Annotated in this window: 43 protein-coding genes; 23 read left to right on the top strand and 20 right to left on the bottom strand. The window is 67.9% G+C overall.

What is annotated here, in order from left to right:
• Together WDC82_RS19665 and gltX are read right to left on the bottom strand one after the other, a co-directional pair.
• On the bottom strand, positions 1–711 hold a 711-nt coding region (locus WDC82_RS19665), incomplete at its 3' end, for a citrate/2-methylcitrate synthase (protein WP_340119095.1).
• A 122-nt stretch (positions 712–833) separates the two neighbouring features.
• On the bottom strand, positions 834–2,255 hold the full coding sequence (gltX, locus tag WDC82_RS19660) for a glutamate--tRNA ligase (RefSeq protein WP_340119094.1): 1,422 nt from the start codon (positions 2,253–2,255) through the stop codon (positions 834–836).
• Positions 2,256–2,430: 175 nt separating this feature from the next.
• Here gltX and WDC82_RS19655 point away from each other — a divergent pair, with 175 nt between their 5' ends.
• Positions 2,431–4,617, top strand: coding sequence for a ComEC/Rec2 family competence protein (locus WDC82_RS19655; RefSeq protein ID WP_340119093.1), 2,187 nt, complete (start codon positions 2,431–2,433; stop codon positions 4,615–4,617).
• On the opposite strand, the gene lexA is transcribed toward WDC82_RS19655, so the two are convergent.
• The 6 genes from lexA to WDC82_RS19625 form a co-directional block, all read right to left on the bottom strand.
• Complete coding sequence (lexA, locus tag WDC82_RS19650; RefSeq protein ID WP_340119092.1) at positions 4,611–5,339, bottom strand: transcriptional repressor LexA; 729 nt, start codon at positions 5,337–5,339, stop codon at positions 4,611–4,613. The two genes, WDC82_RS19655 and lexA, sit on opposite strands and share 7 nt — an antisense overlap.
• A gap of 198 nt (positions 5,340–5,537) precedes the next feature.
• Positions 5,538–6,764 carry a gephyrin-like molybdotransferase Glp gene (gene glp, locus WDC82_RS19645; protein ID WP_340119091.1) on the bottom strand — a complete coding sequence of 409 codons (1,227 nt, stop codon included), beginning with the start codon at positions 6,762–6,764 and terminating at the stop codon, positions 5,538–5,540.
• On the bottom strand, positions 6,764–7,240 hold the full coding sequence (gene moaC, locus WDC82_RS19640; protein WP_340119090.1) for a cyclic pyranopterin monophosphate synthase MoaC: 477 nt from the start codon (positions 7,238–7,240) through the stop codon (positions 6,764–6,766). Before moaC ends, glp begins: the two co-directional genes overlap by 1 nt.
• Before the next feature lie 9 nt (positions 7,241–7,249).
• Positions 7,250–8,086: an indole-3-glycerol phosphate synthase TrpC gene (gene trpC, locus WDC82_RS19635; RefSeq protein WP_340119089.1), complete on the bottom strand. Its 837-nt coding sequence runs from the start codon at positions 8,084–8,086 to the stop codon at positions 7,250–7,252.
• Positions 8,083–9,120, bottom strand: coding sequence for an anthranilate phosphoribosyltransferase (gene trpD / locus WDC82_RS19630; protein WP_340119088.1), 1,038 nt, complete (start codon positions 9,118–9,120; stop codon positions 8,083–8,085). The genes trpC and trpD overlap by 4 nt, the downstream gene beginning before the upstream one ends.
• A 16-nt stretch (positions 9,121–9,136) precedes the next feature.
• Positions 9,137–9,724, bottom strand: coding sequence for an aminodeoxychorismate/anthranilate synthase component II (locus WDC82_RS19625; RefSeq protein ID WP_340119087.1), 588 nt, complete (start codon positions 9,722–9,724; stop codon positions 9,137–9,139).
• A 197-nt stretch (positions 9,725–9,921) separates the two neighbouring features.
• Here WDC82_RS19625 and cueR point away from each other — a divergent pair, with 197 nt between their 5' ends.
• Positions 9,922–10,341, top strand: a complete 420-nt coding sequence (gene cueR / locus WDC82_RS19620; RefSeq protein ID WP_340119086.1) for a Cu(I)-responsive transcriptional regulator — start codon at positions 9,922–9,924, stop codon at positions 10,339–10,341.
• Positions 10,342–10,396: 55 nt separating this feature from the next.
• Entirely contained in the window at positions 10,397–11,599 is a 1,203-nt protein-coding gene (locus WDC82_RS19615; protein WP_340119085.1) for a divergent polysaccharide deacetylase family protein, read from the top strand.
• A 19-nt stretch (positions 11,600–11,618) separates the two neighbouring features.
• On the opposite strand, the gene WDC82_RS19610 is transcribed toward WDC82_RS19615, so the two are convergent.
• The 4 genes from WDC82_RS19610 to WDC82_RS19595 form a co-directional block, all read right to left on the bottom strand.
• On the bottom strand, positions 11,619–12,221 hold the full coding sequence (locus tag WDC82_RS19610; protein WP_340119084.1) for a PEP-CTERM sorting domain-containing protein: 603 nt from the start codon (positions 12,219–12,221) through the stop codon (positions 11,619–11,621).
• 370 nt (positions 12,222–12,591) lie between these two features.
• Positions 12,592–13,056 carry a GNAT family N-acetyltransferase gene (locus WDC82_RS19605; RefSeq protein WP_340119083.1) on the bottom strand — a complete coding sequence of 155 codons (465 nt, stop codon included), beginning with the start codon at positions 13,054–13,056 and terminating at the stop codon, positions 12,592–12,594.
• A 410-nt stretch (positions 13,057–13,466) separates the two neighbouring features.
• Positions 13,467–14,978 carry an anthranilate synthase component I gene (gene trpE, locus WDC82_RS19600; RefSeq protein ID WP_340119082.1) on the bottom strand — a complete coding sequence of 504 codons (1,512 nt, stop codon included), beginning with the start codon at positions 14,976–14,978 and terminating at the stop codon, positions 13,467–13,469.
• Positions 14,979–14,984: 6 nt separating this feature from the next.
• Complete coding sequence (locus WDC82_RS19595) at positions 14,985–16,865, bottom strand: SurA N-terminal domain-containing protein (protein WP_340119081.1); 1,881 nt, start codon at positions 16,863–16,865, stop codon at positions 14,985–14,987.
• A 259-nt stretch (positions 16,866–17,124) separates the two neighbouring features.
• Here WDC82_RS19595 and tpiA point away from each other — a divergent pair, with 259 nt between their 5' ends.
• The 3 genes from tpiA to WDC82_RS19580 all read left to right on the top strand — a co-directional run bounded on the left by tpiA (position 17,125) and on the right by WDC82_RS19580 (position 20,250).
• Positions 17,125–17,868, top strand: a complete 744-nt coding sequence (gene tpiA, locus WDC82_RS19590; protein ID WP_340119080.1) for a triose-phosphate isomerase — start codon at positions 17,125–17,127, stop codon at positions 17,866–17,868.
• A 178-nt stretch (positions 17,869–18,046) separates the two neighbouring features.
• Positions 18,047–18,397, top strand: coding sequence for a preprotein translocase subunit SecG (gene secG, locus WDC82_RS19585; protein WP_340119079.1), 351 nt, complete (start codon positions 18,047–18,049; stop codon positions 18,395–18,397).
• Positions 18,398–18,624: 227 nt separating this feature from the next.
• Positions 18,625–20,250 carry a CTP synthase gene (locus WDC82_RS19580; RefSeq protein WP_340119078.1) on the top strand — a complete coding sequence of 542 codons (1,626 nt, stop codon included), beginning with the start codon at positions 18,625–18,627 and terminating at the stop codon, positions 20,248–20,250.
• Positions 20,251–20,326: 76 nt separating this feature from the next.
• On the opposite strand, the gene WDC82_RS19575 is transcribed toward WDC82_RS19580, so the two are convergent.
• On the bottom strand, positions 20,327–20,944 hold the full coding sequence (locus WDC82_RS19575; RefSeq protein WP_340119077.1) for an NAD(P)H-dependent oxidoreductase: 618 nt from the start codon (positions 20,942–20,944) through the stop codon (positions 20,327–20,329).
• Positions 20,945–21,083: 139 nt separating this feature from the next.
• On the opposite strand from WDC82_RS19575, the gene WDC82_RS19570 reads away from it, so the two are divergent.
• Entirely contained in the window at positions 21,084–22,022 is a 939-nt protein-coding gene (locus tag WDC82_RS19570; protein ID WP_340119076.1) for a LysR family transcriptional regulator, read from the top strand.
• A gap of 7 nt (positions 22,023–22,029) precedes the next feature.
• Here WDC82_RS19570 and kdsA read toward each other — a convergent pair whose 3' ends face one another.
• A complete protein-coding gene (gene kdsA, locus WDC82_RS19565) occupies positions 22,030–22,890 on the bottom strand; it encodes a 3-deoxy-8-phosphooctulonate synthase (protein WP_340119075.1) in 861 nt (286 codons plus the stop codon).
• Positions 22,891–23,192: 302 nt separating this feature from the next.
• Here kdsA and WDC82_RS19560 point away from each other — a divergent pair, with 302 nt between their 5' ends.
• The 14 genes from WDC82_RS19560 (at position 23,193) to WDC82_RS19500 (ending at position 39,000) form a co-directional block, all read left to right on the top strand.
• The gene (locus WDC82_RS19560; RefSeq protein WP_340119074.1) at positions 23,193–24,959 is read left to right on the top strand and encodes a methyl-accepting chemotaxis protein; all 1,767 of its coding nucleotides are present in this window, start codon (positions 23,193–23,195) and stop codon (positions 24,957–24,959) included.
• Between the two features lie 134 nt (positions 24,960–25,093).
• Positions 25,094–27,556 (top strand): ammonium transporter, encoded by a 2,463-nt coding sequence (gene amt / locus WDC82_RS19555; RefSeq protein ID WP_340119073.1) that lies wholly within the window; start codon positions 25,094–25,096, stop codon positions 27,554–27,556.
• Between the two features lie 221 nt (positions 27,557–27,777).
• Positions 27,778–29,055 carry a phosphopyruvate hydratase gene (gene eno / locus WDC82_RS19550; protein ID WP_340119072.1) on the top strand — a complete coding sequence of 426 codons (1,278 nt, stop codon included), beginning with the start codon at positions 27,778–27,780 and terminating at the stop codon, positions 29,053–29,055.
• Between the two features lie 270 nt (positions 29,056–29,325).
• Positions 29,326–29,631, top strand: coding sequence for a septum formation initiator family protein (locus WDC82_RS19545; RefSeq protein ID WP_340119071.1), 306 nt, complete (start codon positions 29,326–29,328; stop codon positions 29,629–29,631).
• 175 nt (positions 29,632–29,806) lie between these two features.
• Positions 29,807–30,853, top strand: a complete 1,047-nt coding sequence (gene pdhA, locus WDC82_RS19540) for a pyruvate dehydrogenase (acetyl-transferring) E1 component subunit alpha (protein ID WP_340119070.1) — start codon at positions 29,807–29,809, stop codon at positions 30,851–30,853.
• 65 nt (positions 30,854–30,918) lie between these two features.
• Entirely contained in the window at positions 30,919–32,331 is a 1,413-nt protein-coding gene (locus tag WDC82_RS19535) for a pyruvate dehydrogenase complex E1 component subunit beta (protein WP_340119069.1), read from the top strand.
• A gap of 24 nt (positions 32,332–32,355) precedes the next feature.
• On the top strand, positions 32,356–33,720 hold the full coding sequence (locus WDC82_RS19530; protein WP_340119068.1) for a pyruvate dehydrogenase complex dihydrolipoamide acetyltransferase: 1,365 nt from the start codon (positions 32,356–32,358) through the stop codon (positions 33,718–33,720).
• Between the two features lie 48 nt (positions 33,721–33,768).
• Entirely contained in the window at positions 33,769–34,404 is a 636-nt protein-coding gene (locus WDC82_RS19525; RefSeq protein WP_340119067.1) for a hypothetical protein, read from the top strand.
• Positions 34,401–35,048, top strand: coding sequence for a hypothetical protein (locus WDC82_RS19520; protein ID WP_340119066.1), 648 nt, complete (start codon positions 34,401–34,403; stop codon positions 35,046–35,048). The genes WDC82_RS19525 and WDC82_RS19520 overlap by 4 nt, the downstream gene beginning before the upstream one ends.
• 250 nt (positions 35,049–35,298) lie before the next feature.
• The gene (gene lpdA / locus WDC82_RS19515; protein WP_340119065.1) at positions 35,299–36,702 is read left to right on the top strand and encodes a dihydrolipoyl dehydrogenase; all 1,404 of its coding nucleotides are present in this window, start codon (positions 35,299–35,301) and stop codon (positions 36,700–36,702) included.
• A complete protein-coding gene (locus WDC82_RS25210) occupies positions 36,680–37,033 on the top strand; it encodes a CPCC family cysteine-rich protein (RefSeq protein WP_367576134.1) in 354 nt (117 codons plus the stop codon). Before lpdA ends, WDC82_RS25210 begins: the two co-directional genes overlap by 23 nt.
• Before the next feature lie 29 nt (positions 37,034–37,062).
• The gene (lipA, locus tag WDC82_RS19510; protein WP_340119064.1) at positions 37,063–38,019 is read left to right on the top strand and encodes a lipoyl synthase; all 957 of its coding nucleotides are present in this window, start codon (positions 37,063–37,065) and stop codon (positions 38,017–38,019) included.
• A gap of 47 nt (positions 38,020–38,066) precedes the next feature.
• Positions 38,067–38,537: a type II toxin-antitoxin system RatA family toxin gene (locus WDC82_RS19505; RefSeq protein ID WP_340119063.1), complete on the top strand. Its 471-nt coding sequence runs from the start codon at positions 38,067–38,069 to the stop codon at positions 38,535–38,537.
• Between the two features lie 79 nt (positions 38,538–38,616).
• The gene (locus WDC82_RS19500; protein WP_340119062.1) at positions 38,617–39,000 is read left to right on the top strand and encodes a hypothetical protein; all 384 of its coding nucleotides are present in this window, start codon (positions 38,617–38,619) and stop codon (positions 38,998–39,000) included.
• Positions 39,001–39,022: 22 nt separating this feature from the next.
• Here WDC82_RS19500 and WDC82_RS19495 read toward each other — a convergent pair whose 3' ends face one another.
• Complete coding sequence (locus WDC82_RS19495; RefSeq protein ID WP_340119061.1) at positions 39,023–39,481, bottom strand: hypothetical protein; 459 nt, start codon at positions 39,479–39,481, stop codon at positions 39,023–39,025.
• Between the two features lie 333 nt (positions 39,482–39,814).
• Positions 39,815–41,563 (bottom strand): hypothetical protein, encoded by a 1,749-nt coding sequence (locus tag WDC82_RS19490; RefSeq protein ID WP_340119060.1) that lies wholly within the window; start codon positions 41,561–41,563, stop codon positions 39,815–39,817.
• Between the two features lie 392 nt (positions 41,564–41,955).
• On the opposite strand from WDC82_RS19490, the gene WDC82_RS19485 reads away from it, so the two are divergent.
• Complete coding sequence (locus WDC82_RS19485) at positions 41,956–42,231, top strand: hypothetical protein (RefSeq protein ID WP_340119059.1); 276 nt, start codon at positions 41,956–41,958, stop codon at positions 42,229–42,231.
• Here the strand turns inward: WDC82_RS19485 and WDC82_RS19480 are convergent.
• The 4 genes from WDC82_RS19480 to WDC82_RS19465 are packed head-to-tail and all read right to left on the bottom strand — an operon-like array spanning position 42,228 to position 45,150.
• Complete coding sequence (locus WDC82_RS19480; protein ID WP_340119058.1) at positions 42,228–42,956, bottom strand: type II CAAX endopeptidase family protein; 729 nt, start codon at positions 42,954–42,956, stop codon at positions 42,228–42,230. The two genes, WDC82_RS19485 and WDC82_RS19480, sit on opposite strands and share 4 nt — an antisense overlap.
• Positions 42,957–43,451: a CinA family protein gene (locus tag WDC82_RS19475; protein WP_370661569.1), complete on the bottom strand. Its 495-nt coding sequence runs from the start codon at positions 43,449–43,451 to the stop codon at positions 42,957–42,959.
• A gap of 12 nt (positions 43,452–43,463) precedes the next feature.
• Positions 43,464–43,955, bottom strand: coding sequence for a phosphatidylglycerophosphatase A (locus WDC82_RS19470; RefSeq protein ID WP_340119056.1), 492 nt, complete (start codon positions 43,953–43,955; stop codon positions 43,464–43,466).
• Positions 43,956–43,959: 4 nt separating this feature from the next.
• The gene (locus WDC82_RS19465; protein ID WP_340119055.1) at positions 43,960–45,150 is read right to left on the bottom strand and encodes a bifunctional 2-C-methyl-D-erythritol 4-phosphate cytidylyltransferase/2-C-methyl-D-erythritol 2,4-cyclodiphosphate synthase; all 1,191 of its coding nucleotides are present in this window, start codon (positions 45,148–45,150) and stop codon (positions 43,960–43,962) included.
• Between the two features lie 88 nt (positions 45,151–45,238).
• Here WDC82_RS19465 and WDC82_RS19460 point away from each other — a divergent pair, with 88 nt between their 5' ends.
• Entirely contained in the window at positions 45,239–46,039 is an 801-nt protein-coding gene (locus WDC82_RS19460) for a cytochrome c biogenesis protein CcsA (protein ID WP_340119054.1), read from the top strand.
• Positions 46,040–46,297 lie beyond the last annotated feature (258 nt).

Here is a 46,297-nt window from a genome sequence, read left to right as displayed (position 1 = left end):
GTGCAGGATGAAGATGCGGTCCATGGCGCGCGCCAGCACCGGGCTGATCTTGTACTCCTCGCAAGGGACCGAGAACATCATGTGCAGGAAGTTTTCGGCATAGCGCAGGTTGTTGCGCGGATAGACGAAGGGCTGGCCGACCGAATACTTGTAGGCCATGGCCGCGATGGTCGGCATCTTCGCGATCAGGCGGTGCGAGGCCACCATGCGCTGGTGCGGATCGTTGATGTCCGTGGAATCGTGATAGAAGGCCGACATCGCACCGACCACGCCGACCATGACGGCCATGGGGTGCGAATCGCGCCGGAATCCGCGGAAGAAGTTGTTCATCTGCTCATGCAGCATGGTGTGATAGGTGATTGATTTCTCGAACGCCGCCTTTTCCTTGGCGTCCGGCAGTTCACCGTGCAGCAGCAGATAGCAGACATCCATGAAGTCGCTGTGTTCGGCCAGGTCCTCGATCATGTAGCCGCGGTGCATCAGGATGCCGACGTCGCCGTCGATATAGGTGATGTTGGAATCGCAACTTGCCGTCGAAGTGAAGCCGGGGTCGTAGGTGAACATGCCCGTCTCGGCGTAGAGCTTGCTCACGTCGATGGCCTTCGGCCCGACGCTGCCGCTGAGGATAGGAAGTTCCAGGCTCTCGCCCGTGGAATTGTCCGTCAGGGTGACGGTGTTCCGTGTTCCGGTCGGCGATTTGGCGTCGTTCATGTTCCCATCCCTCAAGCTTGCTATGACCCGCGAAACTGCAGTCCATGTTGGGCGCGAGCATAGTGAATCGGCCCGATTCAATCAATTGCCGCGGCGCAACATAATCGGTCTGAATTTTTCCGCTAGGCGGCGGCACTCTGGTCGGCGATGCGGGCGAGGGACTCCTCGCGACCGAGCACCGCCATCACCTCGAATATACCCGGCGAGACGTTCGATCCGGTTAAGGCCGCCCGCAGCGGCTGGGCGGCATCGCCCAGCTTGCAGTTCTCGGATTCCGCGAAGCCCCGTACCGCCTCTTCGATGTCCGCCTCGCGCCAGTCGGGCAGCGCGGCGAGGGCGGCCTGCAACCCCGCCAGGCGCCGGCGCGCCTCGGGCGTCAGGATCTTCTCCGCCTTGGCACTCATCTCGAGCGGTCGATCGACCACATAAAACAGCGAATTCTCAGTCAGTTCTACCAGGTTCTTCGCGCGCGCCTTGAGGCCGTTCATGCCCTGCTGCAGGTGGCGGCGGGCTGTATCTGTCAGCGGCCGGCCAAGCTGCTTTTCCAGCCGCGGCACGACCTCTTCGACCAGGCGCTCGGAAGCCGCCTCGCGCAGGTAGTGGCCATTGAGGCTTTCCAGCTTCACGAAGTCGAACCGCGCGGCGGACTTGCCGACGGCATCGAGGTCGAACCATTCGATGGCCTGCTCGGTGGAGATCACCTCGTCGTCGCCGTGGCCCCAGCCGAGGCGCAGCAGGTAGTTGCGCAGCGCTTCCGGCAGGTAGCCCATGTCGCGGTAGGCATCGACGCCCAGGGCCCCGTGCCGCTTCGACAGCTTGGCGCCGTCGGGCCCGTGGATCAGCGGGATGTGCGCGAAGGCCGGCGTCTCCCAATCGAGCGCCCTGTAGAGCTGGTACTGGCGGAAGGTGTTGGTCAGGTGATCGTCGCCGCGGATCACGTGGGTGACGTCCATGTCGTGGTCGTCGACCACCACGGAGAGCATGTAGGTCGGCGTGCCGTCAGCACGCAACAGCACCATGTCGTCCAGCTGGTCGTTGCGCACCGTCACGGGGCCCTGCACGAGGTCCGCGATGGTGGTCTCGCCGTCCTGCGGCATCTTCAGGCGCACCACCGGATCGACGCCTGCCGGCGCCTCGGAAGCATCGCGGTCGCGCCAGCGCCCGTCGTAACGCATCGGCCGGCCCTCGGCGCGCGCGGTGGCGCGCATCTCTTCCAGCTCTTCCGGCGAGCAGTAGCAGTGATAGGCGCGGCCCTGCGCCAGCAGTCCGCGCGCCATGGCGGCATGCCGCTCGGCGCGGGAGAACTGGTGGACAATCTCGCCGTCGTGGTCGAGGCCGAGCCAGTCGAGCCCGTCGAGAATCGCGTCGATCGCCTCCTGGGTCGAGCGCTTGCGGTCGGTGTCCTCGATGCGCAGGCGGAAGGTGCCGCCGTGGTGTCTGGCGAACAGCCAGTTGAAAAGGGCCGTGCGGGCGCCGCCGATGTGCAGGAAGCCGGTCGGCGAAGGCGCAAAGCGCGTCACGACAGGGCGGGAGTCGGTGGTCATCGGGATATCGCTTGCTGGAGCGGCGGCCGGCAATCGGGCGCCAGGGAAACAGGGATGGCGGGGTTTACCACAGCCGGGGGAAGCTCGGCAAACCGGCGCTTGCGCTTCTTTTGCGCGTATCGGCGAGCGGCTACAATCGTCGCGGTTAAGCGGGACGGGCTGGGGGACGGGCGCGGTGGCGGCAGGCTTTGACGCGGCGGGCAGGGAAGCGGCGGCGCTGCCGGCACGAAGCCTGTCGCCGGGTCTGTTGCGGCTAGGCGATGCCCTGCTGGGCGAGCGCGACCGCTGGCCGCTGTGGCTGCCGGTGCTGCTCGGCCTCGGCGTCGCCGGCTACTTCTGGAGCCCGGCCGAGCCGCCGCTCTGGCTCGGCGCCGCCGCGGCACTGGGCTTCGCGGCCGCCGCCTTGCTGCTGCGGACCGCAGCGGGCGCGCGGCTGGCGGCTTTCGGCCTGCTCGCTGTGGCGCTCGGCTTCGGGGCCGCCCAGCTACGCGCGGAGCGGGTCGCCGCGCCGGTCCTGGAGCGTTCCTGGGGGCCGGCCGCGATGAGCGCCGAGGTCCTGGCCACCGAACCCCACGCGCGCGGTTGGCGGCTCTACCTGCGGCCGCTCGAGATGCCGGGCCTTGAGGCGGCGGCCGTCCCGGCACAGGTCCGCGTGACCGTCGCCGGCCTCGACGCGCCGCCGGTTCCGGGCAGCCGGGTCCGACTGCGCGCGGCGCTCAGGCCGCCCAGCCCGCCGGCCGCCCCCGGCGCCTTCGACTTCGCCCGCCAGGCGTGGTTCCAGGGCCTCGGCGGCATCGGCTTTGCCTACGGTGCGCCGACGCTCCTGCCGCACGTGGCGCAGGCCGGCACGGGCGGGCCGGCGGCCTGGCACCTGTGGTGGGCCGACCTGCGCCAGACGGTCGCCCAGCGCATTGCCGGCCGGCTCGACGGCGCGGCCGGGGCCGTCGCCGTCGCCCTGGTCACCGGCCAGCGCGGCGGCATCCCGGAGGCCGTGCAGGAGGACATGCGCAATGCCGGCCTCGCCCACCTGCTGGCGATCTCCGGCCTGCACATGGGCCTCGTCGCCGGGTTGCTGTTCTTCTTCCTGCGCGCGGGCCTCGCGCTGCTGCCCGGCGTCGCCCTGCGCTATCCGATCAAGAAGGCCGCCGCCGTGGCGGCCGCCGCCGGCGCCTTTGTCTACCTGAACCTGGTCGGCGCCAGCATCCCGGCCGAGCGGGCCTTCCTCATGGTCATGATCGTGCTTCTGGCCGTCCTGCTGGACCGGCGGGCGCTGTCGCTGCGTCTCGTCGCCTGCGCCGCGGCGGTGATCCTGCTGGTGGCGCCGGAGAGCCTGATGACTGCGAGCTTCCAGATGTCTTTCGCCGCCGTCACCGCGCTGATCGCGGCCTACGAGGCCTGGGAATGGCGCCGGCCGATGCGGGAGACGGCGCGCGGGCCGCTGGGGCGGCTGGCCGGCTACGTCGCCGGCGTCGCCGCGACCTCGGTGATCGCCATGCTGGCAACCGGCCCCTTCGCCGCCTTCCACTTCCACCGCCTGGCGCTCTACGGCCTGCCGGCGAACCTCCTCGCCGTGCCGCTGACCGCGTTCTGGATCATGCCCTGGGCGGTGCTGGCGGTACTGCTCATGCCGTTCGGGCTGGAGGGCTTGGCGCTTGCGCCCATGGGCTGGGGCATCGAGCTGCTGCTGACCGTTGCCGCCACCGTGTCCGGCTGGCCGGCGGCGGTGCTGCAGGTACCGCCGATGCCCGACTGGGGCCTCGGCCTCGCCGTGCTCGGCGGGCTGTGGCTCTGCCTCTGGCGCGGCCGCTGGCGCTGGGCGGCGCTGCCGGTGATTCTGGCCGGTGCGCTGAGCCCGCTCGCCTTCGACCCGCCAAGCCTGCTGGTCAGCGGCGACGCCCGCCAGGTCGCGCTGCGCGATCCGGAGGGCCGGCTCTGGGTGCCCTCCCAGCGCGGCAGCCGCTTCGTGCTGGAAACCTGGGAGCGCCAGGCCTTTGCGGCGGAGACCGTGACCTGGCCGAAGCTTGGCGAGGCGGCGGCAGGGCGCCTGAGTTGCGATCCGCTCGGCTGTCTTTATACGCAAGAAACGCTGCGCGTCGCCGTCCTGCAGGACCCGCGCGCGGCCGACGACGACTGCGGCCGGGCCGACGTGGTGATCAGCCTGGAACCGCTGCGCCGTCAGCCCTGCGCGGGACCGGCGGTGGTCATCGACCGCTTCGACCTCTGGCGCTACGGCGCCCATGCGGTGTGGCTGGAGGGCGGGGGGATCACCGTCCGCACAGTGGCGCGCCAGCAGGGCGCGCGGCCGTGGTCGCCGTTTCCGGCGCGGCGGCCCGAGTGGCTATCGGAAGACGAAGATCAGTAGCGGCGGAGCAGGCCGACGAGGCGTCCCTGGATGGTGACCCGCTCGGGTGGGAAGATGCGGGTTTCGTAGGCCTTGTTGGCCGGCTCCAGCGCCACGGCGCCGCCTTTGCGGCGCAGCCGCTTCAGGGTGGCTTCCTCGTTGTCGATCAGGGCCACCACGATGGCGCCGTTCTCGGCCGTCTCGCAGCGCTCGATGACCACGGTGTCGCCGTCCAGGATGCCGGCGTCGATCATCGAATCGCCGTCCACCTCCAGGGCATAGTGCTCGCCGGTCCCCATCAGGGCGGCGGGGACGTCGACGTAGTTGGAATAGTCGCGCAGCGCCTCGATCGGCGTGCCCGCGGCGATGCGCCCGTATAGCGGCAGCTGCAGGGCCTCGCTGTCGCCGCCGGCCTGGGCGCCGGGAATGGAGGAGGAAAAGCCGCCGCGGATCACCTTCGGCGCGAAACCGGTACGCGGCACCGCGGGCGCCGGCGCTTCCTCATGGGACTGGTTGGCCGCCTCGATATCATTGGGCAGGCGCATCACCTCGACGGCGCGGGCCCGGTGGGGCAGGCGGCGGATGAAGCCGCGCTCCTCCAGGCCGGTGATCAGCCGGTGGATGCCGGATTTGGACTTCAGGGCCAGCGCCTCCTTCATCTCGTCGAAGGAAGGAGAAACACCGTTCTTTTGCAGATGCTGATGAATGAAGAGCAGAAGCTCGTGCTGCTTTCTGGTGAGCATCGTTGCTGGACCCCCGGGTGTCGTCGTTCGTCACGAATGAGACACAAAATGTGGAACAAAACAAAAACCTTCCCTCGTGTTCTAGTTTAGTTCTCAAACAGCGTCAAGAGCTATGTCCGGAACCTGGCAGGGGTCGGGCCGCGCAAAAGGATAGCAAAAAAGGGCGGAAAACCGGGCGCAGGGGTCAGGTGTAGGGGGTCAGACGCCGGGCAGCAGCTGCTGCAGCGCCAGGACCTCGACCTGGTCGCCCTTGGCCGCGGCCGGGGCGTGGGGGGCCCGCACGATGAGGCCGTCGGCGGCGGCGAGGAGGGCCAGCATGGAGGAATCCTGGCGGCCATAGGGTGTCGCCGTGCGGCGCCCGTCGCCGTTCTTGGCGACAGTGGCGCGCAGGTAGTCCTGCCGGCGGTCGTTCTGCGGCAGGTCGGCGCCCAGCACCATCTGTTCCACCGGATGCGCCGGCACGTCGAGGCCGAGCAGGGCATTCAGCGCCGGGCGGGCGAAGAGCAGCGAGCAGACCACGGCGGAGACCGGGTTGCCCGGCAGGCCGATGACAGGGGTGCCGCCCAGCTGGCCGAACATCAGTGGCTTGCCCGGGCGCATGGCGATCTTCCAGAAGTCGAGCTGCATGCCCTGGCGCCCCAGCACCTTCTGCACCAGGTCGTGCTCGCCAACCGAGGCGCCGCCGGCGGTCAGCAGCAGGTCGGCACCCTTGGCGCCGGCGGCCAAGGCAACGAGGCTGTCTTCGCGGTCGGCGGCGATGCCGAGTTGCACCGGCTCGCCGCCGCAGGCGCGCACGAAGGCGGCGAGGGCAAGGCCGTTGGAGCTGACGATCTGGCTCGGGCCCAGCGGCTCGCCGGGCATCACCACCTCGTCGCCGGTGGCGAGGATGGCGACGCGCGGGCGCCGCCGCACCGCGACCCAGGGATGATTCATGGCGGCGATCAGACCGACGTCGCGCGCCGTCAGCAGGCGCCCGGCGCGCGGGCCCGGATCGCCCGCGGCGAAGTCGAGCCCGGCCGGGCGCACGTAGTTGCCCGGCCTGCAGGACTCCTTCACCGTGACCTTCTTGCCGTCCGGCCCGTCGGCGGCCTCGGTATCCTCCTGGATGACGATGGCATCGCTGCCCGGCGGCAGCGGCGCGCCGGTGAAGATGCGCACCGCCTGGCCCGGCGCGAGGGTGCCCTCGAAGAGGCCGCCGGCCGGCACCGCGCCGATGACGTCCAGGGTCGCCGGGACCTTCACGACGTCCGCGGCGCGCACGGCATAGCCGTCCATGGCGGAGACAGCGTGCGGCGGCTGGGTGACGCGGGCCGTCACGTCGGCGGCGAGCACGCGGCCGAAGGCCTCGGCGATGCTCACGGTCTCGGACGGCAGCGGCGCGAAGGACCCGACGATGCGCGCCAGCGCCTCGGCAACGGGAATCATCAGGGCGCCTCGAAGCTGCCGGACTTGCCGCCGGCCTTCCGGGTCAGACGCACCTCAGTGATGCGCATGCCGCGGTCGACCGCCTTGCACATGTCGTAGACGGTGAGCGCGGCCACGCTGACGGCGGTGAGCGCCTCCATCTCCACGCCGGTGCGGCCTTGCAGCTTGCAGGTGGCGGTGATGTCGACGGCGTTGCGCGCCTCGTCGAGGCTCAGATCGACCTTCACCGAGGTGAGCGCGAGAGGATGGCACAGCGGGATGAGGTCCGGCGTTCGCTTGGCGCCCATGATGCCGGCGAGGCGCGCGACCGAGAGGACGTCGCCCTTCTTCATGCCGCCGTCGCGGATCATCGCCATGGTTTGCGGTTGCATGATGACGGAGCCTCGGGCGGTGGCGCTGCGTTCGGTGACGTCCTTGTCGGAGACGTCGACCATTACCGCCTTACCCTCGGCATCAAAGTGGGTGAAGTCCGCCATGATGGGCTCCTAGGCCGCGCCATGCATACGACGGGCGGCCTTGCCTCCGACCAGCGCGGCGGTGGCGGCGGTGACGTCGTCCTGGCGCATCAGCGACTCGCCGATGAGGAAGGCGCGCGCTCCGGTCGCCGTCATGCGCGCGAGATCGTCAGGCGTGTGGAGACCGCTCTCGGCGACCAGCAAACGATCGCCGGGCACCCGCGGCGCCAGTTCTTCCGTGGTCGCCAGGTCGACCGCCAGGGTCTTCAGGTTGCGGTTGTTGATGCCGACCAGCGGTGACTTCAGCTTCAACGCCCGGTCCAGTTCTGCGCCGTCGTGCACCTCGACCAGCACGTCCATCCCGAGATCGAGGGCGGCGGCTTCCAGTTCGGCGGCTTGCGCATCTTCCAGCGCCGCCATGATGAGCAGGATGCAGTCGGCGCCCAGCGCGCGGCTTTCGACGATCTGGTAAGGATCCAGCATGAAGTCCTTGCGCAGGCAGGGCAGCGGCACCGCCGCGCGCGCCGCCACCAGGTAGGCGTCGGCGCCCTGGAAATAGGGGGCGTCGGTGAGCACCGAGAGGCAGGCGGCGCCGCCGGCGAGATAGGCCTGCGCGAGGCTGGGCGGATCGAAATCGGCGCGGATGAGGCCCTTGCTGGGCGAGGCCTTCTTGATCTCGCAGATAAGGGCGTTGGCGCCGCCGGCCGCCTTGGCCTCCAGCGCGGCGCGGAAGCCGCGCGGCGCCGAAGCGTCCTTCGCGCGGGTTTCCAGTTCCGTCAGCGAAACTTCGGCCTTCTTCGTCGCCACCCACTCGCGCTTGTCGGCGCAGATCTTTTTCAGCACGTCGTTTGTCGCCTTTGGACTCATGCCGGCACCTTGGCGTTGGAGATGGCGACGAGACGCTCCAGCACCTTCAGCGCGCGGCCGCTGTCGATGGCCTCCGCCGATAGGGCGGCACCGGCTTTCAGGTCGTCGACCTTGCCGGCGACGATGAGGGCGGCCGCGCTGCCCAGCAGCACGATGTCGCGGTAGGCGCTGTGCTGGCCTTCCAGCAGGGCACGCAGCGCCGCCGCATTGTGATCGCGGTCGCCGCCGACGATGTCGGCCAGCTTTGCCGTCGGCAAACCCGCGTCGGCGGGCGTCACCTCGAAGGTCGTGACCTTGCCGTCCTTCAGCTCGGCCACTTTCGTCGGCCCCAGGGTCGAGACCTCGTCCATGCCGCCGGCGCCGTGCACCACCCAGGCGCGCTCGTGGCCGAGGTCGCGCAGCACCTGGGCCAGGGGCTCGATCCACTCCGGCGCGAAGACGCCGATCAGCTGGCGCTTCACCCTGGCCGGATTGGAGAGCGGCCCCAGGAGATTGAAGATGGTGCGGGTGCCGAGCTCGACGCGGGCCGGGCCGACGTGGCGCATGGCGCTGTGGTGGCGCTGCGCCATCAGGAAGCAGGTGCCGGCCTCGGCCAGCGCCTTTTCGACCAGCGCGAAGTCGGCCTCGATGTTCACGCCCAGCGCCTCCAGCACGTCGCTGGCACCGCTCTTGGAAGAAGCCGCGCGGTTGCCGTGCTTGGCCACCGGCACGCCGCAGGCGGCGACCACGAACTGGCTGGCGGTGGAGATGTTGTAGCTGCCGGTGCTGTCGCCGCCCGTGCCGCAGATGTCGATGGCGCCGGCCGGGCCCTTGATGGTGGTCATCTTGGCGCGCATCACGGTGGCGGCGCCGGTGATCTCTTCCACCGTCTCGCCGCGTACCCTGAGCGCCATGAGAAAGCCGCCCATCTGCGCCGGCGTGGCGTCGCCCGACATCATGATGTCGAAGGCCTGCTCGGCCTCGGCGCGGCTCAGCGTGGCGCCGTTCGCGACCTTGCCGATCAGCCCCTTCAGCTCGGGCATGTCTGCGCTCATCCGCTGCCTCCTGCGCTCAGGCCGCCGCGGCCGGGTCGGCGAGCTTCAGGAAGTTGTGCAGCAGTGCCAGGCCATGCTCGGAGGCGATGCTCTCGGGATGGAACTGGACGCCGTGAATCGGCAGGGTCTTGTGCTGCAGGCCCATGATGACGCCGTCCTCGGCGGTCGCGGTGATCTCCAGCACGTCGCTGGGGAAGCTCGCCGGATCGATGGTCAGCGAGTGGTAGCGCGTCGCGGTCAGCGGCGAGGGCAGGCCGGCGAAGACGCCCTTGCCGTCGTGGGTCATCAGGCTGAGCTTGCCGTGCATCGGCTGCGGCGCGCGCACGATCCGGCCGCCGAAGTGCTGGCCGATGGCCTGGTGGCCGAGACAGACGCCGAACAGCGGCACCCGGCCGGCAGCCGCGGCGATGAGCTCCAGGCAGACGCCGGCGCGGTCCGGATCGCAGGGGCCCGGCGAGATGACGATGCCCTGAGGATTCAGCGCCAGCGCCTCCGCCGCGGTGATCTTGTCGTTGCGGCGCACCTCGACCTTCGCCCCCAACTCTCCCAGGAAATGGAAGAGGTTGTAGGTAAAGCTGTCGTAGTTGTCGATTAGCAGAAACATATCAGGTGCTTACGCCGCGCTTTTCGGCCTGGTTGTCGCCTCTTGTTGCTTCCTTATAGCAGGCCGGCGGGCGCGACGGAAAGGCACCAGATTGCCGTCCGGGCCAAGCTTGGGGCCGAGGCCGGCCCGGGGCTTGACCTTCCTGTTGCTGGAAAGTTCAATCTGAGTTCGAGCGACCGGCCATGAGGAGACCCACGATGAACATCGGAACCGCCGCCCGGCAGTCCGGCGTGCCGGCCAAGACCATCCGCTACTATGAGTCCGTCGGCCTCATCCAGCCGGCCGACCGCACCGCCGCCGGCTACCGGGTCTACGGCAGGGAGGACGTCGAGACCCTGCGCTTCGTGCAGCGCGCGCGCAGTCTCGGCTTCTCGGTCGAGGAGGTCGGCAGCCTGCTGACGCTGTGGCGCGACCGCAGCCGTTCCAGCGCCGAGGTGAAGGCCCTTGCGCGCCACCGCGTCGCCGACATCGACCGCAAGCTGAGCGAGTTGACGGAGATGCGCGACACCCTGATCCACCTGATGGAGCGCTGCCACGGCGATGCCCGGCCGGACTGCCCCATCCTCCAGGGCTTGGCTGGAAAAAGCCCGGAAAAGGTCGCTAAATCAGCCCACTAAAGGGCACGAGAAAGGCCCCGCTTCGTTAACCAAGCCATGCTAGGCTCCGCGCGCCATGACCAAGCGCGAGTCGCATAAGCCTGCTGGAATACGCCGCCGGCCGCGGGGCGAGGCCCTGTGGAATGCGGCGGCCATCGCCGGTCTGCTGGCGATCGGCTTGCTGCTGGGCGGTGTCGCCGGCGTCTACCTCGACCGCCAGGGCATTCTGGGTGCGCCGCCGCCGCAGATCGCCGAGCCCGCACCGGCAACCGCGCCGGTTCCCAGACCCGAGCCGCGGATCATGGCCGCGGGTCCGCAAGTCGACCGCGAGGCGCTGGAGGTCCAATACCACGAAGCCCTGCGCCAGCAGCAGGAGGCCACCGCTCTGCGCAATACCACGCCCAACGCCGAGAGTGGCTGGCAGGGCGATGGGCCGCTTGGTGGAGAATCGCAGACGACACTAGCGCCGTCCCTGGCACCGGCACCGGCCCTGGCGCCGGCACTGCCGGTGGTTCCCCACGACGGCCCGGCCCTCTGGCAGCAGAACGCCATCGCCGTGGCGCCCGCCGCCGGCAAGCCGATGATCGCCATCGTGCTGGACGACGTCGGCGTCAATCGCCGCGGGGCGCTGAACGCCATCGAGCTGCCGGCGCCGCTGACGCTCGCCTTCATGACCTACGCCGACGGCCTCGCGAAGATGACCGCCGAGGCCAGGGACCACGGCCACGAACTGATGCTTCACGTGCCCATGCAGCCGATGAGCGAGACGATGGACCCAGGCCCCAACGTGCTGCGCGACGACCTGCCGGCTGCCGAGTTGGTGCAGCGCCTCGGCTGGGGCCTTGCGCGGTTCGACGGCTACGTCGGCGTCAACAATCACATGGGCAGCCGCTTCACCGCCTCACCGGAAGGCATGGCCCTGGTGATGCGCGAGCTGAAGGCCCGCGGCCTCTTGTTCCTCGACTCGCTGACGGCAGGCAATTCGGTCGCGGGCGAGGCGGCGGCGCGCAGCGGCGTGCCCTACGCCGTGCGTGACGTCTTCCTGGACAACGAGCCCGATGACCTGGCGGCGATCCACCGCCAGCTGGCGATCCTGGAGCAGACCGCGCGCCAGCGCGGCTACGCCATCGGCATCGGCCATCCGCACGACGGCACGGTCACCGCGCTGCAGCAGTGGATCCCGGAGATGCGGGCGCGGGGCTTCGCCCTGGTGCCGATCTCCGCCATCGTGCGCCACCGCCAACAGCTGGCCGCGCAGCACATGGCCGGGGCCGGCTGAACCTAACCCTTGATCCGGTCTATCCCCGGCGGCGGCGCCGGCTCAGCCCGGCCAGGCCCAGCAGGCCGGCACCGAACAGCACCAGCGTCGCGGGCTCGGGCACGGCGGTGGCGGCGAGCGTGAACCGTACCAAGGCCTGATTCGAGATCACCGACGTGTTCTCGGAGAGACGAAGGGTGCCGGTTCCCCAGAAGTCACCGGAACCGGCGAAGTTCCCCGCGAGCCCGGTTTTCACAGTGCCGTCCGGCCAGAAACCGTAAGGGAGTTCCACGGTACAGTTCGCCACATAGGAACATCCTGCCGTGAGAGAGGGGAGGCTGTCGAAATTCCCCAAGCTGGAATCGAGCAGCACCTGTTGTATTAGCGCCCCGGCGGCAGCCGTAGCCGACGCAAAGTCGTTAAAGTCAAAATCCGACACAGAGTCACAGCCGGAAAAAACGGCGGCACAAGTACCGTCGACGAAACTCACGTCATAGAGCGTACCCAAAACATCGACGTTGTTTGCCCCGATTAGCTTTCCCTCGGAGATCAGTAAGATCGGCGCCGCCTGCGCCGGCGCGGGGGCAAAGGAGAGGGCACCGGCCCCGAACAGCAGGGCCATGGCCCACAAAACCAACTTCATCGACAACGTTCCTCAATAAAAACTGCAAATACCCACTGCGGGCCATTGATCTGGTTATGCATGTAGCAATTGCCGTGCCGAGGTCGAAAATCGGGGCGGTGCAACGATTTCGAGCCAGGGCGGGCCACGGAACGCGGAAAAAGTGTAAAGCCAAAGGATAAACAGTCCGGGCAGTTTTCAATCAAAAGACGATTTTTTAGAAGGCTGATCCCATGATTCCAATGACTTAACGGGGGCGGTGGGTTTCATGCCTGTAAGATATTTCGACTCAGGCTTGAGATCCGCGCGGCGGGCGGTGAGAGGACTGAGGGGCCGTTTGCCCCGACACCGGCGCGGGACGCCGATTTGCAGCGAATGCTGGGTGGCGCGACTACGCCGCAGCCTTGCTGTCGATGCGCAGGATCCAGAAATCTTCGCCGATCTGCTCATGCACCTCGGCGCCGAAGCGCCGGTAGAAATCGGGAATGTGCGTGGTGAGGTACACCGTGGGGCAGTCGAGCCGCGCAGCCTCCTGCAGCAGGCGACGGCCGAGGGCGGTGGCATGACCGCGCCGACGGAACGGCGGATCGACGTAGAGCGCCGCCAGCCAGGGCGTCAGCTGCGGACGCTCGGGGTAGTCGTCGACGATGAGGTTCGCCGTGCCAGCCGGCGTACCGCCGTCGAGCGCCAGCAGGGACAGCGGGATCCTGTCCGCGTCGCAGGCCTCGCCGAGGCGGCATTCGAAGAGGTCGGGATCGTAGCCGTCCTGGCCGAACCAGAAGGCCTCGTAGATCCAGTTGGCCACCACGGGACGATGCCCTGGGACCTCGAAGAGATGGCAGATCGTCCGGGTCATGGCGCTATTTTAAAACGACTTCGGCGGCGCTTGTGAAGCCCGAAGCCGCGGCCCGTTGGAACGCAAACAGGCGCCGCAAACTCAAAGAGGGGCCGCCTTGCGCCGGAAACTCAAAAGGGGCCGCCTTGCGGCGGCCCCTCCATGAGCTGGTCAGTCCAAGGCCCCGATAACGGGGTCCCGCTTCGAAGGTGTTACGAGTCGGAAGAAGGCTGCTCCATCAAACCCGTAAAACATCCAAGGCCTTGGGACTCCACCGAGATCTCATGAGACATTGGATCACCTCCTTTCAGCTGTTGAAACAGGATCTCAACTATCAACCCGATTCGCGGAAATCGCCAAGGGGTTTTGTCGAGTTCCCAAAACTGACTCCGATCGAGTTCTCAATTGGTTAATTTGCGCCGGAACGGCGGTCAGTTGCCGCGCCGCGCGGCGAAGCGCACGGCTTCCTCGGCGGCGCGCAGGATGGCGCGGGCCTTGTTCCAGCACTCCTGGTGCTCCGACTCCGGCTTTGAGTCGGCGACGATGCCGGCGCCGGCCTGGATGTACATGGTGCCGTCCTTGACCACGGCGGTGCGCAGCGCGATGCAGGTATCCATCGCGCCGCCAGCGCCGAAGTAGCCGACGCAGCCGCCGTAGATGCCGCGGCGTTCCGGCTCCAGTTCCTCGATGATCTCCATGGCGCGCACCTTCGGCGCACCGGACACGGTGCCCGCCGGGAAACCGGCGATAAGCGCGTCCATCGCATCCTTACCTTCGGCCAGCTTGCCTTCGACGTTGGAGACGATGTGCATGACGTGGCTGTAGAGCTCGATGACGTTCTTCTCGGTCACTTTCACGCTGCCGATCTCGGCGACGCGGCCGACGTCGTTGCGGCCCAGGTCGAGCAGCATGAGATGCTCGGCCAGCTCCTTCGGATCGGCCAGCAGATCCTCGGCCAGCGCGCGGTCCTCCGCCGCCGTGGCGCCGCGCGGCCGCGTGCCGGCGATCGGGCGGATGGTCACCATGCCGTCGCGCTGGCGCACCAGGATCTCGGGACTGGAGCCGACGATGGCGTGGGTGCCGAAGTCGACGAAGAAGAGAAAGGGCGAGGGGTTGAGCCGCCGCAGCGCGCGGTAAAGCGCAAAGGGCGGCAGCTTGAACGGCAGCGACAGGCGCTGCGACAGCACAACCTGGAAGATGTCGCCGGCCAGGATGTAGTCCTTGGCCTTGGCGACCATGGCGTGGAAGTCCTCGCGCGTCATGTTGGCGCTGGGATCCGGCAGTTCCTTCAGGTCGGCGATGACGTCGCGGCGCTGCGGCAGGGCGCGCTCGAAATCCTGCGCCACGTCGGCAAGACGCTCGCAGGCTTGCGCATAGGCCGCACGCGGCGAGACGTCGCTGCGCGGCCACACCGGCGTGAAGACGGTGACGAGATCCTCGACGCGGTCGAACACGGCGACCACCGTCGGGCGCAGGAAGAGGCCGTCGGGCACGTCGATGACGACGGGGTTTTCCTCCGGCAGCTTTTCCATCAGGCGCACGGTGTCGTAGCCCATGTAGCCGAGCAGGCAGGAGGCCATCGGCGGCAGGCCTTCGGGCAGCTCGAAGCGGCACTCCTCGATCAGCGCGCGCAGGCTGTCCAGCACCGGCGCCTCGATCGGCTCGAAGCTGTCGGCGTCGAAGCGTGCCTTGCGGTTGATCTCCGCCTTGTCGCCGTGGCAGCGCCAGATCAGGTCGGGGCGCATGCCGAGAAAGGAATAGCGCCCGATGATCGAACCGCCTTCGACGGACTCGAAGAGGAAGGCATTGGGCTTGCCCTCGGCCAGCTTCAGGAAGGCCGAGACCGGCGTTTCCAGGTCGGCGATCAGCGCGGTGTGCACAACCTGGGCGCGGCCAGCATTGTAGGCCGCCTCGAAGGCGTCAAACTCGGGGACGCTCTGCATGGGGCCTCAGAAGCTCGTCAGGGTCTCGTTGACGAGACGCTGGTTGATGGTCACCGCGAACTCCGACTGCAGCGCGTTGAGGAACTGCTCGAAGACATCGTTCTGCAGCGATGCGGTCAGCTCATCCTGCAGCGATGCAAGCCGCGCTTCGCGGTTCTCGCTCGCCGGCTCCATCACCTGCTTCAGCCTGGCGACAATCTGGCCGTTGCCGGTGGCCACGGTGGTCACTTCGCCCTCGGCGATCTCGAAGAGCTGCTGCGAGAGCTGGGGCGAGGGGGTGCGCTGCGGATCGTTCTCGAAGCGCGTCACCGGCGCCGTCTCGGCGACGTTCAATCCTTCGGCCGCGGCGACCTCCGCCAGGTCTGCGCCGCCCCTCAGCCGTTCGGCCAGGGCTTCGGCCTTCTCCGCGGCAAGGCGTGACTGCTCGCCGGCGCGCCACATCTCGACCACCTGGTCGCGCACCTCCGCCAGCGGCTTCTTCTCCGCCGGGGTTTCGCCGTCGACCCGCAAAATGAAATAGTCGCCGTCCAGGGTTTCGGTCAGGGTGCTGGTCTCGCCGACGGCGGTGCGGTTCAGCACCGGCAGGAAGCCGTTGAGCGACGGCAGGCCCTCGATAACGTCTCCGCCGGGGCCGCGGGCCCGGTTGTCGATCGCGGGAATCTCGCGCGCGTCCTGGTTCAGGCGCTGAGCGGCCTCCTCGATGGAAGCGCCGCCGGCCAGCATTTCGTCGAACTGGTTGGCAAGGTCGATGACGATATCAACGGCCGCCGATTGCGCCAGCTGCTGGCGCAGCTGCTCCCGGCTGCCCTCCAGGGTCGCTTCCGAGCCGGGTTCGATGGCCCTGACCAGCGCGACGTGCCAGCCGAACGAGGTCTGGATCGGCGCGCTGGGCGTGCCTTCGTCGAGCGCAAAAATCGCGGCGCCGAGTTCTTCCGGCAGGTCGTCCTGCGTTACCGTGCCGAGGTCGACCGGCGGCCGGCCCGTCGCCTCTTCGACGGCGGCGGCGAAGTCGCCCGGCGCCGTGATCTTTTCCACGAGGGCGCGGGTGGCCGCCTCATCGGGCAGCACCGCCTGGACGACGTGGCGACGCTCCGGCCGGGACAGCGCCGCCTTTCGGTTCTCGAAGGCTTCGGCGATGCGCTCGTCGGAGATGGCGATGTTCTGCGCCGCCTCGGCAACGCTCAGCACCACCAGGGTGATCTGCTTGAAGGCGGGCGTCATCAGGGCGCTGCCGGCGTCGTCGTAGGTCGCCTGCAAGGCTGCCTCATCCGGCTCGCCGAGGTCGGTGAAGCTGTTGTTGGCGACCGTCACATAGTCGGCCACGCGGCGCTCCTCGCGATAGGTGAAGAGCCGTTGGGCGAGGCTCTCGGGTGCCGCCGCCGCGCCGGTGACGGCATCGACGAGCTGCTGGCGCTTGATGTCGTCGCCGAGCTGAGCCAGGAAGGTCGGCTCGCTCATGCGCGCGTTCTGCAGCACCATGTTGAAGCGGTTCACATCGAACCGGCCGTTGGCGCCCTGGAAAGCCGGGTTCTCCAGGATCTGCTTGCGCATCTGCTCTTCGGTCACCAGCAGGCCCATGCGCGAGGACAGCTCGTCCAGCAAGGCGCGGGTGATCATCCGCTCCAGCACCTGCTGGGGAATGCCGAAAGCGCGCGCCTGGTCCATGGTGAGCTGGACGCCGAGGCGTCGGCTCATCGTGTTCATCTCGACGGAAAGTTCGCGCGCGAAAGCGGCCTGGTCGATCGTGGTGTCGCCGATCTCGGCGACCGACTGCATCTGGCCGGTGCTGCGGAAGATGTCCCCGATGCCCCAGACGGCGAAGCTCAGGATCAGCAGGCTGAACAGGACGACCGTGACGATCTTCGCGACGATGTTGCGGGGCTTCATGGCTACCAGACTGTTTCGCTAGGGTTGGCCGGCGGCGCCGGGCGAGGGGCGCGGCAGTGTAGAAAGGCGTCCAGGCCCGGGCAACAAGCAATTCCGCCTAATTTTGCCGGTTTTAGAGTGGCGGCGCAGGGCGCCAGGCGGCCGCAGCCTGCCCCATGGCCTTGCAGGAAACCCTATGCTAGGTAGGCGCGCAACGGACAGCGCCCGGGCATGTTGCCGGCGGGCCGCGTCCGGCGGGCAGCGTAAGGAGAAGCCGCGGATGAGAGCCTTGATTGCCGGCAACTGGAAAATGAACGGCCTGGGCGAGGACGCCAAGGCCCTGGCCGAGGGCCTGAAAGGGCTGGCCGAAGGCGGCCAGCCGGCCTGCGACCTGCTGGTCTGCCCGCCGTTTCCCTATCTGGGGCTGGTCGCCCAGACGCTTGCGGGAAGCCGCATTGCCGTCGGCGGGCAGGACTGCCACGGCGCCACCTCGGGCGCCCATACCGGCGACACTGCCGCGCCCATGCTGCGCGACATCGGCTGCACCTATGTCATCGTCGGCCACTCCGAGCGCCGCGCCGACCACGGCGAGACTGACGCCCAGGTGCGCGCCAAGGCGGAAGTGGCGCTGGCCGCCGGGCTGGTGCCGATCGTCTGTGTCGGCGAGACGGAGAAGGAACGCAATGCCGAACAGACCCTGGCGGTGATCGCCCGCCAGGTGAAAGGCTCGGTGCCGGCGGGCATGGAGGCCGGCCGCCTGGTGGTGGCCTACGAGCCGGTCTGGGCCATCGGTACCGGCCGCACGGCGACCCCGGCCGACGTCGTCCAGGTCCATGCGGAGATCCGCCGCCTGCTGGTCGGCCTGGTTGGCGAGGGCTCGGAAAAAGTGCGCATTCTCTATGGCGGCTCGGTGAAGCCGGACAACGCGCGGGAACTGCTGTCGCAAGCCAACGTCGACGGCGCCCTGGTCGGCGGGGCCAGCCTGGACGCGGAGTCCTTCTGGGCCATCGCCGAAAGCGCCTGAACCGCCGCCGCCGTGCCCTTGGCGAAGCAATTGTGGCCGTTTCCGGGGTCTTTTCTCTGGTCTTTCCGGGCCGGAGCCATTACATAGCCCGGCAATGCCGCCCGGGGGCAACCCCGGGGCGGCCCCCGGGCGGCACGCCGGGCCTCGAGCCCGGGAATCAAGCTAGATAGCGGGTATCATGACAACAGTCCTCTTGGTCATTCACATCCTTCTGGCGCTCGCCCTGATCGGCGTCGTCCTGCTGCAGCGGAGCGAGGGCGGCGGCCTTGGCATCGGCGGTGGCGGGGGCGCTGGTGGCGGCGGCGGGATGGGCGGCTTCCTGACCGGACGCGGCACCGCCAATCTGCTGACCCGCACCACGGCGATCCTGGCGGCCGGCTTCATGGTCACCAGCATCAGCCTGACCTTGCTGGCTGGCGGCGGCGAGCCGCGCTCCATCATCGATCGCCTGCCGGGCGAGGCGTCGAGCCCGACAGAGCCCGCGCCGCAGCCGGCGGCACCGAGCGAACCCTCCGTCCCGACCCAGTGATCGGGGCACGGCCCCTGGCGGCGGGCGGGGCGAATCGGGCAGGCCGGGCGCGGCGATTCGCGCGCCTCGCGTCCGAGCGGCCGGCCTCGCGCGCGCCGGCGGCATCATCTGGCAGAATACTTTTCCGAGGCTTTCAGCCGACTTTCTTCGGGCGGCTGAGCGGTCACGATTTACCCACCGCCGCAAGGCTTGCTTCACCCCTCAAACTCGTTCAATAGTTTTCTCCCATGGCGCGGTTCATTTTCATCACCGGCGGCGTGGTTTCCTCCCTCGGCAAAGGTCTCTGCGCAGCGGCGCTCGGTTCGCTGCTGCAGGCCCGCGGGTTCAAGGTCCGGCTGCGTAAGCTCGACCCCTACCTGAACGTCGATCCGGGGACCATGTCGCCCTATCAGCACGGCGAGGTCTACGTCACCGATGACGGTGCCGAGACCGACCTGGATCTCGGTCACTACGAACGCTTCACCGCCGTGCCCGCACGCAAGAGCGACAACGTGACCACGGGGCAGATCTATTCGCAGGTCCTGACGCGCGAGCGGCGCGGCGACTACCTGGGCGCAACGGTCCAGGTGATCCCGCACGTGACCGATGCCATCAAGGCCTTCGTCCGCGCGGACCTCACCGACGAGGACTTCGTGATCTGCGAGATCGGCGGCACCGTCGGCGACATCGAAGGCCTGCCGTTCCTGGAGGCGATCCGCCAGCTCGGCAACGAGCTGGGACGCGAGCGCAGCCTGTTCCTGCACGTGACCCTGATCCCCTTCATCGCGGCGGCCGGCGAACTGAAGACCAAGCCGACGCAGCACTCGGTGAAGGAGCTGCAGTCGGTCGGCATCAAGCCGGACATCCTGGTGTGCCGTGCCGAGCGCGAGATTCCCAGGGACGACCGCCGCAAGATCGCGCTGTTCTGCAACGTGCGCGAAGAGGCGGTCATTTCCGCGCTCGACGTGAAGTCGATCTACGCGGTGCCGCGCGCCTACCACGAGGAAGGCCTCGACGACGAGGTCTGCCGCCACTTCCAGCTCGACGCACCGCAGCCGGACCTCGCCAACTGGGACTACGTGACCGGCCGCATCAACGAGCCGGACGGCGAGGTCACCATCGGCGTGATCGGCAAATACGTCAGCCTGCTCGACGCCTACAAGTCGCTGGCCGAGTCGCTGACCCACGGCGGCATCGCCAACAACGTGCGGGTCAAGGTGTCCTGGCTGGATTCCGAGATCTTCGAGAGCGAGGGCACCCTGCAGCAGCTGGAAGGCGTGCACGGCATCCTGGTGCCGGGCGGCTTCGGCGAGCGCGGCGCGGAGGGCAAGATCGCCGCCGCGCGCTTCGCCCGCGAGCGGCAGATCCCCTATTTCGGCATCTGCTTCGGCATGCAGATGGCAGTGATCGAGGCGGCGCGCCACCTGGCCGGCCTGCCGCAGGCGGGCTCCACCGAGTTCGGCTCGCCGGGCGACCCGGTGGTCGGCCTGATGACCGAGTGGTCCCGCGGCAATGAGGTCGAGCGCCGCAACATGGAGAGCGACCTGGGCGGCACCATGCGCCTGGGCGCTTATCCCTGCCTCCTCAAGGAAGGCACCAGGGTGCGCGAGATCTACGGCAGCGATGCGATCAGCGAACGCCACCGCCATCGCTACGAGGTGAACATCAACTACCGCGAGACGCTGGAGAAGGCGGGCCTGCTGTTTTCCGGCCTGTCGCCCGACGGCGAGCTGCCGGAGATCGTAGAGATCCCCTCGCACCCCTGGTTCGTCGGCGTGCAGTTCCACCCGGAGCTGAAGTCCAAGCCGCACGACCCGCACCCGCTGTTCACGTCCTTCGTGGCGGCCGCGGTGGAGCAGTCGCGCCTGGTCTGAGCCTCGCTCTACGAAGAACGAAAAGGCCCCGCCGAAGCGCGGGGCCTTTCTTCTTTTGGAGGCAGGCGGGACTTGCTCAGGCGGCCGCTTGCTGCAGGGCGAGGTTCAACTGATCTCCGGCCTGGCCAATGGAGGCCGCGCGCGCTTCGTCGCCGAAGGCGAGCTTCTCCGCCCGCACGAAGGTCACGTCGGTGATGCCGATGAAGCCGAGCAGCGTGCGCAGGTGCGGCTCCTGCGCGTCCAGCGCCTGCGCCGGCCCTTCGCTGTAGAGCCCGCCGCGGGTCAGCACGACGACCGCGCGCTTGCCCTCCAGCAGACCCTGGGGGCCGGCCTCGGTATAGCGGAAGGTAACGCCGGCGCGCAGCACATGGTCGAACCAGGCTTTCAGGGTCGAGGGAATGCCGAAGTTGTACATCGGCGCGCCGATGACCACGGTGTCGGCCGCCTGCAGTTCGGCAACCAGCGTGTCGGAGAGCTTGCGGGCGGCGGCCTGCACCGCGTTTCCGGGCTCGGCGCGGAGCGCCGCCACACCATCGGCCGTCAAGTGCGGCACGGGATTGCTTCCCAGGTCGCGCTCCACCGTTTGCAGTCCCGGATCATGGCGGCGCAGCGCCGCGACCGCCTCATGGACGAGTTGGTTGGAAACCGATGCGGCGCCGCTGGCGCTGCTGGTGACGATAAGGACCTTGGACATGAGCGGTGCGCTCCTTGAGGGCGATTGCACGGGAGATCCCGTAAGGGATCGCGTTTCGATCCTCAGAATTAGTGATGCTGAAATTGCATCACAATGCGCCTAAACTGCACCAATATGTTGCTGATATAGGAACACCTGGATGAACGAGTTCGACAGTCTGAAGCTGTTCGTCACCGTGATAGAGAGCGGCGGTTTCAACCGCGCGGCCAAGCGGCTGGGAATCTCGAAATCCATCGTCAGCCGCCGGATCGCCCAGATTGAGGCCGACCTCGGTGCCCGCCTGCTGAGCCGCACCACGCGCGGCATCAGCCCGACCGACGCCGGCATGGAATTCAAGGAGCGGGCCGAACGGATCCTGGCGGACTACGAGGAAGCGCGGGAAGCCGTCGCGCAACGCGGCGGCGAGGTGGTCGGCCTGCTTCGGCTGTCAGTGCCCCTGTCCTTCGGCGTCCGCCACGTCGCCCCGATCCTGGCCGCGCTGGCGGCCCGCCACCCGCGTCTGGAGCTGGACGTCTCCTACAGCGACCGCATCGTCGACATCATGGGGGAGCGCTTCGATGCCGCCATCCGGATCGGTCGGCTGGAGGACTCGGCCTTGATCGCCCGCCAGCTCGCGCAGACCCGCGCGGTCGTGGTGGCCAGTCCCGACTACCTGGCACGGCACGGAACCCCGGCGGTGCCTGCCGATCTCTCAGGGCATGACTGCCTGATCTACACCGGCAGCCGCCAGTCCGACTGGTTGTTCCAATCGGGCAAACGGACCGTGTCAGTACGCCCCAAAGGTCGCCTGCGGTCCGACAGCGGCGAGGCCATCCTGCAATGGGCCACCGCGGGGCTGGGGGTCGCGATGGTGCCGACCTTCCTGCTGTCCGGCGAGTTCGAGCAGGGCCGTCTGGTGCCCCTGCTGCTCGACCACCCTGCGCCGGAACTCGGCATTTTCGTGGTCCGGCCGCCCGGCGCCTACGTGCCGGGCAAGGTGCGCGTCCTCGTCGACACGCTGGCCGAACACTTCAGCGGCCCGCCGAGATGGGATCCCTGCATGATGAAGGTCGCCGGCGCGGATGGCGCCGGGCGGTGAAACACCCTCAGGAGGCGTTGTAGCCGTGCACCGTGGCGTGGATGGCGCGCAGCTTGCCGAGCAGTTCGGCGGCGCCGTCGAGGGGCAGGCAGCTGGGGCCGTCGCAGAGCGCCTTGTCCGGGTCCGGGTGGAACTCCAGGAAGACGCCGTCGGCACCGGCGGCCACGGCCGCCGCGGCCAGCACGGAGACGCCCTCGCGCCGGCCGCCCGAGGCGACGCCGTCGGCGTCCTTCTGGGCGCCGGGCAGCTGCACGGCGTGGGTCGCGTCGATGGTGACCGGCGCGCCCAGCCTGTGCAGCTCCGGGATCGCCAGCATGTCGACGATGAGGTTGTTGTAGCCGAAGCTGGAGCCGCGCTCGCAAAGGATGGTCATGTCCTTGGCGGCGGCTTCCTCAATCTTGCGCAGGATCGAGTGGCAGTCCCAGGGCGCTAGGAACTGCGCCTTCTTCACGTGCAGCAGGCCCTGGTTCTTCAGGGTCGCCTGGGCGGCGGCCACCACCAGGTCGGTCTGGCGGCACAGGAAGGCCGGGATCTGCACCACGTCGGCGACCGCGGCCACGGGCTCGGCCTGATCGACCTCGTGCAGATCGGTGCAGATCGGCACGCCGAACTTCTCCTTCACCTCGGCCAGGATCTTCAATCCCTGTTCCATGCCGGGGCCACGATAGCTCTTGAAGGAGGAGCGGTTGGCCTTGTCGAAGCTGGCCTTGAAGACAAAGGGCAGATCGAGGGCCGTGGTCACCTTCTTCAGGTGGTCGGCGGTCTCAAGCGCCAGGTCGCGATCCTCCAGGACGTTCAGGCCGAGAATGCAGAACAGTTTCTGGCCGCTGCCGATCGACAGGTCCCATTTGCGGAGGGTGAGCTGCATGAAGAAGTCCTCTGGTGCGGGAAAACAGGAACAAGGCCGCCGAGACGGGGCAGGGACGCGCGCCGCTGCTTCTTAGCGGTCGCCCCGGCGCGCCGCAAGGGGGCCTTGCGCGGCCGGCGCGGCAGCACGGGAAGGCAGCGCCGTGCAATTTTTCAGAGAATCAACGCAACATTAAGACCTTTATGAGGGAATTCCTTCTTGGTTTGCTGTCCTTTTTGTTTGATTCGCCAGCCAATTGCGCCGAGCCGGCGTCTACCGTGGAGAGATGTGTGAGCAGAGCTAAGTTTCCCCGGATCCGTGATTTGAATCTGCGAAGCAAGATTCTCGGCCTCGTGGCGATCCTGCTGGCCATCGTGGCGATCAACGCCGCGATCACACTGTGGAAGCTGGATCGCATCGGCGGCGAAATCGCCGACGTGGCCGAACTGGACGTTCCGCTGACCCGCCTGGTGACCGACGTCACCGTGGCGCAGCTGGAGCAGAACTCGCGCTTCGAGCGGGCGCTGAGTGCCGGCTCGGCACTGACCACCTCCGCGGCGCAGCAGCCCGGCTTCGAAGAAGCGCGGCGCAGCTTCGCCGAGTTCGGCGAAAAGGCGGAAGCGGCGCTGGCGGCTGCCAGCGACCTCGCACGCCGCGCGGCTTCCCTGGCGCACAGCGACGACCAACGCAAAGAGTTCACCGATGTGCTGGCGCGCCTCGACAGGATCGGAGCTCTGCACGAGAGCTACCAGGAACACGTGGAGCAGGCCCTGGAGCATCTCGCCGCCGGCGACATTCAGGATCTGAAGACCTTCATCACCAGCACCGAGCATGAGCAGGACGCGCTCGAGCAGGAACTGACATCTGTGCTGCAGGAACTCGGCCGCTTCACCGACGCTGCCGCGCACCAGGCCGAGGCCGACGAACAGCGTGCCGTGCTGCTGCTGTCGATTGTCTCGGCCATCGGCCTCGCGCTCGGCATCGGCCTCGGCGCGCTCATGGCCGCCGCGCTGACGCGCCCGCTCATCCGCGCCGTCGCCACGGTGAAGGCGCTGGCGGCCGGCGACACCTCGGTAGCCCTGACGGTCGACTCGCACGATGAAGTCGGTCAGCTGGCGGAGACCATCGAGGTCTTCCGCCAGACAACCATCAAGGCCAACGCCCTGGCCGAGCAGCAGAAGGCGGAGGAGGCCCGGCGCACCAGGCGCCTCGAGCAGCAGGCGGCGCTGACCCGGCGCTTCGACGAGAATATCGGCGATGTCCTGAAGACCGTCTCGGCGGCCGCCGTCGAGATGCATGCCACGGCGGAATCCCTGACCTCGACGGCGGAGGAAACCTCGGCCAGCGCGCGCACCGTCGCGGCGGCGTCGCAGGAGGCCTCGGCCAACGTGCAGACCGTTGCCGCGGCGACCGAGGAGCTGTCGGCGGCCATCACCGAGATCAGCAACCAGGTCGCCCACTCGACGTCGGTCGCCCAGAACGCCGCCACCCAGGCGGTGGATGCCGACCTCGACATGCAGCACCTAAACGAGGCCGCCGAGCACGTCGGCAAGATCATGGCGCTGATCCAGGACATCGCCGAGCAGACCAATCTTCTGGCGCTGAACGCTACCATCGAGGCGGCGCGCGCCGGTGAGGCCGGAAAAGGTTTCGCGGTGGTGGCCGGCGAGGTGAAGTCCCTGGCCACGCAGACCGGCAAGGCGACCGAGGACATCGCCCGCCAGATCACCGACATGCAGACCGCGACCGGCAGCGCGGTCGGGCGCCTGAAGAGCATCACCGAGACCATCGCCGGCATCCGGGAGGTTTCGACCGGCATCGCCTCGGCGGTCGAGCAGCAGACCGCGGCGACCCAGGAAATCGCCCGCAACGTGGAGCAGGCCGCCTCCGGCACCGAAGACGTCGACAGAAACATCTCCGCGGTTTCCGTGGCGGCCACCGAAACCGGCCGCTCGGCCAAGGATGTCCTCGACGCCGCCGAGCAGCTCTCGCGCCAGGCCGAAGTCATGCAGGCGGAGGTTCAGGCCTTCCTGGATGGCATCCGCGCTCTGGACGAACCGGCGGGGGACGCGCAGGCCACCGCAGCCTGAAACGGCACCGCGCAACCCCTGACAAGTGTATACGAACGATTAATTATAACTTTTTAAGCGAATTTATTTGAAGATCAGTCCGGTCGCCGGTTGCTGGGAGCCGGTGCTTGGGTGGACGTGGAAAGATTTCAGACATGCGCATTCTCCTGATATTCGCTGTGACCGCGCTGGCGGCGGCGGCGCTTTCGGACTCCGTCTGGGCGGCGGTGAGCGAGGCCGACCTTGAGGCATTGCGCCAGGAATTCCAGGCTGCGCTCGACGAAAAGCAGACCAACATCGACCACGTCTGGACCATGCTGGCGGCCGCCCTGGTCTTCCTCATGCAGGGCGGCTTCCTGCTGCTGGAAGCCGGCATGGTGCGCTCCAAGAACTCGATCAACGTGGCCCAAAAGAACATCGCCGACTTCATCATTGCCGGCTGCGCTTTCTGGGTGCTCGGCTTCGGCCTCATGTTCGGCCCCTCCCAGGGCGGCTGGTTCGGTTTCGAAAGCCCGTTCTGGAATCACAGCGGCGACTGGGACTTCACCTTCTTCGTCTTCCAGCTGGTGTTCTGCGGCACGGCGGCGACCATCCTCTCCGGCGCGGTGGCCGAGCGCATGCGCTTCGGCGGCTATCTCATCGCCGCCGTCTGCGTGGCGCTGTTCATCTATCCGGTCTTCGGCCACTGGGCCTGGGGCAATCTGCTGATCGCCGACAACACCGCCTGGCTGGCGGACCTGGGTTTCATCGATTTCGCCGGCTCTACCGTGGTGCACTCGGTCGGCGGCTGGATCGGCCTGGCCGCCATCGTGGTCGCCGGCGCGCGCATCGGGCGCTTCGACGAGAACGGCAATCCGCTGCCGATCCACGGCCATAGTGCGGTGCTCGCCACCATGGGCGCCATCATTCTCTGGGTCGGCTGGATCGGCTTCAACGGCGGCTCGACCACTGCCGGCACGCCGGCCTTCGCGCACATCGTCTCCAACACCATTCTCTCGGCCTGCTTCGGTGGCGCGATCGCCATGGCGATCGGACGCTGGCATGAAGGCCTGCACCGCCCCGTGTGGCCGATCAACGGCGTGCTCGCCGGCCTGGTCGGAATCACCGCCGGCTGCGACGTGCTGGACACCTACGGCGCCATCGCGATCGGGCTCACCAGCGGCGTGGTGGTGTACTATGCCACGGTGTTCCTGGAGCGCGTGCTGAAGCTCGACGACGCTGTCGGCGCGGTCGCTGTCCACGGCGTCTGCGGCGCCTGGGGCACCCTCCTGCTGGCCTTCCTGATGCCGGCGGATGCGCTCGGCGAGACCAGCCGCCTCTCTCAGATCGGCATCCAGGCCCTCGGTGTCGGCATCGCCTTCGCCTGGGCTTTCGGCAGCGGCTACGTGGTGTTCAAGCTGATCGACGTGACCATGGGGCTGCGCGTCTCGGCCGCCCATGAGTTGGAAGGCCTGAACTCCGCCGAGCACGGCACCACCCTGGGCACCGGCCTGCTGCAGCAGGCGTTGAACGACCTCGCCATGGGCAATGCCGACCTCAGCCGGCGGCTCGACGAGAGCACCGGCGACGAAGCGGCGGAGCTGGCCATCTCCTTCAACCACCTGATGGCCAAGCTGGAAGAGATGATCGACGGCATCGCCGGCGGCGCGCAGCGCCTGGTCGCGGCCTCGGGCGATCTCAACCGCACCTCGGGCCTGCTCAGCAGCAGCTCCCAGGGCATGCTGAGCCGCGCCGAGGACGTCGCGCTGACCACCGAGCGGGTTTCCGGCAACGTCGAGAGCATGGCCTCGGCCGTCGGCGGCGTGAACAGCAACGTCGGCGACATCTCCGGGCACGCCACCGAGGTCTCCGAACACATGGCCGTGGTCTCCGCGGAGGTGCGCAACATGGCCGCCGCCATGGAGGCGATCGCCAGCGGCGCGCGCGATGCAAAGGCCATCGCCGATACGGCGGTCGGCCGCGTCACCGAGGCGACCGGCACCATCAACACCCTGGGCGAGGCGAGCGACCGCATCGGCGCGGTGCTGGAGGCGATCCGCAAGATTGCCAAGCAGACCCGCATGCTGGCCCTCAACGCGACCATCGAGGCCGAGCGCGCCGGCGTTGCCGGCAAGGGCTTTGCCGTGGTCGCCGGCGAGGTGAAGCGCTTGGCCGACGACACCGCCGCGGCCACCGAGCAGATCGAAAACCGCATCGAAGAGATCCGCGGCGGCACCGGCCAGGCGGTTTCCGCCATCGGCGCCATCAGCGATGTCATCGACCAGGTGAACAACGCGGTCTCCGGCATCTCCGGCTCGGCCGACCACCAGATCGAGGTGACCTCGACCATCTCCGGGCGTATCGCCGATGCCGAGGCGCGCGCCGGGCGCATGGCCGAGCGCATCCGCGAGGTGGCCGACACCGCGCATTCGGTTTCGGCCGAGGCGCAGCGCGCCGCCGAGGGCACCCGCTCGGTCACCACCGACCTTGCCGAGGTGAAGCAGGCGGCCTCCGAGGCCAGCAGCGGTGCCGCGACGGTCAGCAACGCCAGCGCCGATGTCTCGGCCATCGCCGACCAGCTGCGCGATGCGGTGGGCCGGCTGGGCGCCGCCGGCAAGCTGGGCGGCCAGACCGGCTGAGTCCCGGCCAGGCGGGGCAGGGTCGGCGAATGTGGCGCTCTCGCCAAAACGCCTGAATCAAAAGGCAGTTATTCACCGCTTCTCCAACCGGAGGCCTGCTCCCCGGTCGACAAGACGGCCCGGCTCGCCTATAGCCTAGGCTCCATTTCTAGAGGGCTGAACCCCGGCCGGGGCCTCCAGCCTCCCCTAGACCAGCGTCCCCCTAAGATGCCGAGAGAGCCATGACCGCAATCATCGATATTCAGGCCCGGGAAATCCTCGACTCCCGGGGCAATCCCACCGTCGAGGTCGACGTCACTCTGGAAAGCGGCGCCTTCGGGCGCGCCGCGGTGCCCTCCGGCGCCTCCACCGGCGCCCACGAGGCGGTCGAGCTGCGCGACGGCGACGCCAAGCGCTACGGCGGCAAGGGCGTGCTGAACGCGGTGGACGCGGTGAACCACGAGATCTTCGACGTGCTCTCCGGCCTGGACGGCGAGGACCAGGTCCACATCGACCAGACCCTGATCGAGCTCGACGCCACCGCCAACAAGGGGCGCCTGGGCGCCAATGCCATCCTCGGCGTCTCCCTGGCCGTCGCCAAGGCGGCGGCGGAGGAGGCCGGCCTGCCGCTCTACCGCTACGTCGGCGGCACCTTCGCGCGCACCTTGCCGGTGCCGATGATGAACATCATCAACGGCGGCGCCCATGCGGACAATCCGATCGACATCCAGGAATTCATGATCATGCCGGTCGGCGCCGACAGCTTTGCCGAGGCGGTGCGCACCGGCTCGGAGATCTTCCACGCCCTCAGGAAGGGTCTGAAGGACGCCGGCCACAACACCAACGTCGGCGACGAGGGCGGCTTCGCGCCGAACCTCAAGTCCACCGACGAGGCGCTCGGCTTCATCGCCAAGGCGACCGCGGCCGCCGGCTACAAGCTGGGCGACGACGTCATGTTGGCGCTCGACTGCGCCTCCACGGAGTACTTCAAGAAGGGCAAATACAATCTGGCCGGCGAAGGCAAGGTGCTGGACGCCGGCGGCATGGTCGACTACCTGGCCGAGCTGTGCAGCCGCTATCCGATCCTCTCCATCGAGGATGGCATGAGCGAGGACGACTGGGAGGGCTGGGCCGCGCTGACCGAGCGCCTGGGCGCCAGCGTGCAGCTGGTCGGCGACGACCTCTTCGTCACCAATCCGGAGCGCCTGCGCGAGGGCATCGGCAAGGGCATCGCCAACTCGATCCTGGTGAAGGTGAACCAGATCGGCACCCTCAGCGAGACCCTGGAAGCGGTGGAGACCGCGCACACCGCCGGCTACACCGCGGTGATGTCGCACCGCTCCGGCGAGACCGAGGACAACACCATCGCCGACCTCGCCGTCGCCACCAACTGCGGCCAGATCAAGACCGGCTCGCTGTCGCGCTCCGACCGCATGGCCAAGTACAACCAGCTGATCCGCATCGAGGAAGAGCTCGACACGGCCGCCCTCTACGCCGGCCGCTCGGTGCTGCGGGGCTGACCGCCCTTCGATGCCGGAACCGGTATTCCCGCTGCCGCCGCTGCGCCCCGGGGTCGTGCCCCGGGGCGACAGCCCTGGTGCGGGAGGGGCGCGTTGAACCAGCAGCAGAGGAAATGAGTCCAAAACGCGAACCTCGAGGGCCTTCGGGAAACCCCGAGTCGTTTTTTGAATCTAATTGGAATCCCTGACTCTTTTTCCCTTGCCCGGCGAATCGGGATGTGATTCGTTCGGGTCATGAGATTGCTCCGCGAAATAAAGTCAAGGGCCCGGGTGGCGGCACCGCAGGTGCTCGCCGCCTGCACGGTGGCCTACTTCGCCTATCATGCGCTGCACGGCGACCGCGGCTTCTATGCCTGGATCATGCTGAAGCAGGAGCGCGCCCAGGTGACCCAGACCGCCGCCGCCGTGGCCGAGGATCGCGCGCGCCTCGAACATCGCGTCAGCCTGCTGCGCCGCGAGCACCTGGATCCCGATATGCTGGAAGAACGGGCCCAGGCGCTCTTGAACTTTGGGGCCGCGAGCGACCATATCATCTTTCTCAGCCCCGATCTGCGGCGCGACGGCAGCGAACCCTAAACAGATCGCTTGCCGGCAGGAGCCGCTTTAACTTATTTCACGTTAATTGTTGATTTTCTTATGAGAATCAACGAATTAACCAAGATTGCCAGCCCTCCCGCTTTGCTGTAGACTGCACGCAAAGAGGCGGTTCTCCACCGCCTCGTTTCCTTTGCGCCAATGCAGGGAGTCCCCTATGGCAGAAAGCAAATCGGCGGCCGGCAAGGCCGGCGGCAAACGCAAGACCGCCGCGTCTCAGGGCAAGGCAGCCGTCAAGGCCAGCGTCGAGGACCTCCAGAAATACTACCGTGACATGCTGCTGATCCGGCGCTTCGAGGAGAAGGCCGGCCAGATGTACGGCATGGGCCTGATCGGCGGCTTCTGCCACCTCTACATCGGCCAGGAGGCCGTGGTGGTCGGCGTGCAGGCGGCCATGGGGCCCAAGGACACGGTGCTGACCTCCTACCGCGACCACGCCCACATGCTGGCCTGCGGCATGGACTCAAAGGGCGTGATGGCGGAGCTGACCGGCCGCGAGGGGGGCTACTCCAAGGGCAAGGGCGGCTCCATGCACATGTTCAGCCACGAGAAGCGCTTCTACGGCGGGCACGGCATCGTCGGCGCCCAGGTGCCGCTCGGCACCGGCTTCGCCTTCGCGCACCGCTACCTGAACGAGGACGCGGTCTCGGTCACCTACCTGGGCGACGGCGCGCTGAACCAGGGCCAGGTCTACGAGTCCTTCAACATGGCGGCGCTGTGGTCGCTGCCGGCGGTCTACGTGATCGAGAACAACAAGTACGGCATGGGCACCTCGATCGAGCGCTCCTCGGCGAAGTCGACCGAGCTCTATCACCGCGGCCAGGCCTACGGCATTCCCGGCGTGCAGGTCGACGGCATGGACGTGCTGGCGGTGCGCGAGGCGGCGGAAAAGGCGCTGGGTCACGCGCGCTCCGGCAAGGGCCCCTACATCATGGAGATGCTGACCTACCGCTACCGCGGCCACTCCATGTCCGATCCGGCCAAGTACCGCTCCAAGGAGGAGGTGCAGAAGGTGCGCCAGGAGCGCGATCCCATCGAGCGCCTGCGCGGCATCATGATCGAGCGCAAGGTGATGGACGAGGCCAAGCTCAAGGAAATCGACAAGGAAGTGAAGGCCATCGTCTCCGAGGCGGCGGACTTCGCCCAGACCAGCCCGGAGCCCGATCCTTCGGAGCTCTACACCGATGTTTATGTCGACGCCTGAAGGCGCCTGACGGCTCACAAAATGCAGCGCGGGGCGTTGGCCCTGGACGAACTCCCGGAGGGGATATGCCTATCGAAGTACTGATGCCGGCGCTCTCGCCGACCATGACCGAGGGTAAGCTGGCCAAGTGGCTGAAGAAGGAAGGGGACGAAGTCTCTTCCGGCGACATCCTGGCCGAGATCGAAACCGACAAGGCGACCATGGAGGTCGAAGCCGTCGATGAAGGCGTGCTCGGCAAGATCATGGTGGCTGAAGGCACCGACGCGGTGCCGGTGAACCAGGTGATCGCGGTGCTGCTGGAGGAGGGCGAAGACGCCTCGGCCATCTCGGATGCGCCCAAAAAGGCGGAAGCCAAGCAGCCCGCCGAGAGCCCCGCCGAAAGCAAGGCACCCGAAAAGCGCGACGACAAGAAGGACGAGAAGCCGGCCGGCAGCGCCCATGCCGCGCCGCCCAAGGAGCCGTCGCCCGAGGCCGAGCCGGAGTGGACCGGCGCCACGGTCAAGCAGACCGTCCGCGAGGCGCTGCGCGACGCCATGGCCGAGGAGATGCGGCGCGACGACAAGGTCTTCCTGATGGGCGAGGAAGTCGCCGAATATCAGGGCGCCTACAAGGTCAGCCAGGGCCTGCTCGACGAGTTCGGCGCGCGCCGCGTCGTCGACACCCCGATCACCGAGCATGGCTTCACCGGCCTGGGCGTGGGCGCGGCGATGTACGGCCTGCGGCCCATCGTCGAGTTCATGACCTTCAACTTCGCCATGCAGGCGGTCGACCAGATCATCAACTCGGCGGCCAAGACCCACTACATGTCGGGCGGCCAGGTCTCCTCACCGATCGTGTTCCGCGGCGCCAACGGCGCCGCCGCGCGCGTCGCCGCCCAGCATTCCCAGTGCTATGCCTCGTGGTACGCCCACATCCCCGGCCTCAAGGTGGTGGCGCCCTATTCGGCAGCCGACGCCAAGGGCCTCTTGAAGTCGGCCATCCGCGACGACAATCCCGTCATCTTCCTGGAAAACGAGATCCTCTACGGCCAGAGCTTCGAGGTCCCCGACGACAAGGACTGGACGGTGCCGATCGGCAAGGCGCGTGTCGCGCGGCCGGGCAAGGACGTCACCATCACCGCCTTTTCCATCATGGTGGGCAAGGCGCTGGAAGCGGCCGAGAAGCTGGCCGAGGAAGGCATCGACGCCGAGGTCATCGACCTGCGCAGCCTCAGGCCGCTGGATACCGAGACCATCATCGCCTCGGTGAAGAAGACCAACCGCATCGTCACCTGCGAGGAAGGCTGGGGCTACGCGGGCATCGGCTCCGAGGTCGCCTCGGTGGTCATGGAGCAGGCCTTCGACTGGCTCGACGCGCCGGTGAAGCGCATCGCCGGCAAGGACGTGCCGATGCCCTATGCCGCCAACCTGGAAGTTCTGGCGCTGCCGCAGGTGGACGACATCGTCGCCGGCGCCAAAGAAGTCTGTTACCGCGACTGACGCGGCGGGGAAGGGAACCGACCAATGCCGATCAACATCCTGATGCCGGCGCTGTCGCCGACCATGACCGAAGGCACGCTGGCCAAGTGGCTGGTCAAGGAAGGCGATGAGGTCAGCTCCGGCGACATCATCGCCGAGATCGAGACCGACAAGGCGACCATGGAGGTCGAAGCCGTCGACGAGGGCACCGTCGGCAAGCTGCTGGTCTCCGAAGGCACCGACGGCGTGCCGGTGAACAAGGTCATCGCCGTGCTGCTGGAGGAGGGCGAGGACGCCTCGGCCATTCCGAGCGATCCGCAGGCCGACGCGCCGGCGCCGAAGACGTCGGAGGCAAAGCAAGAGGCGGCGCCCAAGCAGGAAGCCAAGCCGGAGAAGCCGGCCGCGTCGGGCAACGGCGCCGCGGCGCCGGAGAAGGCCGCCGCGTCAGCCGCTCCGGCGGCGCCCAAGGGTTCCGACGGCCGCATTTTCGCCAGCCCGCTGGCCCGCCGCATCGCCAAGGAAAAGGGCGTCGACCTTACCGCCGTGAAGGGCAGCGGCCCGCACGGGCGCATCGTGAAGGCCGATGTCGAAGGGGCCCCGAAGAGCATGGGGCCCGGTGCGGCGGCTCCTGCCGCGCGCGAAGCCGCGGCTGGCGCGCCGACCCCGGCGGCTCCCGCCGCGGCGGCAAGCGGCCCGGGCGCCAAGCAGCTCGCCGACATGCTGGGCATGACCTACAAGCAGGAGCCGCTCAGCGGCATGCGCAAGGTGATCGCCAAGCGCTTGACCGAGTCCAAGCAGCAGGTGCCGCACTTCTACCTGACGGTCGATTGCGAACTGGACGAACTGCTGAAGGTGCGCAAGGAGCTCAACAGCCGCTCCGACGAATACAAAATCTCGGTGAACGACTTCGTCATCCGCGCGGTCGCCCTGGCGCTGAAGAAGGTGCCGGCGGCGAATGCCTCCTACGACGAGTCCGGGCTGCTGTTCTACGAGCACGCCGACGTCTCGGTCGCCGTGGCGACGCCCAACGGCCTCATCACGCCGATCGTGAAGAAGGCCGAGACCAAGGGCCTCGCCGGCATCGCCAACGAGATGAAGGATCTCGCCGGCCGGGCGCGCGATGGCAAGCTGAAGCCGGAGGAATACCAGGGCGGCACCTTCTCGGTTTCCAATCTCGGCATGTTCGGCATCAAGGACTTCGCCGCGGTCATCAACCCGCCGCAGGGCTGCATCCTGGCGGTCGGCGCCGGCGAGCAGCGCCCGGTGGTGAAGAACGGTGCGCTCGCCATCGCCACGGTGATGAGCTGCACGCTCTCGGTCGACCACCGCGTGGTGGACGGTGCCGTCGGCGCCGAGTTCCTCGCCGCCTTCAAGAAGCTGATCGAAGACCCGCTTTCCATGCTGCTGTAGGCCGCTGCCGGCACAACACCGCAACCCGAAGCGAAAGGCCGTCCCTCCATGCGAAGCCTGCCGGTCCTGTTGCTCCTGATGCTGCTTGGACTGCCGCTGCCGGCGGCGGCCGAGAGCCATACCAGCGGCGTGCAGGAAAGCTTCCTGGCCTACAAGGCCGCCATCCTGGCGTCCGACGGCGAGGCCGTGGCGGATCTGGTGACGCAGGAATCGCGCGACTACTACCGCAAGCTCGCCGACCAGGCCCTGACCCTGGACCGCGAAGCGCTGCACAAGATTCACCTGAGCGACCGCCTGAACGCCATGCTGCTGCGCCACAGCCTGGAGCCAGAGCAGCTGGAAAGCATGAGTGGCGGCGCGGTGGTGTCTTACGCGGTGGACCGCGGCTGGATCGGCCGCGGCGGCGCCGACCAGCTGCAGCTCGGCCACTACCAGGTGGACGGTGACCGCGCATCCGGGTCGATCCTGCGGCCCGACGGCGAGGCCAGCCCCTTCAAGATGGAGTTCGAGAAAGAGGAGGGGCGCTGGCTGCTCGACCTTGTCGCCCTCACGCAGCTCACCCGCGCCGCCTTCGAGTATTCGGTTCAGCAGACCGGCCTCAGCGAGGACGAGTTCGTCGTCCTGATGCTTGAGCATGCCAGCGGCCGCAAGCCCGGCCCCGAAATCTGGAGCCCGCCGCGATGAAGCTGCACCTCGTCCTTGCGATCCTGATGCTGGTGGTCGCCGCGCCGGCCGCCGCGCAGTCAGACCCGGCAGCCGTGGAGCAGAGCTTCGAGGCCTACAAGCAGGCGCTGATCGACGGCGACGGCGCCGAGGCGTCGAAGCTCACGTCCTCGGACACCCATGCTTTCCTGAAGCAGACGCTGGACCGCGCGCTGACGATGCAGGAAGCGGAAGTTCGCGCCCTGCCGCTGCTCGACCAGATCTCCGTGCTGATGCTGCGCCACAATATGAAGGCCGACGACCTGCGTGCCATGAAGGACGGCGATCCGGTCGCCTACGCCGTGGATCACGGATCCTTCGACATGAACGAGGTGCAGAAGCTGGAGGCCGCCGACTTCACCGTCACCGGCACACAGGCGCAGGCGCCGCTGTCGAACCTCAAGGGCTCGCCGATCCCGGTGAACGTCTACTTCAAGGAGGAGGCGGGCACCTGGCGCTTCGACCTGCTGTCTTCCATCGCGCCTTTTCGGGCGGTCTTCGATGCGCAAGCGGGGCTGCTGACGAACCTCAACGGCCCCGGCGGTCAGGGCGCCGTGGTGCCGCTGATCCTGCATCTCATCACCGGCCGCGCGCCGGACGCCAACATCTGGAACCCGCCGGGATGAGGGGACGATATCGATGCATTGCCCGCAGGAAACGCGCGACACTGCCGCCCCAAAGGCTGTCGTCCCGGCACTTGATGCCGGGACCCAATGGCCTATCCGCGAGCCGGGCCGTAGTGGTATCCCCGAGCGTGGCAGACAGGACCGAGAACGCAATATCGCACGGCAGTGCCATGCACGACCGGTAATGGGTCCCGGGGTCAAGCCCCGGGACGACAGTCGTGCGGGGGCCATGGCCTAGAGGAGAGTTTACGTGGCTGATACGAACTTCGATCTCATCGTCGTCGGCGGCGGGCCGGGGGGCTACGTCGCTGCAATCCGCGCCGCGCAGCTGAAGATGAAGGTCTGCGTCGTCGAAAAGCAGCACCTGGGCGGCATCTGCCTCAACTGGGGCTGCATCCCGACCAAGGCGCTGCTGCGCTCGGCGGAGATCTACCACTACATGCAGCACGCTGACGCCTACGGCCTCTCGGCGGAGAAGGTCGGCTTCGATGCCGGCAAGGTGGTGCAGCGCTCGCGCGCCGTCTCCAAGCAGCTGAACAGCGGCGTCGGCCACCTCTTGAAGAAGAACAAGGTCACCGTCGTCGACGGCGCCGCCAAGCTGAACGGCCCCGGCAAGCTGACCGTCACCAAGGACGGCAAGAACATTGGCGACCTGACGGCGCCGCACATCATCCTGGCGACCGGCGCGCGCCCGCGCGCGCTGCCGGGCATCGAGCCGGACAAGAAGCTGATCTGGACCTACTTCGAGGCCATGGTGCCGGAGAAGATGCCGAAGACGCTGCTGGTCATCGGCTCCGGCGCCATCGGTATCGAGTTCGCGTCCTTCTACCACACCATGGGCGTGGACGTGACGGTGGTCGAGGTGATGCCGCAGATCCTGCCGGTGGAGGACGAGGAGATCGCCAAGCACGCCCACAAGCGCTTCGAGAAGATGGGCATGAAGATCATGACCGAAGCCAAGGTGACCGGCGTGAAGAAGGGCAGCGACAACGTCACCGCGACCATCGAGGACAAGGCCGGCAAGAAGTCCGAGATCACCGTCGACCGCATCATCTCCGCCGTCGGCGTGCAGGGCAACATCGAGGACATCGGCCTGGACACCACCAAGGTGAAGACCGACCGCGGCTGCATCGTCATCGACGAGTACGGCCGCACGGCGGAGAAGGGCATCTACGCCATCGGCGACGTCGCCGGCCCGCCGATGCTGGCCCACAAGGCCGAGCACGAGGGCGTCATCTGCGTCGAGAAGATCGCCGGCCTCAACGACGTCCACCCGATGAAGAAGGAGCAGATTCCCGGCTGCACCTACTGCCACCCGCAGGTGGCCAGCGTCGGCCTGACCGAGAAGAAGGCCAAGGAGGCCGGCTACGAGGTGAAGGTCGGCCGCTTTCCCTTCATCGGCAACGGCAAGGCCATCGCCCTGGGCGAGCCCGAGGGCCTGGTGAAGACGGTGTTCGACGCCAAGACCGGCCAGCTGTTGGGCGCCCACATGGTGGGGGCGGAGGTCACCGAGCTGATCCAGGGCTACGTCGTCGCCATGGGCCTGGAGACCACCGAGGCCGAGTTGATGCACACGGTCTTCCCGCACCCGACCCTCTCCGAGATGATGCACGAGTCGGTCCTTGACGCCTATGGCCGCGTCATCCACATGTAACCTGAGTTGCGGGTGGAAACAGTTGGAAAAAGATCTCTTTCCTTGCCCTGCCTGCGGGTTTTGCGTGTTTGAGACCGAGTGGGGCGGGTTTGAGCTTTGCCCGCTGTGCGGCTGGGAAGATTGCCCGGTCCAACTGCGAGACCCGATCTATACTGGCGGAGCGAACATAAACTCGCTCGCGGTTGAACAGGCCCGAGCTCTGAAGAAATACCCTCTGGGTATTGATATCTGTAAGGGGTTCAAGCGCGCCTCCGATTGGCGCCCTCTGAACGAGGCGGATCTGAAACGACCACCTGCCGAGAATGAGAGCCCGTATTACTGGTGTAGGTAAGAAGGGTCGTTGGAAGCTAAGATAGAGCGATGAGCACGAGCGAAACCAAGCCCCCCCGCGTCCGCCACCCCGAGAAGGCCCACAAGCCCGACCAGGAGGTGAAGCGCAAGCCGGCCTGGATCCGGGTGAAAGCGCCGGTCTCCAAGGAGTACCAGGCGACCCGCGCGGTGGTGAAGGAGAACGGCCTCCACACCGTCTGCGAGGAGGCCGCCTGCCCGAACATCGGGGAGTGCTGGGCGCAGCGCCACGCCACCATGATGATCATGGGCGGCATCTGCACGCGCGCCTGCTCGTTCTGCAACGTGGCGACAGGCAAGCCGAACGCCCTGGACCCCTTCGAGCCGACCAACGTTGCCACCGCCGTCGCCAAGCTGGGGCTGAAGCACGTGGTCATCACCTCGGTCGACCGCGACGACTTGGCCGACGGCGGCGCGCAGCACTTCGCCGACGTCATCCGCGCGGTGCGCGAGGCGGCGCCGGAGACCACCATCGAGATCCTGACGCCGGATTTCCTGCGCAAGGAAGGCGCCCTGGAAGTCGTGGTCGCGGCCAAGCCCGACGTCTTCAACCACAATCTGGAGACCGTGCCGCGGCTTTATACCGAGGTGCGCCCCGGCGCGCGCTACTTCCACTCGCTGCGCCTCCTGGACGAGGTGAAGCGCCTCGATCCCTCGATGTTCACCAAGTCCGGCATCATGGTCGGCCTGGGCGAGAGCAAGTCCGAAGTGCTGCAGGTGATGGACGACCTGCGTTCCGCCGAGGTCGATTTCCTCACCATCGGCCAATACCTGCAGCCGACCCCGAAGCACCACTTCGTCGACCGCTTCGTGACGCCGGAGGAGTTCAAGCAGTACGAGGCCATGGCCTACAACAAGGGCTTCCTCATGGTCTCGGCCTCGCCGCTGACCCGCTCTTCCTACCACGCCGGCGACGACTTCGCGCGGCTGCGCGCGGCCCGCGAGGCCAGGCTCGCCGCGGCGGGCTGATGGGGCGGGTTAAGCGCTTCGCAAGGTCAGGGTTCTAGTCTTCAGTTATGCCGATCCATAAAGAAAAGCGGTTGTTGCCCTATACCCCGGATCAGCTCTACGAGCTGGTTGTGGACATCGAGCGCTACCCAGAGTTCCTGCCCTGGTGCCTGGGCGCGCGGGTACGCACGCGCCAGGAAGACCTGATCGTCGCCGACCTCATCATCGGCTTCAGGATGTTCCGCGAGCGCTTCACCAGCCGGGTCGAGCCCGATGCGAAGGCTAACCGCATCGACGTCACCTACGCCGAGGGGCCCTTCAAGTACCTGGAGAACCACTGGGTCTTCGAGGACCACCCGGAGGGCTGCCTGATCGACTTCTACGTCGACTTCGAGTTCCGCTCCAAACTGCTGCAGAAGGTCATCGAAGGCCTGTTCCACGAAGCGGTGCGCCGCATGGTCACCGCCTTCGAGACCCGCGCCCGCGACCTCTACGGCGCGTCGGGGACGGTGCCGAACCCTCAGACCAACGAGGGATAGCCGCCGGCCGCTGCCGAAAGAATCGTGCGTAGTCTCGCCAGCACCCGCTAGACTTGGACCGGGAAGCGGGGGAGGCGGCGTGCGGCAATCCGAACTGATAACGATCGGCTGGGCCTATGGCCAGGCGGAAGCGTGTCTTGCCATGGCGATGCTCGGCGCCTCGGGCATCAGGGTGATGCCGCACAGCTACGCCATGGTCTCGGTGCAGTGGGATTTGACCCATGCCTTGGGCGGCATTGCCCTGCAGGTGCCGGCAGAGCAGGCGGCCAACGCGGCTGCAATTCTCAGCGGTCAGTCGATGATGGGGCGCCCCGGGACCTTGTGGCGACGGCTGCTGGCCACCGTGGCTTTCATCGCCGTTTTCTTGGCGTTCAATGTCCCGCCGCCGGCCGCCGGCTTCTACACCGTGGCCCCGTCGGCACCACGGCAGCGGAGCTCCGCCGCTGACCCGATCCCATCCTGATGCCGGGCTCGCCGAAGACCGCTTAGCGGCCGCCCCGGACCGTCGCCGCGCCCATGGCCACGGGGTCGGCCGGCTGGGGTCGCAGGCGCGCGACCGCCGCCGGGTCGGTGGCGGTGATGAGGGCGCTCTGCAGGCACTCCTGCTCGTAAGGCGCCTGCAGGGAGTCGGCGACCGCCAGCCCCAGCGCCGTGGCCAGCTTGCCGGCCAGCCGCAGCAGGTCCGGCGACATGTCCGTGGTCAGCACCAGCGCCGCCCGGCAGTTGGTTTCGGCCAGAAAGCGGATGACCTCGACGCCGCAGAAGGACGGCATCGACAGCTCCAGCACGATGCACCTGACCTCCGGCGTGTAGACGCCGAGAAAGCTCTCCCGGCAGTCCACCACCGCGACCGACTCGCCCAGCGCGCTGGCGATCTCGGTGATCCGGTTGACCGCCCTGCTGTCATCGTTGATGACCAGGGTCGAATAGTTAAGACTTCCCATGCCACGCGTTTCCCTTGGCTCTGCCCCCTCAACGCCAACGCACTTCCTGCCGCACGCGCGAGCCCAATAAAGCGGCGCGGCCATCCGTCGTGGCGGGTCAAAGCACTGAAGAAATGCACCGCGGGGCCGTTTCGAGACGGCCTGCTCCGGCGCTTCATGCCGCCCTTGTCCGCGATGACAGCGGCGACGGCAGGAAGGTCGCAGAAATCGCCGCCCGGTTTAAGCGGCAGGTGCGTTGTAACAGGGTTAAACGCTTATATTTCAATATTTTACAGAGACGGTTTGTTCGCCAAAAACGCGTGCCGGTGAAGAATTGCCCACCCTCTGGGCATTTTACGAGCCCGCCTCAACGACCGCCGCCAGATCATTGAAGAGCTGGCCCAGCAGGCCGGCCCCCGGCTCGCCGTGGCAGCGGCGCGGGATGGTGATGCGGGCGTAGTGCCGGGGATCCAGGTCCGGCCAGTGGCGGCGCAGCCCGTCGACCAGTGCGACAGCCTCGTCCGCGCGGCCAAGGCGCAGCAGCACGGCGGCGTCCCGCAGGGTGCTGTCCGGCGAACTGAAGATCAGCCGCGAGCGCCGCCCGACCTCGGCCGAGCGTAGGAAGTTGCCATTGTTCATGTAGAGCGTGGCGATCCAGTTGAGGGTCATCCAGCGGATCGGATTGTCCGGCGAGAGGGCCCCGTCGTAGATCACCGCCCTTTGCAGCGTTTCCTGGGGCGGCGCGGCGCAGGTGAACGGCAATGTATCGTCCAGCATGCGGGCCAGGGCATGGTTCGGATCCAGCTCCAAAGTCCGGTGGATGGCTTCGGCGGACTGCTGCAGGCGGCCGAGGTGCCAGTAGTAGAGGGAGACGTTGAACAGCACATCGGCGTCTTCCGGTGCCAGCTCCAGGGCCTGCTGGGCATGAAACACCGCCCTGCGCCGCAGCGCCGCCGTGTCGGAGGGCGGATCGACGCTGGCCAGAAAAGCCAGCTTGTCGGCCAGGATGGCATGGGCCTGGCCAAAGTCCGGGCGGAGGGCCAGAGCCCGCTCAGCCAGGGCGATGCGTTCTTTTTCCCACGCGAGGCTGCTGGTCGCCGCGCCCGGCACCCGGGTCGCCTGCAGGTACAGCTGCCAGGCATTGAGAGAGTCTGTATCGGCGGTTTCCAGCGCCTGCTTTGCCGCGTCGAACACCTGCTGGCGCAGCTCCGAGACGATGGTGGAGACCATCGGATCGATTGTCATCTCCCGCTCTTCCCCGGCGCCCTGGTAGGCCTGGGCCCACAACAGCTTTCCGGAGCGCGCCTCGATGAGCTGAATGACGACCCGCGTGGCGCCGCCGAAGCGCTGCACGCTGCCGCGCATGAAGTAGGCGATGCCCGGGTCCTCCTGCTGCTGCGGCAGGCCGGCATCCATGCGCTGCGTGATCGCGGGATCGCGCACCACCACCGTGAGGGCCCTGATGCGGGAGAGGCCGGTGATGACCTCGTCGGTCAGGCTGACCGCCAGGTCATGCGGCGTTGTGCCGTCCGACACGGCGCCGAACGGCAGGACCTCCAGCGCAAAGAGAGGCTGCGGCTCCGGTGTCTGCGGTTGCCGCAAGGAGACCGGCCACCCGCTGAACGCCCAGGCGCCAAGAGCCGCGAGCAGCAGCAGGGCGACCCCGACGGCGAGGGTGGCGGTCCTGCGCCGTGTCGCCGGCCGTGTAGGGCTCGCCGCCGATGCCGCTGCCGGGGCTGCCGCCGGGGCGGCATCCGAGACCGTGATCGCCGGCCGGTAGCTGCCTTTGGGGATGGCGATGGCGACCCGCTCGCCGGCACCCTGGGTCGCGTAGTAGTGGTCGAGCGCCTGGCGCAGCCGGTGCACCTCCACGCGGACGATACTGTCTGTGTTGGGATCGAAATCGTCGCCGCGCCCGAAGACGTCCGTAGCGATGGTATAGGCCTTCAGGCGGTCGCCGCGGCCTTCCAGTTCTTCAATGACCAGGTAGCGCAGCAGGGGGCGCAGGCGCGAGCCTTCGCCGAGGACACCGCTCTCGATCAAAGCCCCGAGGGCGGCAAGGGCCGCCTTGCTGGCTTCGTCATCGTAGCCCGGTCTGTCCATGGCGCCGCCGTTCCGTCAAACGGTGCATCCGCGCCTCCGACCCTCTCTGCCCCAGAGGCGGCCTGCCTGCATTTCCCCTGATAGGGGGGCAGGCCGGATCCACGACAGCTCAACCGGAAATTAAATCACGCGAGGCGCGGCGCGGGAAAAGTCATTACAAATATCGACTTAACGATAGTATGGCCCAGTCGGCCGGGCAACGGCCTATCGCCTGTCGATTGCCATCCCGTACCCCGTTTCCGCGCACGCGAAAAGCGGCGTTACCACGCGTTACATCCTCAACCCCGGCGCGCTTGTCGCCTCTACTGCGGGGAATGGGCGTTGCGGCGCCCTGCCAGGATGGCCGGCAGGCGACGAAGCGCCCGCAGGCGACCACGAAGAGGAGTTCCGGCGTGGAAGCACGATCGACCCAGGAACACGGTACGGAAGCATTGCGCAGTCTGCTGCTGGCCGTTCGGTGTCTTGAAGCCTTCGCGGCCGCGCAGGAAGCGCACTGCGATGCGGCCTGCTCGACCGCGCGGTCGACCCGCGTCCTCGTGAAGCTGATGGAAGGCTGGTGCATCGACCACGCCGTCAGGGCCAGGCACGCGGCGCTGGAGGGCCTCGCGCGGGGGGTCAGCGGCGACGACACGGTGCTGGCCGCCCTCAACCGCCATTTCGGGCGCTAGAACCCGGCTGCGCCGGCCAGGGCGGTGTAGTAGGTGATCGTCATCAGCGCGTTGAACACGCCGTGCACGATGATCGATGGCCAGAGCGAGCCGCTGCGCTCCTTCATCGCCGCCAGTACCAGGCCCATCACCGCCAGGGCCGGCATCAGGGTCGGGATGCCGTGCACCACCGAGAAGAACAGCGCACTGATCGGCGCCGCGTAGACGAAGCGCAGGTGCTTGCGCAGCCAGCCGAGCACCAGGCCGCGAAAGATCACCTCTTCGATGAAGGGCACCAGGACGCCGACGAGCAGCAGCATGGCGATGAGGCTCGTCCAGCTGAAGCCCTCCGGCGCCAAGGCCTCGAGCTGCGGGTTCTCCACCGGTCCCCCGGTCAGCGACTGAAGCGCGAGATTGACGAGCGCGACGACCGGCATGCACAGCAGGCCGACGCCGACCGCGAGGCGGTACCAGCCGCTGTAGGCCGGTCGCAGGCCGATATCGGCGAGACCCAGATGATGCGGGCGCAGGGCGACCAGCCAGGTCAGTGTCATCATCACCACCGACTGCGCGACGAACAGCCCGAGCACGGTGGTGAGCGCGGTGAAGTCGATGTTGGGCCAGAGGAGATTGGCGCCGACCGGCAAGGCCAGCACGCCGATGATCGTCAGCACCAGCAGCAGCGCGAGATCGCGGGCACGCACCGGCAGGGGCGGCTGCGGCGGCAGCGGTGGCGGCAGCAGCATCTAGGACAGAGCCTCCGTCAGCAGGCGCAGGGCCTCGCGCACCGTCGCCAGGCGCACCGCAGCGCGGTCGCCGGGGAAGACATGGTGCAGGGCGTGGGCGGTATCGCCGCGCACCGCCCAGCCGAGATAGACCAGGCCCACGGGCTTGTCCTTGCTGGCACCGCCCGGGCCGGCGATGCCCGTGGCCGAGACGGTGACGTCGGCCTGCGAAGCCTTCAGCGCGCCCCGCGCCATGGCGACGGCCACCTCGGCGCTGACCGCGCCGGGGCCGGGGTGTTCCAGCAGCGCCGCGGAGACGCCCAGCATCTCGCTCTTGGCGGCATTCGAATAGGTGACGAAGCCGCGGTCCACCACGTCGGAGGAGCCGGCGATCTCCGTCAGGCAGCCGGCGATGAGGCCACCGGTGCAAGATTCCGCCGTGGCCAGCCGCTTGCCGGCCTGACGGTACAGCACCAGCACGTTTTCCGCCTGCTGCAGCAGCAGATCGTCGAACACCAGCATGCGCTCCTACGCCTTCTCCCACAGCCACAGCAGGGCATAGACCGCTGCCGCGGCGTAGAGGCCGGCGATGATATCGTCGGCCATGATGCCGAAGGCGCCTTTCAGGTGGCGGTCGGCCCAGCCGACCGGCCAGGGCTTCATGACATCGAACACCCGGAACAGCAGAAAGGCCAGCAGCACGCCAAGCGGCTTCAAGCTGCCGGCGGCGAGGCCTGCCGCCAGCAGGGTCAGCCACTGGCCGGCGACCTCGTCGATGACGATGACGCCTGGATCCTTCACCGCCAGGGCCTGCTCATAGCCGTGCGCGGCCCACAGGCCGATGAGGAAGACGGCCACCGTCGCGGCCAGGAGGCCGAAGGGACCGGAAAACCAGAACAGCAGCCAGCCGAAGGGCAGGGCGGCCAGCGAGCCCCAGGTGCCGGGCGCCCAGGGCAGCAGGCCGGCACCGAACCAGGTCGCCAGCAGCGAGGAGGGGAGCCAGGGAGAAGGGCCGGGCATAAGCCTACAACGCCTGAGGCAGCGCGATGGTTGCGACCGCCTGGGCGGCGATGCCTTCGCCGCGCCCGGTGAAGCCCAGCTTCTCGGTGGTGGTCGCCTTCACGCTGACGCGCGCGGCCGGCAGATCCAGCAACTTGGCGATACGGGCCACCATGGCCTCGCGGTGCGGGCCGATCTGCGGGCGCTCGCAGATCAGCGTCACATCCAGATGGAGCAGGCGGCCGCCGCGCGCCGTCACCAGGTCGCGCGCATGGATCAGGAACCGGCCGGAATCCGCGCCGCGCCACTGCGGGTCGCTGGGCGGAAAGTGGCTGCCGATGTCGCCGGCGCCGAGCGCGCCGAGCACGGCGTCGGTCAGCGCGTGCAGACCGGCGTCGGCGTCCGAATGGCCCACGAGGCCGTAGTCGTGCGGCACGCGGACGCCGCAGAGCGTCACATGGTCGCCGGGCCCGAAGGCATGCACGTCGAAGCCCTGGCCCACTCTCATTTCATCGAGCCCCCTTTCGCTGTGCTGACCACGCAGCCACTGTTCGGCGGTGCGGAGATCGTCCTGCGAGGTCACCTTCATGTTCTCCCGGCTGCCTTCCACCAGTGCGACCGCGAGGCCGGCGCGTTCGGCCACGGCGGCATCGTCGGTCAGTTCCTCGCCTTTGACGGCGCGGTGCGCCGCCAGGATCTCCGCGAAGCGGAAGCCCTGCGGCGTCTGCGCGCCCCACAGGCCGGTACGGTCCCGCGTGCCGGCGATATGTCCCTCGGCTTCACGCTTCAGGGTATCGACCACGGGCAGCGCCGCGATCGCGCCGGCCGATCGCGCGAGGGCAGCGATCACCCGGGCGATCACATCGGGCGAGACGAAGGGCCGCGCCCCGTCGTGGATCAGCACCTGCTCGGGCGCGTCGCCGGCCAGACTCTCGAGGCCGCGCAGCACCGACTCCTGGCGGTTGCGGCCGCCGGTGACCGGCTCGGCGAGGTCCAGACCGTGAGCGGCCTTGTCGTAGAGGTCGCGGTCGTCCGGATGAATGACCGCGCGCACCCGGCGAATGTCCGGATGCCCGGCGAAGGCGGCCAGGGTATGGCGCAGCAGCGGGACGCCGGCCAGAACGGCGTACTGCTTGGGGAGGCTGGCGCCGAAACGCTGGCCGCGCCCGGCGGCGACGATCAGCGCGTCGCAATGTGTTCCGGCTGTCGAACTCAAACGGTGGACTCCGCGTTTCCGCTTTCGGATGTTGGCGGCGAGACTAGTGGCCCCTGGTGGCGCGGCCAAGAGATGATATATAGGGCCCATGAATACCATGGTTCTGTCGCTCTCGGCCCTGGCCGCGCTGATCCCGGCCACCCTGCTGCCCTTCGTGCGCCATGCCGCCCGTGCCGACGCCGCATTTTGGCTGCTGCTCGGCGCCGCGCTGGCCGGCGCCACCGCGCTCAGCACCGTCTCGCTGGCCGCGCATTGGCAGACCGAACTGTCCACCACCCTGTGGCTCGCCGTCGCGGTATCGCTGGCGCTGTTCGCCCTGGTGGCGCTGTGGCAGCGGGAGGCCGCCCGCCTCGCACCGCTGCTGCTGCCCTACCTGCTGATCCTCGGCGCGCTCGCCACCGCCTTCGGGCCGTGGACCGGGTCGGAGCCGCTGGCCGGCGCCCCCGATACCTGGCTGGTCGTCCACATCGCCGTCTCGGTGGCGACCTATGGCCTGTGCACCATCGCCGCGGTGGCCAGCGCGGCCGTCTTCGTGCAGGAGCGCGCGCTGAAGCGCCGCAGCCCCAACGCCTTCACCCGCATGCTGCCCTCGGTCACCGACGCCGAACGACTGGAAGTCCGTCTGCTGGCCGCGTCGGAGGTCATCCTCGGGATTGGGATCGCGACGGGAATATCAGAGCTTTACGTCACTTCCGGGGCGTTCTTCACCGTCAGCCATAAGACCCTGCTGTCGGTCCTGGCGTTCCTGGTCATCGGCGTGCTGCTGCTGCTGCACTACCGCAGCGGCCTGCGCGGGCGGCGCGCGGCGCGCCTGGTGCTGGTCGCCTATCTGCTGCTGACCCTGGCCTATCCGGGGGTCAAGTTCGTCACCGACGTGCTGCTGGGCTAGCGCCCCGCGGCAGTTTCCGGGCCGAAGGGGGCGAACAGGTCAACCGGCCGTATGATCCTTCGGTTACAATGCCCGTTTTTCGAGCAACCAGCGCTGTGAGCTATGCGCAGGCGGGCAAACTCGCGTGACAGCGCCCATTTTTTGTGCATCAATCCCGCCTTCGGATGGGGTTGAGCGCCTCCCACAAGGCAGATTTCCGGCGTGAGCGGCCTGGTGGCCGGCACGGGGCCTGCACTTTTGGGCGGCCACGGTCCTGCA

The sequence above is a fragment of the Pelagibius sp. 7325 genome (assembly GCF_037652055.1).
Lineage (GTDB): Bacteria > Pseudomonadota > Alphaproteobacteria > Kiloniellales > Kiloniellaceae > Pelagibius.
The sequence above is the reverse complement of the archived record's forward strand: the minus strand, read 5'-3'. Positions and strand labels throughout refer to the sequence as shown.

Bases quoted from the DNA above. Each gene is read 5' to 3' on its own strand.
- WDC82_RS19605 (WP_340119083.1), bottom strand. From the start codon at position 13,056: ATGACCCGGACGATCTGCCATCTCTTCGAGGTCCCAGGGCATCGTCCC.
- amt (WP_340119073.1), top strand. From the start codon at position 25,094: ATGCGCATTCTCCTGATATTCGCTGTGACCGCGCTGGCGGCGGCGGCG.
- WDC82_RS25210 (WP_367576134.1), top strand. From the start codon at position 36,680: ATGGCCGCGTCATCCACATGTAACCTGAGTTGCGGGTGGAAACAGTTG.
- WDC82_RS19490 (WP_340119060.1), bottom strand. From the start codon at position 41,563: ATGGACAGACCGGGCTACGATGACGAAGCCAGCAAGGCGGCCCTTGCC.
- WDC82_RS19595 (WP_340119081.1), bottom strand. From the start codon at position 16,865: ATGAAGCCCCGCAACATCGTCGCGAAGATCGTCACGGTCGTCCTGTTC.
- WDC82_RS19525 (WP_340119067.1), top strand. From the start codon at position 33,769: ATGCGAAGCCTGCCGGTCCTGTTGCTCCTGATGCTGCTTGGACTGCCG.
- gltX (WP_340119094.1), bottom strand. From the start codon at position 2,255: ATGACCACCGACTCCCGCCCTGTCGTGACGCGCTTTGCGCCTTCGCCG.
- WDC82_RS19575 (WP_340119077.1), bottom strand. From the start codon at position 20,944: ATGTCCAAGGTCCTTATCGTCACCAGCAGCGCCAGCGGCGCCGCATCG.
- WDC82_RS19610 (WP_340119084.1), bottom strand. From the start codon at position 12,221: ATGAAGTTGGTTTTGTGGGCCATGGCCCTGCTGTTCGGGGCCGGTGCC.
- WDC82_RS19625 (WP_340119087.1), bottom strand. From the start codon at position 9,724: ATGTTTCTGCTAATCGACAACTACGACAGCTTTACCTACAACCTCTTC.
- WDC82_RS19480 (WP_340119058.1), bottom strand. From the start codon at position 42,956: ATGCTGCTGCCGCCACCGCTGCCGCCGCAGCCGCCCCTGCCGGTGCGT.
- moaC (WP_340119090.1), bottom strand. From the start codon at position 7,240: ATGGCGGACTTCACCCACTTTGATGCCGAGGGTAAGGCGGTAATGGTC.
- WDC82_RS19570 (WP_340119076.1), top strand. From the start codon at position 21,084: ATGAACGAGTTCGACAGTCTGAAGCTGTTCGTCACCGTGATAGAGAGC.
- eno (WP_340119072.1), top strand. From the start codon at position 27,778: ATGACCGCAATCATCGATATTCAGGCCCGGGAAATCCTCGACTCCCGG.
- trpC (WP_340119089.1), bottom strand. From the start codon at position 8,086: ATGAGTCCAAAGGCGACAAACGACGTGCTGAAAAAGATCTGCGCCGAC.
- WDC82_RS19530 (WP_340119068.1), top strand. From the start codon at position 32,356: ATGCCGATCAACATCCTGATGCCGGCGCTGTCGCCGACCATGACCGAA.
- WDC82_RS19615 (WP_340119085.1), top strand. From the start codon at position 10,397: ATGACCAAGCGCGAGTCGCATAAGCCTGCTGGAATACGCCGCCGGCCG.
- kdsA (WP_340119075.1), bottom strand. From the start codon at position 22,890: ATGCAGCTCACCCTCCGCAAATGGGACCTGTCGATCGGCAGCGGCCAG.
- lipA (WP_340119064.1), top strand. From the start codon at position 37,063: ATGAGCACGAGCGAAACCAAGCCCCCCCGCGTCCGCCACCCCGAGAAG.
- WDC82_RS19505 (WP_340119063.1), top strand. From the start codon at position 38,067: ATGCCGATCCATAAAGAAAAGCGGTTGTTGCCCTATACCCCGGATCAG.
- WDC82_RS19535 (WP_340119069.1), top strand. From the start codon at position 30,919: ATGCCTATCGAAGTACTGATGCCGGCGCTCTCGCCGACCATGACCGAG.
- WDC82_RS19495 (WP_340119061.1), bottom strand. From the start codon at position 39,481: ATGGGAAGTCTTAACTATTCGACCCTGGTCATCAACGATGACAGCAGG.
- WDC82_RS19580 (WP_340119078.1), top strand. From the start codon at position 18,625: ATGGCGCGGTTCATTTTCATCACCGGCGGCGTGGTTTCCTCCCTCGGC.
- WDC82_RS19470 (WP_340119056.1), bottom strand. From the start codon at position 43,955: ATGCCCGGCCCTTCTCCCTGGCTCCCCTCCTCGCTGCTGGCGACCTGG.
- lexA (WP_340119092.1), bottom strand. From the start codon at position 5,339: ATGCTCACCAGAAAGCAGCACGAGCTTCTGCTCTTCATTCATCAGCAT.
- secG (WP_340119079.1), top strand. From the start codon at position 18,047: ATGACAACAGTCCTCTTGGTCATTCACATCCTTCTGGCGCTCGCCCTG.
- trpD (WP_340119088.1), bottom strand. From the start codon at position 9,120: ATGAGCGCAGACATGCCCGAGCTGAAGGGGCTGATCGGCAAGGTCGCG.
- tpiA (WP_340119080.1), top strand. From the start codon at position 17,125: ATGAGAGCCTTGATTGCCGGCAACTGGAAAATGAACGGCCTGGGCGAG.
- trpE (WP_340119082.1), bottom strand. From the start codon at position 14,978: ATGCAGAGCGTCCCCGAGTTTGACGCCTTCGAGGCGGCCTACAATGCT.
- WDC82_RS19460 (WP_340119054.1), top strand. From the start codon at position 45,239: ATGAATACCATGGTTCTGTCGCTCTCGGCCCTGGCCGCGCTGATCCCG.
- pdhA (WP_340119070.1), top strand. From the start codon at position 29,807: ATGGCAGAAAGCAAATCGGCGGCCGGCAAGGCCGGCGGCAAACGCAAG.
- glp (WP_340119091.1), bottom strand. From the start codon at position 6,764: ATGATTCCCGTTGCCGAGGCGCTGGCGCGCATCGTCGGGTCCTTCGCG.
- WDC82_RS19520 (WP_340119066.1), top strand. From the start codon at position 34,401: ATGAAGCTGCACCTCGTCCTTGCGATCCTGATGCTGGTGGTCGCCGCG.
- cueR (WP_340119086.1), top strand. From the start codon at position 9,922: ATGAACATCGGAACCGCCGCCCGGCAGTCCGGCGTGCCGGCCAAGACC.